The 54,388-nt window shown below is 57.6% G+C and carries 66 protein-coding genes and 2 tRNA genes (1 of these 68 cut by a window edge); 42 read left to right on the forward strand and 26 right to left on the reverse strand.

Annotated features, from left to right (window positions below):
• Positions 1-118: 118 nt before the first annotated feature.
• From ABIE16_RS28105 to ABIE16_RS28175, 15 genes are all read right to left on the reverse strand, one after another.
• Positions 119-1,231 (reverse strand): GlxA family transcriptional regulator, encoded by a 1,113-nt coding sequence (locus tag ABIE16_RS28105; RefSeq protein WP_373423041.1) that lies wholly within the window; start codon positions 1,229-1,231, stop codon positions 119-121.
• Between the two features lie 106 nt (positions 1,232-1,337).
• The gene (gene gabP / locus ABIE16_RS28110; protein WP_057714260.1) at positions 1,338-2,738 is read right to left on the reverse strand and encodes a GABA permease; all 1,401 of its coding nucleotides are present in this window, start codon (positions 2,736-2,738) and stop codon (positions 1,338-1,340) included.
• A gap of 613 nt (positions 2,739-3,351) precedes the next feature.
• A tRNA-Ser gene (locus tag ABIE16_RS28115) sits at positions 3,352-3,465 on the reverse strand.
• Between the two features lie 70 nt (positions 3,466-3,535).
• Entirely contained in the window at positions 3,536-4,585 is a 1,050-nt protein-coding gene (locus tag ABIE16_RS28120; RefSeq protein WP_429522384.1) for a tyrosine-type recombinase/integrase, read from the reverse strand.
• A 1-nt stretch (position 4,586) separates the two neighbouring features.
• Complete coding sequence (locus ABIE16_RS28125) at positions 4,587-4,829, reverse strand: DUF4224 domain-containing protein (protein ID WP_349736631.1); 243 nt, start codon at positions 4,827-4,829, stop codon at positions 4,587-4,589.
• Positions 4,830-4,921: 92 nt separating this feature from the next.
• Positions 4,922-5,383 (reverse strand): hypothetical protein, encoded by a 462-nt coding sequence (locus ABIE16_RS28130; RefSeq protein ID WP_429522385.1) that lies wholly within the window; start codon positions 5,381-5,383, stop codon positions 4,922-4,924.
• Positions 5,380-5,682, reverse strand: a complete 303-nt coding sequence (locus ABIE16_RS28135; protein WP_429522386.1) for a hypothetical protein — start codon at positions 5,680-5,682, stop codon at positions 5,380-5,382. The genes ABIE16_RS28130 and ABIE16_RS28135 overlap by 4 nt, the downstream gene beginning before the upstream one ends.
• A 122-nt stretch (positions 5,683-5,804) precedes the next feature.
• Positions 5,805-6,005 carry a carbon storage regulator CsrA gene (gene csrA, locus ABIE16_RS28140; protein WP_429373406.1) on the reverse strand — a complete coding sequence of 67 codons (201 nt, stop codon included), beginning with the start codon at positions 6,003-6,005 and terminating at the stop codon, positions 5,805-5,807.
• Positions 6,006-6,271: 266 nt separating this feature from the next.
• On the reverse strand, positions 6,272-6,721 hold the full coding sequence (locus tag ABIE16_RS28145; protein ID WP_429522387.1) for a tellurite resistance TerB family protein: 450 nt from the start codon (positions 6,719-6,721) through the stop codon (positions 6,272-6,274).
• Positions 6,722-6,884: 163 nt separating this feature from the next.
• Positions 6,885-7,052: a hypothetical protein gene (locus ABIE16_RS28150; RefSeq protein WP_429522388.1), complete on the reverse strand. Its 168-nt coding sequence runs from the start codon at positions 7,050-7,052 to the stop codon at positions 6,885-6,887.
• 52 nt (positions 7,053-7,104) lie between these two features.
• Positions 7,105-7,353 carry a DUF1654 domain-containing protein gene (locus ABIE16_RS28155; RefSeq protein WP_429522389.1) on the reverse strand — a complete coding sequence of 83 codons (249 nt, stop codon included), beginning with the start codon at positions 7,351-7,353 and terminating at the stop codon, positions 7,105-7,107.
• A gap of 313 nt (positions 7,354-7,666) precedes the next feature.
• Complete coding sequence (locus tag ABIE16_RS28160) at positions 7,667-8,056, reverse strand: hypothetical protein (RefSeq protein WP_429522390.1); 390 nt, start codon at positions 8,054-8,056, stop codon at positions 7,667-7,669.
• The gene (locus ABIE16_RS28165) at positions 8,053-8,307 is read right to left on the reverse strand and encodes a hypothetical protein (RefSeq protein WP_429522391.1); all 255 of its coding nucleotides are present in this window, start codon (positions 8,305-8,307) and stop codon (positions 8,053-8,055) included. Before ABIE16_RS28165 ends, ABIE16_RS28160 begins: the two co-directional genes overlap by 4 nt.
• 18 nt (positions 8,308-8,325) lie before the next feature.
• Positions 8,326-9,186, reverse strand: a complete 861-nt coding sequence (locus ABIE16_RS28170) for a hypothetical protein (RefSeq protein ID WP_429522392.1) — start codon at positions 9,184-9,186, stop codon at positions 8,326-8,328.
• A 130-nt stretch (positions 9,187-9,316) separates the two neighbouring features.
• Complete coding sequence (locus tag ABIE16_RS28175; protein ID WP_429522448.1) at positions 9,317-9,973, reverse strand: LexA family protein; 657 nt, start codon at positions 9,971-9,973, stop codon at positions 9,317-9,319.
• Positions 9,974-10,061: 88 nt separating this feature from the next.
• On the opposite strand from ABIE16_RS28175, the gene ABIE16_RS28180 reads away from it, so the two are divergent.
• The 39 genes from ABIE16_RS28180 (at position 10,062) to ABIE16_RS28370 (ending at position 40,711) form a co-directional block, all read left to right on the forward strand.
• Positions 10,062-10,313 carry a transcriptional regulator gene (locus tag ABIE16_RS28180; RefSeq protein WP_429522393.1) on the forward strand — a complete coding sequence of 84 codons (252 nt, stop codon included), beginning with the start codon at positions 10,062-10,064 and terminating at the stop codon, positions 10,311-10,313.
• 15 nt (positions 10,314-10,328) lie between these two features.
• A complete protein-coding gene (locus ABIE16_RS28185; RefSeq protein ID WP_429522394.1) occupies positions 10,329-10,949 on the forward strand; it encodes a hypothetical protein in 621 nt (206 codons plus the stop codon).
• A 64-nt stretch (positions 10,950-11,013) separates the two neighbouring features.
• The gene (locus ABIE16_RS28190) at positions 11,014-11,757 is read left to right on the forward strand and encodes a Rha family transcriptional regulator (RefSeq protein WP_429522395.1); all 744 of its coding nucleotides are present in this window, start codon (positions 11,014-11,016) and stop codon (positions 11,755-11,757) included.
• 11 nt (positions 11,758-11,768) lie between these two features.
• The gene (locus ABIE16_RS28195) at positions 11,769-12,545 is read left to right on the forward strand and encodes a helix-turn-helix domain-containing protein (protein WP_429522449.1); all 777 of its coding nucleotides are present in this window, start codon (positions 11,769-11,771) and stop codon (positions 12,543-12,545) included.
• Positions 12,545-13,360, forward strand: coding sequence for a replication protein P (locus ABIE16_RS28200; RefSeq protein ID WP_429522396.1), 816 nt, complete (start codon positions 12,545-12,547; stop codon positions 13,358-13,360). The genes ABIE16_RS28195 and ABIE16_RS28200 overlap by 1 nt, the downstream gene beginning before the upstream one ends.
• Positions 13,360-13,860, forward strand: a complete 501-nt coding sequence (locus tag ABIE16_RS28205) for a hypothetical protein (protein WP_429522397.1) — start codon at positions 13,360-13,362, stop codon at positions 13,858-13,860. The genes ABIE16_RS28200 and ABIE16_RS28205 overlap by 1 nt, the downstream gene beginning before the upstream one ends.
• Before the next feature lie 29 nt (positions 13,861-13,889).
• Complete coding sequence (locus ABIE16_RS28210; RefSeq protein ID WP_429522450.1) at positions 13,890-14,099, forward strand: hypothetical protein; 210 nt, start codon at positions 13,890-13,892, stop codon at positions 14,097-14,099.
• Entirely contained in the window at positions 14,096-15,424 is a 1,329-nt protein-coding gene (locus tag ABIE16_RS28215; protein WP_429522398.1) for a tyrosine-type recombinase/integrase, read from the forward strand. Before ABIE16_RS28210 ends, ABIE16_RS28215 begins: the two co-directional genes overlap by 4 nt.
• On the forward strand, positions 15,396-15,716 hold the full coding sequence (locus tag ABIE16_RS28220; RefSeq protein ID WP_429522399.1) for a hypothetical protein: 321 nt from the start codon (positions 15,396-15,398) through the stop codon (positions 15,714-15,716). Before ABIE16_RS28215 ends, ABIE16_RS28220 begins: the two co-directional genes overlap by 29 nt.
• 4 nt (positions 15,717-15,720) lie before the next feature.
• Entirely contained in the window at positions 15,721-16,110 is a 390-nt protein-coding gene (locus ABIE16_RS28225; protein ID WP_429522400.1) for an antiterminator Q family protein, read from the forward strand.
• Between the two features lie 158 nt (positions 16,111-16,268).
• Positions 16,269-16,712: a hypothetical protein gene (locus ABIE16_RS28230; protein WP_429522401.1), complete on the forward strand. Its 444-nt coding sequence runs from the start codon at positions 16,269-16,271 to the stop codon at positions 16,710-16,712.
• 581 nt (positions 16,713-17,293) lie between these two features.
• Positions 17,294-17,629, forward strand: coding sequence for a phage holin, lambda family (locus ABIE16_RS28235; RefSeq protein ID WP_429522402.1), 336 nt, complete (start codon positions 17,294-17,296; stop codon positions 17,627-17,629).
• A 128-nt stretch (positions 17,630-17,757) separates the two neighbouring features.
• Positions 17,758-18,204 carry a DUF1737 domain-containing protein gene (locus ABIE16_RS28240; RefSeq protein ID WP_429522403.1) on the forward strand — a complete coding sequence of 149 codons (447 nt, stop codon included), beginning with the start codon at positions 17,758-17,760 and terminating at the stop codon, positions 18,202-18,204.
• A 482-nt stretch (positions 18,205-18,686) separates the two neighbouring features.
• The gene (locus tag ABIE16_RS28245; protein ID WP_429522404.1) at positions 18,687-19,286 is read left to right on the forward strand and encodes a terminase small subunit; all 600 of its coding nucleotides are present in this window, start codon (positions 18,687-18,689) and stop codon (positions 19,284-19,286) included.
• A gap of 3 nt (positions 19,287-19,289) precedes the next feature.
• Positions 19,290-21,284: a phage terminase large subunit family protein gene (locus tag ABIE16_RS28250; protein ID WP_429522405.1), complete on the forward strand. Its 1,995-nt coding sequence runs from the start codon at positions 19,290-19,292 to the stop codon at positions 21,282-21,284.
• A 53-nt stretch (positions 21,285-21,337) separates the two neighbouring features.
• Positions 21,338-21,544 carry a phage head-tail joining protein gene (locus ABIE16_RS28255; protein ID WP_027923826.1) on the forward strand — a complete coding sequence of 69 codons (207 nt, stop codon included), beginning with the start codon at positions 21,338-21,340 and terminating at the stop codon, positions 21,542-21,544.
• Positions 21,544-23,028 carry a phage portal protein gene (locus ABIE16_RS28260; RefSeq protein ID WP_429522406.1) on the forward strand — a complete coding sequence of 495 codons (1,485 nt, stop codon included), beginning with the start codon at positions 21,544-21,546 and terminating at the stop codon, positions 23,026-23,028. The genes ABIE16_RS28255 and ABIE16_RS28260 overlap by 1 nt, the downstream gene beginning before the upstream one ends.
• Complete coding sequence (locus ABIE16_RS28265; RefSeq protein WP_429522407.1) at positions 23,025-24,170, forward strand: head maturation protease, ClpP-related; 1,146 nt, start codon at positions 23,025-23,027, stop codon at positions 24,168-24,170. The genes ABIE16_RS28260 and ABIE16_RS28265 overlap by 4 nt, the downstream gene beginning before the upstream one ends.
• Positions 24,167-24,511 (forward strand): head decoration protein, encoded by a 345-nt coding sequence (locus ABIE16_RS28270; protein ID WP_429522408.1) that lies wholly within the window; start codon positions 24,167-24,169, stop codon positions 24,509-24,511. Before ABIE16_RS28265 ends, ABIE16_RS28270 begins: the two co-directional genes overlap by 4 nt.
• A 62-nt stretch (positions 24,512-24,573) precedes the next feature.
• A complete protein-coding gene (locus ABIE16_RS28275) occupies positions 24,574-25,569 on the forward strand; it encodes a major capsid protein (protein WP_429522409.1) in 996 nt (331 codons plus the stop codon).
• A gap of 2 nt (positions 25,570-25,571) precedes the next feature.
• Positions 25,572-25,886 (forward strand): head-tail joining protein, encoded by a 315-nt coding sequence (locus ABIE16_RS28280; RefSeq protein ID WP_322617149.1) that lies wholly within the window; start codon positions 25,572-25,574, stop codon positions 25,884-25,886.
• Positions 25,883-26,518, forward strand: a complete 636-nt coding sequence (locus tag ABIE16_RS28285; RefSeq protein WP_429522410.1) for a phage tail protein — start codon at positions 25,883-25,885, stop codon at positions 26,516-26,518. The genes ABIE16_RS28280 and ABIE16_RS28285 overlap by 4 nt, the downstream gene beginning before the upstream one ends.
• Positions 26,511-27,074 carry a hypothetical protein gene (locus ABIE16_RS28290; protein ID WP_429522411.1) on the forward strand — a complete coding sequence of 188 codons (564 nt, stop codon included), beginning with the start codon at positions 26,511-26,513 and terminating at the stop codon, positions 27,072-27,074. The genes ABIE16_RS28285 and ABIE16_RS28290 overlap by 8 nt, the downstream gene beginning before the upstream one ends.
• A complete protein-coding gene (locus ABIE16_RS28295) occupies positions 27,041-27,601 on the forward strand; it encodes a phage baseplate assembly protein V (protein ID WP_429522412.1) in 561 nt (186 codons plus the stop codon). Before ABIE16_RS28290 ends, ABIE16_RS28295 begins: the two co-directional genes overlap by 34 nt.
• Positions 27,602-27,658: 57 nt before the next feature.
• Positions 27,659-27,880 carry a hypothetical protein gene (locus tag ABIE16_RS28300; RefSeq protein WP_429522413.1) on the forward strand — a complete coding sequence of 74 codons (222 nt, stop codon included), beginning with the start codon at positions 27,659-27,661 and terminating at the stop codon, positions 27,878-27,880.
• A gap of 13 nt (positions 27,881-27,893) precedes the next feature.
• Positions 27,894-28,220, forward strand: coding sequence for a GPW/gp25 family protein (locus ABIE16_RS28305; protein WP_043302559.1), 327 nt, complete (start codon positions 27,894-27,896; stop codon positions 28,218-28,220).
• Positions 28,217-29,095 (forward strand): baseplate assembly protein, encoded by an 879-nt coding sequence (locus ABIE16_RS28310; RefSeq protein WP_429522414.1) that lies wholly within the window; start codon positions 28,217-28,219, stop codon positions 29,093-29,095. Before ABIE16_RS28305 ends, ABIE16_RS28310 begins: the two co-directional genes overlap by 4 nt.
• Position 29,096: 1 nt before the next feature.
• Positions 29,097-29,708: a phage tail protein I gene (locus ABIE16_RS28315; protein ID WP_429522415.1), complete on the forward strand. Its 612-nt coding sequence runs from the start codon at positions 29,097-29,099 to the stop codon at positions 29,706-29,708.
• Positions 29,701-32,010, forward strand: coding sequence for a phage tail protein (locus ABIE16_RS28320; RefSeq protein ID WP_429522416.1), 2,310 nt, complete (start codon positions 29,701-29,703; stop codon positions 32,008-32,010). Before ABIE16_RS28315 ends, ABIE16_RS28320 begins: the two co-directional genes overlap by 8 nt.
• A complete protein-coding gene (locus ABIE16_RS28325) occupies positions 32,010-32,597 on the forward strand; it encodes a hypothetical protein (protein ID WP_429522417.1) in 588 nt (195 codons plus the stop codon). The genes ABIE16_RS28320 and ABIE16_RS28325 overlap by 1 nt, the downstream gene beginning before the upstream one ends.
• 102 nt (positions 32,598-32,699) lie before the next feature.
• Positions 32,700-33,863 (forward strand): phage tail sheath subtilisin-like domain-containing protein, encoded by a 1,164-nt coding sequence (locus tag ABIE16_RS28330; protein WP_057714296.1) that lies wholly within the window; start codon positions 32,700-32,702, stop codon positions 33,861-33,863.
• A 12-nt stretch (positions 33,864-33,875) separates the two neighbouring features.
• Positions 33,876-34,379, forward strand: coding sequence for a phage major tail tube protein (locus tag ABIE16_RS28335; RefSeq protein ID WP_429522418.1), 504 nt, complete (start codon positions 33,876-33,878; stop codon positions 34,377-34,379).
• Between the two features lie 11 nt (positions 34,380-34,390).
• Complete coding sequence (locus ABIE16_RS28340) at positions 34,391-34,699, forward strand: phage tail assembly protein (protein ID WP_008020753.1); 309 nt, start codon at positions 34,391-34,393, stop codon at positions 34,697-34,699.
• A 141-nt stretch (positions 34,700-34,840) separates the two neighbouring features.
• Positions 34,841-37,177 carry a phage tail tape measure protein gene (locus ABIE16_RS28345; RefSeq protein ID WP_429522419.1) on the forward strand — a complete coding sequence of 779 codons (2,337 nt, stop codon included), beginning with the start codon at positions 34,841-34,843 and terminating at the stop codon, positions 37,175-37,177.
• Between the two features lie 9 nt (positions 37,178-37,186).
• Positions 37,187-38,044: a phage tail protein gene (locus ABIE16_RS28350; protein ID WP_429522420.1), complete on the forward strand. Its 858-nt coding sequence runs from the start codon at positions 37,187-37,189 to the stop codon at positions 38,042-38,044.
• Positions 38,019-38,225 carry a tail protein X gene (locus ABIE16_RS28355; protein WP_057716592.1) on the forward strand — a complete coding sequence of 69 codons (207 nt, stop codon included), beginning with the start codon at positions 38,019-38,021 and terminating at the stop codon, positions 38,223-38,225. Before ABIE16_RS28350 ends, ABIE16_RS28355 begins: the two co-directional genes overlap by 26 nt.
• 82 nt (positions 38,226-38,307) lie before the next feature.
• Positions 38,308-39,342 (forward strand): phage late control D family protein, encoded by a 1,035-nt coding sequence (locus tag ABIE16_RS28360; RefSeq protein ID WP_429522421.1) that lies wholly within the window; start codon positions 38,308-38,310, stop codon positions 39,340-39,342.
• Between the two features lie 199 nt (positions 39,343-39,541).
• On the forward strand, positions 39,542-40,336 hold the full coding sequence (locus tag ABIE16_RS28365; RefSeq protein ID WP_429522422.1) for a DNA adenine methylase: 795 nt from the start codon (positions 39,542-39,544) through the stop codon (positions 40,334-40,336).
• A gap of 156 nt (positions 40,337-40,492) precedes the next feature.
• Positions 40,493-40,711 (forward strand): helix-turn-helix domain-containing protein, encoded by a 219-nt coding sequence (locus ABIE16_RS28370; protein WP_429522423.1) that lies wholly within the window; start codon positions 40,493-40,495, stop codon positions 40,709-40,711.
• 22 nt (positions 40,712-40,733) lie between these two features.
• Here ABIE16_RS28370 and ABIE16_RS28375 read toward each other — a convergent pair whose 3' ends face one another.
• From ABIE16_RS28375 to ABIE16_RS28390, 4 genes are all read right to left on the reverse strand, one after another.
• Positions 40,734-41,192 carry a glycine zipper 2TM domain-containing protein gene (locus tag ABIE16_RS28375; RefSeq protein ID WP_429522424.1) on the reverse strand — a complete coding sequence of 153 codons (459 nt, stop codon included), beginning with the start codon at positions 41,190-41,192 and terminating at the stop codon, positions 40,734-40,736.
• Positions 41,193-41,206: 14 nt separating this feature from the next.
• Positions 41,207-41,635, reverse strand: a complete 429-nt coding sequence (locus tag ABIE16_RS28380; protein WP_429522425.1) for a hypothetical protein — start codon at positions 41,633-41,635, stop codon at positions 41,207-41,209.
• A 63-nt stretch (positions 41,636-41,698) separates the two neighbouring features.
• Positions 41,699-42,376 (reverse strand): DUF3313 domain-containing protein, encoded by a 678-nt coding sequence (locus tag ABIE16_RS28385; protein ID WP_429522426.1) that lies wholly within the window; start codon positions 42,374-42,376, stop codon positions 41,699-41,701.
• A 48-nt stretch (positions 42,377-42,424) separates the two neighbouring features.
• Positions 42,425-43,693, reverse strand: coding sequence for an OmpP1/FadL family transporter (locus ABIE16_RS28390; RefSeq protein ID WP_429522427.1), 1,269 nt, complete (start codon positions 43,691-43,693; stop codon positions 42,425-42,427).
• A gap of 225 nt (positions 43,694-43,918) precedes the next feature.
• Between ABIE16_RS28390 and ABIE16_RS28395 the strand changes: the two genes are divergently transcribed.
• Positions 43,919-44,713, forward strand: coding sequence for a transporter (locus ABIE16_RS28395; protein WP_256580488.1), 795 nt, complete (start codon positions 43,919-43,921; stop codon positions 44,711-44,713).
• 109 nt (positions 44,714-44,822) lie between these two features.
• Here the strand turns inward: ABIE16_RS28395 and ABIE16_RS28400 are convergent, their stop codons facing one another.
• From ABIE16_RS28400 to ABIE16_RS28420, 5 genes are all read right to left on the reverse strand, one after another.
• Complete coding sequence (locus tag ABIE16_RS28400; RefSeq protein WP_429522428.1) at positions 44,823-46,481, reverse strand: arylsulfatase; 1,659 nt, start codon at positions 46,479-46,481, stop codon at positions 44,823-44,825.
• 314 nt (positions 46,482-46,795) lie between these two features.
• Positions 46,796-47,245 (reverse strand): hypothetical protein, encoded by a 450-nt coding sequence (locus ABIE16_RS28405; protein ID WP_429522429.1) that lies wholly within the window; start codon positions 47,243-47,245, stop codon positions 46,796-46,798.
• A gap of 129 nt (positions 47,246-47,374) precedes the next feature.
• Positions 47,375-48,364: a fatty acid desaturase family protein gene (locus ABIE16_RS28410; RefSeq protein ID WP_429522430.1), complete on the reverse strand. Its 990-nt coding sequence runs from the start codon at positions 48,362-48,364 to the stop codon at positions 47,375-47,377.
• Positions 48,365-48,420: 56 nt separating this feature from the next.
• The gene (locus ABIE16_RS28415; RefSeq protein WP_429522431.1) at positions 48,421-49,179 is read right to left on the reverse strand and encodes a PaaX family transcriptional regulator C-terminal domain-containing protein; all 759 of its coding nucleotides are present in this window, start codon (positions 49,177-49,179) and stop codon (positions 48,421-48,423) included.
• 126 nt (positions 49,180-49,305) lie between these two features.
• Positions 49,306-50,265, reverse strand: coding sequence for a LysR family transcriptional regulator (locus ABIE16_RS28420; RefSeq protein ID WP_429522432.1), 960 nt, complete (start codon positions 50,263-50,265; stop codon positions 49,306-49,308).
• 164 nt (positions 50,266-50,429) lie between these two features.
• Here ABIE16_RS28420 and ABIE16_RS28425 point away from each other — a divergent pair, with 164 nt between their 5' ends.
• Positions 50,430-52,463, forward strand: a complete 2,034-nt coding sequence (locus ABIE16_RS28425; protein WP_429522433.1) for an alkyl/aryl-sulfatase — start codon at positions 50,430-50,432, stop codon at positions 52,461-52,463.
• A 114-nt stretch (positions 52,464-52,577) separates the two neighbouring features.
• Here the strand turns inward: ABIE16_RS28425 and ABIE16_RS28430 are convergent, their stop codons facing one another.
• Positions 52,578-53,657, reverse strand: a complete 1,080-nt coding sequence (locus ABIE16_RS28430) for an HAD family hydrolase (RefSeq protein ID WP_429522434.1) — start codon at positions 53,655-53,657, stop codon at positions 52,578-52,580.
• A 290-nt stretch (positions 53,658-53,947) separates the two neighbouring features.
• Positions 53,948-54,035 (reverse strand) — tRNA-Ser (locus ABIE16_RS28435).
• Positions 54,036-54,158: 123 nt separating this feature from the next.
• Between ABIE16_RS28435 and ABIE16_RS28440 the strand changes: the two genes are divergently transcribed.
• Positions 54,159-54,388: the beginning of a Bax inhibitor-1/YccA family protein gene (locus tag ABIE16_RS28440; protein ID WP_057714309.1), read on the forward strand. It continues 442 nt past the right edge of the window; the window shows 230 of its 672 coding nt (coding positions 1-230); the start codon lies at positions 54,159-54,161; its stop codon lies beyond the right edge, outside the window.

Here is a 54,388-nt window from a genome sequence, read left to right on the forward strand (position 1 = left end):
CCCGTGTTTCACCGGTCTGGGTTTCGAGAGGAACACCAATGTGCACGTCAAATCTCCTGCGTGATCTTATTGAGTAAACCCATGCACTACGGATGAATGGGGTGGCAGGGACGTCCTGTCAGCACGATTGCGCCAAGTCGAAACGATCAATCATTCGAACACTGGCAAAAGTCGATTCGTTTCGTGCCTGGTCGAGCGCTGTCAGTGGTTTAGTTGATGACTGCTGCGTAGTCGCAAGCGTTGCCGGTTTGCGACTCATGTCAGAGCCGGAACGCTCGTCGCTTGGTGGAACACCAAAGTACTCGCGATAGCACTTGGAAAAGTGTGGTGTGGACACGAAACCGCATACATACGCCAGCTCAATGATCGACAATGATGTTTGCTTAAGCAGTTGTCGCGCTCGAATAAGACGTAACCTTAAGTAGTAGCGTGACGGCGTACAGTGAAGGTATTTCTGAAATAGCCGTTCTAGCTGTCGACGTGACAGATCCACGTATTCTGCAAGGTTATCCAGGTCGATCGGTTCCTCGAGATTGGCTTCCATCAACGCGACGATCTCCTGCAACTTAGGCTGATGAGTTCCCAGCACATGCCTGAGCGGAACCCGCTGATGGTCCTGTTCGTTGCGTATGCGCTCGTAAACAAACATCTCAGAGATGGCTGCGGATAATTCACGACCATGATCGCGACCAATCAGGTGCAGCATCATGTCCAGCGGCGCTGTTCCCCCGGAGCTTGTGAATCGGTTTCGGTCCAGGGTGAAGAGGCTCGCGCTGATGCTGACTCGTGGGAAAGCCTCCTGCATGGCGGCCAAAAATTCCCAATGCACGCTGCACTCGTAGCCGTCGAGCAGCCCGGCTTTGGCGAGCGCCCAGCTACCGGTGCACACACCTCCCAACCGTCTGGATTGACGCGCCAATGCTTGCAGCCAGGTAATGTGCTCGCGGGTAATCACGTTCTGGATTCCAACACCACCGCACACGATTACAGTGTCCGCCACTAATGGATTGTTCCACGAAGCATCCGGAGTGATCGGCACGCCGTCACTGGCCCAGACAGGCTCTCCATCGGGGCTGAACGTATGCCAGCGATATAGCTCTCGTCCCGACAACTGATTGGCCATGCGCAGTGGCTCTACTGCGGACGCCAGGGAAATAAGTGTGAATTTATCCAGCAGCAGAAAACCAACGGATTGAGTCGTACCGTCGGACACGGTGGAGTTCGATGACATCGTGGTCATGTCCTCACAGAGAGCGATTACGGCCTGAGACGCAGGAGCTGGTAATACTCCCCAGCCTTGGCGTAGGGAGTAGGTTTGGCGCAAATGCCTCCTTGGTTTATCCCACTGACGTCACCCTGGCAGCCTGCGCAGGGTGACGGGACGTCACAAGGCCGATAAAGGAAATCGCCAGCGCCAGGCCAATGGTTGTGCTGACTTCGGTACGGTGCTCCGGGGTGATCATCATGACTGCCAGCGCTGCGCAAATGAACGCAATCACCAGCCACGTCAGCCATGGAAACAGCCACATGCGAAAGGTCAGCTCAATGTTTTGCCGACGCAACATCCGGCGCATGCGCAGTTGCGACACCGCAATGGCCAGGTACACCAGCAAGGCAATCGCGCCGGAGCTGGCCAGCAGGAAGTTAAACAGCCCGGCGGGCATGAAGTAGCTCCACACGGTGATCGCCGCGCCCAGCACGGTGCTGGCGATGACTGCTGCACGCGGCACGCCCTCGGAGGAGGTCGCCTTCAGCGACTTCGGCGCATCGCCACGACGACCCAGCGAGTACAGCATGCGCGAAGCAATGTAGATCGAGGAGTTCATGCAGCTGGCCACGGCGATCAGCACCACCACGTCCACCATGAACTTGGCGTGGGGAATGTTCATGATCTCCAGTGCCCGCTGGTAGGAGCCTACCTGGGCGAGCAGCGGATCGTTCCAGGGCACCACGGAGATGACCACGAAAATCGACAACAGGTAGAACACGCCGATGCGCCAAATCACCGAACGCGTGGCCTTGGCAATGTTCTGCGAGGGATTGTCGGATTCGGCGGCGGCGATGGTGACCGCTTCAGTACCAATGAAGCTGAACATGATGGTGATGAAAGCGCCGACTACCGCCGACAGGCCGTTGGGGGCAAATCCGCCATGCTCGGCCATCAGGCCGCTCAAGCCGCTGACTTCCCGATCGGGAACCCAGCCCATCAGCACGGCAAAACCCACGCCGATGAAACCGATGATCGCCACCACCTTGGCCATGGCGAACCAGAATTCGAATTCGCCGTACTTGGAGACACTGAACAGATTGGTGATCACCAACGCAATGATCGACACCAGGGCGAACAGCCAGGCATCGATCTGGGGAAACCACTGGTTCAACACATGGCCGGCGGCCAGTGCTTCGATAGGGATCACCAGTACCCAGAACCACCAGTACAGCCAACCGATGGTGAAGCCTGCCCAACGACCTATTGCCTGGTCGGCATAGGTGGAGAACGAGCCTGTGTCCGGGTTGGCCACCGCCATTTCACCGAGCATACGCATGACCAGAACCACAAGCAGGCCTGAGAATAGGTAGGCCAGCAGGACGGCCGGGCCAGCAGCTGCAATGGCATGTCCTGAACCAACGAATAAACCGGCGCCGATAATCCCGGCGATTGACAGCATTGTTACGTGACGAGGCTTGAAGCCCTGTGCCAATTGGCCATTCGAATCCTTGGAGCTCGGGCTAATCATCGGGTTTTTTTTCTCTGCTGATCGACATTTAAGCGAAGTGATGGGGGCAACGGATCATCATCGTTTCCTGCTGCCGCTTCCTGAAAGTGGCACCCTTCAAACGCTGCCGTACTTATCAAACCCATCGTCGCGATGTGGTTATTTCCATGAAAAGAGGCGCCACCTTACCCGGCTTGTTCGATAATTCAGTTACCTGTCCACGCCGCCTCCTTGCCTGATATCGACACGTGCCAATTTAGCGTTCACAGCGAATACCAATCGGTCACGAATTGGCCAGGTGGAATCATTTTGTTTTTTTGAGGATTCTGCTAAAGCAGCAACGGATGGGGGTTGCCTGGAAGGTTTAAGCGGCCGAGAAGGTTTCGGGCCGAGGGCCGCGAGATCTCTCCGGGAAGAGCGGATTGGATGATTACTGCCTGTCGCGACCGGCTAAATCCATAGCCGTTTACTGTCGGTCAAGAAGGTCAGTTGGCGACCTTTTTCCTGTAGCGGCGCTTTCAGCTTGGTCGAGGGGTTACCAAAAGGTTATGTAACGGCTCTGAAAAGCAGCACCGATTCCCAAACCCCAGAAACGACAAAGCCCTGAATAATCAGGGCTCTATCGGTACAAATATGGCGGAGGCGATGGGATTCGAACTCATGGACCTGTTACAGTCGACGGTTTTCAAGACCGATATTTAGATTCAATCGGGCTGAGGCCTGTAGCGGTTTTCCGTTCCATTACTCCAAATTTTCCGCACCTCTACAGACCGCGAAATACAAGGGGGCCGCTTCGAGTTATGGAACGGTTTTTCAGGCTATTTTGAAGGTTTTGCGATGGCACCGATCCTGCGATAAACCCGCTCGGTGATGTCGCCCTTGGTATGCCCGAGCAGAAGGCTCGCATCGCCGACGTCTATGATTTCGGATGCGGCTTTTGGCCGGATATCCCGGAATTGAAACTCTACGATCCTTTCCGCCAGAAGCGTATCTCCAACCTCGATAGCCCTAAGTCGTGCTTTCTCCCTGGCAAGATCCCAACGCTTCCTCAGCATGGTTGCGGTCATCCGTTTGCCATGCTGGCTCACGATCAGGTAACTCGAAACATGCCGGGCATTGCGCTCGGTGATCTTCGCAATCAGCTGCCCAAGGGTGTTTGCCGTGCCGCCGGTGTTGATCTGAATACGGAGTTTCTTGTGCGTCTTGTTCTGCTGGACCAGCAGATATCCCCCCTCAACATCGTCCTTTCTCATCATCAATACATCTGCCGGCCGTTGCCCGGTCAGATAGGCCAGGTCCATCGCGTCTTTCAGCTCCTGAGCTGCCTTCTTGTACACAGCATCCCAAACCACGTCATTCGCGTAATAGTCCCGCGGTGTCTCCTTGTTTTTGCGTACACCCTGGCACGGGTTTTCCTTCGTCGTCAGGCCCCATTCCCGCGCAATGTTGAAGACGTGGGACAGGGTCGCGATCTCGCGATTCGCTCGAACCTTCGCCGACCGTGCGTCACGGTATCCAGCAATTGTTGCGGGCGTGATTGAGTCGATCGGGGCGCTATCGAACATCGGGCGTAGCTGCCTGATCTCCGCCATGTTGTCTTTCTGTGTCCGCGCTGCCTTTTTTGGGATGACGTCGCGAATGTAGCGGTCAAAGATTCCTTTCATGGTGCGCAGGTCGAGGGGCTTTTCCTTGGCTTCGAGTTCGGCCCATTTGATTCTGGCTTTATCTAAGTCCTTGCCCAAGGGGATGTCCTTACCCGCCAGATCGCGGTAGTAGTACGCCGTCCAAACTTGACCGTTTTTCCGCGTACGAGACCGCTGGTACATCCGAGGGGGGAGGTGGTGGTATTCGGTCTTGCGGGGGCGCATATCAGTTCACTCGCGAGAAGTCGGGCGTCCATGCCGGCGCCGCAGGGGGAGGGTTTGGATCGGCGATAGCCGGGGAGATCATGCCCAGCTTCATGCGGGCGTACATCCGGCCAACCAGAGGCCGCTTGCCGCGACTTTCAACGAACACCCACTGGCGATCAACCAGCCAGCGTCGTTGGTAGGCTCTTGCCTTGTAGCCTGTGAGTCCTGCCAGTTCTTCGTCGGAGAGGATTTCGGTTTCCATGATGATGCTCCATGCCGCGCGTGGCGGCAGAAGGTGGTTTAACTTGATTGCGTTTTAAACGGAGCCAAGGAGGCGAGGATTGTTGATGCGCCTCATGCAGCTCTCTGCTGATTCCAGACACCCACGGCGTCAAACACACGGGCCGCCTGTTCTTCTGTCAACGAGACCTCGGCAGGAATGGCAATCCAGCCCGACGCGAGCCGATGATTCGGATTGCTCTCGGCGACCAGCTCCTTGTAGGTTTCTTCGATCACGCCCTCGAGGTGGGCGGCCAGATAATTGCCTTGAGGGGCGACCTCTACAGATTTGGTGTAGCGGTGGCCGCGCTGATCTCGACACTGGACGCTGACATAGATCGTCCAGCGATGGGCAAAGTCGCAGACTGCTTCGGCCATGCGTTGTCCTGGCGGGATGCTCTTGCAGCTCTTCCTGTTGATCATCCCTTGGCGTCCGCTGGGATCAATGTGGACCACCGCGACGTGATGGGCATTGAGCAGTGCCCGGCTCGCTCGCTCTAATCGGGTACGCATGTTGTTGGGCTTTCGCTTTTTCATAGCATCACCGCTATCTGGCGATTGGCTTTTGCTTCGAACTGCATGGCAAGGTCGTGAGCAGCTTTGTAGTCGTCACGGAAGGCGTGAGTCTTGTTGGTGGTGCGGTCTTTAATCTGATACATGCCGAAGCTTCCGCCGGCGATTTGGTAGCGCACCGGTTTGGCTGGGGCTCGTCGATCAATACGACTGTAGAATCCAGAGCGGGCGGCCTTTGTTCGTTGCAGCAGCTCACCGAGTTCACCGATGCGTTCTTGAAATGCTGGATGCATTGAAAGTCCTTGATGTTGGGTTGCAGGCATTCGTCTGCACTCGGGCCTGTAATTAATTGCGGTAGGGCGTAGGGGGAGAGTGCTAACGGATAAAGGCAGGCGAAAAAAAGCCCGATTGAAATCGGGCCATTGTTTGCGTCATGAAGACCTGCTTAAGTGATCGCAGGTGTTGCCGTCGCGGGCTTCGACAAACCCGCCTGAATGCGCTGCGTAATTTCCTCTCGATGCACCTGGACGTCCTTTGGTGCGCTAGTTCCGATACGTACCTGTTTGCCACTAACACCCAGTACTGTGATCGTGATGTTGTTGCCTATGTTGATGCTTTCGCCTTCTTTGCGAGTCAAAATCAGCATTGTCCATTTCCTTGCGTGAGTGGGTTTCCCAATGCCGCCTTTTTAAGAAGCGGCATCAGTGAAACGTCACTGAGCTACGCGGATTTCATTGCGTGGGAACCACGCCTCGTCAACCAGAACCATGCAGCCAACAAAGGCGGCGTAGCGGGTCTCTCGGTCAGTCTGGAAGCCGTAGTAGGAGCAAGTTGCCCGAGAGGCTACATTGCTCAGCAACATGCAGCCGACGATCAGTGTCAGCAGGATCAGCAGAACTTTTGTCGCGTACTTCACACATTGATACCGTATTCAGCCAGGCGCAGACCGAAGTGCATGCCTATTTCCTTCAGCACCACCAACTCTGCTGGCTCGATCTGGCCATCAGCCTGGGCAACGGCAAGAATGTTGACGAAGGCTTCCTCCGCGTCGGCCGGAACGTTTTTGATGTCGGCCAGTTCCCGCTTGATCGCCAATCGACCTACTTGAAAGTTGGCGTTCAACTGGCCTGTAAAACGGTTGATGGTTTCGGTGATCTCGCTGCCGAAGTGCGTCAAATTCGGGTTGGAGCGAATCAGCTCATCCAGCTTAGAAACCTCGCTGGCTTCAATCTCTCCGTCGGCCGCGGCGACCAAAAGGCCGCCACCGACAATGGCCTGCATCAAGTCGCGGTTAACGACCTTCTTCATTTCAGCTTGGGCATTGCCGACTTGTTTGCCGAAGAGTTTTTTCATTCCGAACATGGTGTTTCCTCTGGTGGGATTGCATCCCGCTGCACCCTGTCGCCAAGGTGCAGCAGTGATGCTGTCCGTCCTATTGCCGCCGGAGGAGCGGGGCGCATTGCTTGCCGGGTCATTCACACGGTTTAGGCGTTTCACCTTCGAGCAGCCGTCCAGGTTGTTCCTGTCATTGGCAGGCTTTCGGGCCTGCCTGCTCGCCGGTCGCCGGTAGAGGCAATGCGGTCTGTTCTTTGTTGCGCTGAATGTTAAAGAGCGGCGCGGCTTTCGCTGCTGGGCAAAAACGTGTTGGTGTGGATAAAATATAAGGCAGCTTATTTTTATAGTCAATAAGCAAGCTTATATATTTTCATTGAGGCGTAAAAAACCCGCTCAATGGCGGGCTCGCATTACGCTTCGCAGTATTCTCGCCACCCGATCCTGACGGTCCCATTCTCAAGCCGATCCAAACGGACCCCATCAGTTTCTTCAATCTCATGGAGTACTTGCAGCCACGCTTCAGCAGCTTCTTTCTCTGATCTGGTGACGACTACAGATTGGATTTTCTGCGCATTCGGTGCAGAGATCAGGCGTTGGATTCGTCGGCGAATAAGCTCGCATGAGCTCTCAGCTGAGCTCGGTGGAGGACGGCGTGGCATTGCAATGATCCTTAGTTTTATCGTTTGGAAGCTGCACCGTATGATGTCAAAAATTTGACGAGTTGGGGTGGCTGATCTCAGGTGGACTAGAAAAAGCTTGTAAGTTTTTATGCGAGAACAGCGAGTGCACGCGGCGGGATAGGGGGAAGTGCAAGAATTTGTGTAGCGCTGGATACGATAAAGCCCGCGCAAGGCGGGCTCTCTATAGATGGGGCCAAATCCCTTTGGCTGACTGCATTGTGCTGGCTAGGTATGACATACGCATGACAGTGTGAGCGAAGAGTCCGGCGCTGATCCTGGCCTGGCTCTAGATTTATCTTTCGGGAGGAAGAGCCTCGATCGCAGTGACTGTGTAATCGCTACTCTTTCCGTGATCGTCTCGCACTGTTTGAAGTGAAAACAGCAATTTCTCCAATTGTTCGCGGGTACGGTTTTTGAAATCTTCAGAGGTGCTGTTGTCTTTTAAGTGTGATCTACAAATTTTTATCGAAGATTTCAAAGCACCAATCTTTCTAGTCAGCTCCGGAGGATCATCGGCGCGGATGTAAACCTTCAAAAGCCAGATTGAAATATATGGGCTGAGAATTCCTGTCAGCGCCATTAATGCTTGCTTAGCGTCTGGGCTGGTGAATAGCGGGGTTAATACTAAGGCTAGTGCGTTAAGGAGGCTGGTGGCGAGAGCCATAAACATATTGTTTTTCATAAGCTCCCTCCCAATGCCTTGGCCTCACCTTCAGATACCCTTGTTAGGCTTTTTCCTCTGAGGAAGGAGCGCTTCAATAGGTAGCTTTCGATTTTATCATCACTAGCCTTATACTGAATCAACATGTCGCGAGGATAAAGTGCGTAGGCTAAATGCCGTGTTAATTTTCGGATGTATATAAAAATCAAAGGAAAACCGGCAATTAAGACTGACCATCCAATGGCCTGTAAAATCAATTCGCTTGTCCACATGATAGGACTCCCAAGTCTTTAATTCGACTCGCTAATGACCCTAACTATAGCATACGCAGTTCTTGTTCCGCTAAGATCGGTGATCTCTTTCTTTTGTAATTCTACATTGTAATATTTGTATTTCTGGAACGCTTCTTCGTTCGCTGCTACTTTAGTCATGAAATCGCTATCTAAAATAGTAACAGAGGCCTCGAAACCGTCTTCGCTAGCAACACTCCAGCCGCGCTTACTTTTAAAGTTAAGCTTGGTGAATAGGATGGTCTTTTGAAAAGTACTGATGTCTACTTTTTCAGTGAGGTCGGTTTTTAAAGGTTTGAAGTTTTCGATCTCTTTTTGATTTAGCGTAAGTGTCGAATTTTCGGTTTTAAATGATATTTTAGGGGTGTCTTTTCCTTGCAGCGGACCTTGGATGACCTTGTGCAGTGCTTGCCTGATTTCTTTGCTTGAAACTAACTGGGCGACATCACTTGTGGTTTCGATTTCTTGACCATCGACAGTTATTACGGCTGTTTTTTTTGTCGCGTTTATAACGACCTTATCAATTTTCTTGTCTTTTATTCTGTCGATGATCCCTATTGCTGATGCCGAAGCAGCAACAGCGGTTCCGCCAACAATGCCAATGGACTTGAGGATCGTTGTAGTAGTTAGTGGGTCGGCAAAAATTGAGTAAATGATCTCTAGCGAACCTTCCTTTGCAGGAGCTACGACGCTTAAGTTAGCTTCGGATGAGCCATTACTTACTATTTTTGCAGACTTAGTGATCAGGTCGTCCATGCCGATTATTGCACTACCCAGATCTTTAGCCTTGATTTGGTGGTGCGCTAGTTCACCTTTGGCGTCATACGAAATCGTAAACTCTGTTACTACTTTATCGCTCACAAACAAGTCCCCTGCTTAGTATGGTTTTTAGGGGTGCTTCGCATGTTGATCATCCATGTCGTAACACTCCTTGCTGAGTTTTGTATGTGGCGCTCAGCTATTATCAATCGAGTTGTTCTAACGCTCTGCTCTACAGCTTCTGTAACGCCCTAACCACTACACCGACGATTCGGCAGTTCTCTGCGCACATCTCAGTAGGGTAGGCAGGGTTCAACGGTTTCAAGTAACGTCGACCACCATCATCTACGAGTTTTTTGAACGTGGCTTGGTCACTGTCTGCCAGCTTTGCCACTACCAGTTTCCCAGACTGAACATCTGCCTCGGTGTCCACCAAAATTAACGTCCCTTCGGTGATGCTCATCCCGACTGGTGATGTCATCGAGTCGCCCTTTACCTCAAGCCAGAACGCCGGACCTTTTGAGTTGTAGTCCGAAAGCTCGTAGCGATCTGAGAATCCAGGCGGGAAGGGCTCGATCGCTTCGGCCCATGCACCAGCTGCAACCCAGCTGATTACTGGGTAACGGAAGGACTCGATGGGTTGGCGAGTGGAGCCGACGTTGGATTGACTTAAAGGTGCGCCCGTCATAGGGCCAATGTTTTCAGATAACCAAATAGCATTCACACCGCACGCATGCGCAATTTTTGGCAGGTGGGCGCTTTGAAGGTTTTTTCCTGTCTCCAGCTGAGATATCACCGGCTGTTCTACTCCCACCTTAAGGGCGAGAGCCTTCTGCGTCAGCTTGGCGTGATTTCGGGCGGATTTGATTCGTTCGGCGAGTGTGTTCATGCGCTTGAATTTATAAGTTCCCTTATTAGCTTGCAAATAAGCGTGCTTCTTCTTAGGATATAAGCATGCTTATTGTTAGGGCTTTCATGTGACCCCAATCGAAAAACTCGTCGGTTACTTCGGCGGGCAAACCAAAACAGCTTTAGCGCTCGACGTTTCCCAAGCCGCAGTTTCGTACTGGGTAGCGGGGATCCACCCAATGGGCGCCGAAAAGGCATTCAAGGCGGAAGAGCTGACCGGTGGGAAGGTGACAGCCCGCGAGCTTTGCATGCGCCCAAAGCGAGCTGAATCGGCTGAGGAATTGTCATGCCTGTACGTCGATCCATTCAAACCAGACTAGAGGAGAGCAGTTCCCATGGAAACGTCCAATTCAAGACACGGCGTGCAAACCCGTGATCAGGTGCTGGTGGCGCATGCGGTAAATCAGATCGCCCGCACGAGCTTGAGCCAAGACGACTTTGCTCAGGCGCTGAGCCGGGAAGTTTATCTACTAGTTCCTGCCGCGAAGATCGAGCTGGCGAAGGTTCCTGATTTTAATGAGTTGGCGCGGCTGAATGATGTCGGCGAGTTCGTGAAGGCAACCGGTCGCTGGCTCAAGCGCGTTCAACGCTGGCTGTCGGGCGAGCAGGAGATGCCATCTTGGCTGGAAGAGTCGTGGGTGAGTGCACTCGAGCCCGAGTTCCGTGATCACTGCGTCAATGAACTGGCCAGCCGTCACGGATTGATTGGTGCCCGCCAGATGGCGACCGATCAATGCGGGAACAAAAGCTTCAGTGCGTTGATCCGCGCCCTGGGGGATGTGATCGACACCGGAAGCGAAGTGTTCGACGACCAAGTGATGAGCGAAAAGGATCTGCCGCACCTACCAGCGTTCGCCAAGGAATGTCGGCAAGTTGAAGCAAGGGCAGGGGAGCTTGGCCGGAAAGCCGAAGAGATGATCGAAAAATCTCGCCCAGTGCTGAAGTCGATCGCCTGAATCGCAGGCACAAAAAAGCCGACGGAGAAGGTCGGCTGATTCGCAAAACTAGAGAGTGATGATTATGCACAGCCAATTTGGCTCGAGCAATACCTTCGATGTCCTGACACGTCTTGGTCAATCGCAAAGCGTGTCATGTCACACCATGTCGTCACGCGAAATTGCCGAGCTGACGTGCAGCACGCACGACAACGTCCTGAAAACCATCCGCGCGCTGGTTGCAAAGGGTGTCGTTTCGTCAAACGACACCCCCTACGTCCACCCACAAAACGGTCAGGTCTATCGCGAGTTTTTGTTATCTCAGCGCGACACCTTGGTGGTGGTCTCGGGTTACAGCGTCGAATTACGCGCAAAGATTATTGATCGCTGGCAGGAACTCGAAGCCCAGCTCAATCACTTTAAGATCCCGGTTACTTACGCTGAAGCGTTGCAGGCTGCAGCGGATCAAGCCAAGGACAACCAGTCGCTGCGGCTGGTCATTCTCGATCAAGCCCCGAAAGTCGCCGCGATCAAACGCCTGGCGGCGGCCGGCGGGGCGATCTGCATCACCGACAGCGCCAAACAGTTGCAGGTCCGGCCCGCGAAATTGTTTGCCTGGCTTGAACAGCATCGGTGGATTTTCCGCCGCAAGGGTTCCAAGCGCTGGGTTGCTTATCAGTCGCGCATCACCGCCGGTTACATGACCCACAAGGTAACGGCCTTGACGCCCGCCCCGGAGATCGGCATCGAGCGCGTGGCATTCGATCCAATGGTCACTCCCAAAGGCCTTGCCCGTTTGGCTGAATTTAACATCGGAGCCTCGCAGTGAGTGTTCAAGCAATGTCCTGGGCACTCTCTTTGCCCATCGATTCCCTGAAAGATTCAAGCGCGCGGCATGTGCTGCTGTGTCTGGCCAACTATGCCGGCTCGAACGGTGCTGGTGCCTTTCCTTCGGCCGCCACTCTAGCTCTGGACACCGGTTTGTCTGAGCGTACCGTCCGCTACAAATTGGACGACCTGGAGAAGGCTGGGCTGATTCAGGAGGGCAATCAAGCTATCGCCGCCGTACACATTGATCGCCATGACCGCCGTCCGGTCGTTTATGACCTTCAATTATCACGGGGTGCAAATCCTGCACCCCGTACAAAACGGGGTGCAAATGACGTCACGGGGTGCAAATCACAACAGAACGGGGTGCAGTCTGTGACAGAGCGGGGTGCAGAATCTGCACCCAATACGTCACTTAACCATCAAGTAACCGAACAGCAGCTGCAGCGCGAGATTTCCGATGTGATGGCCGAGCAGGACCAAGCGGCCATCGCGTCATTGGATGATCGTCAGCGTTTTGCCATGTTCGCCACTTGGGTGCCGAGCGAGAAGGCGCTGGCTGATCAGCTCACGATTGCCGGTCTGCCAGGTGATTCGCTCACCAGTGACTTGCTCGCTGGTTTCAAGGGTTTCTTCGTCGCCAAGCCTGCCACCGTCGACAGCGCGTCCGGTTGGTGTTTTCGTCTGACTCGTTGGGTCAAACGTGAGCAGGTCAAAGTGGCTTCCAGCTCATCGGTGTCCCCAGACTTCGATGACTCCAGTTGGGCTGATGATCTGGGGGATTTGTGATGGAGCTGAAAGCGCCCCGTAGCGCCATTCAATTGCTGAGCAAGATGGGCAACCTGCCGCCCGTGGCTCTGGTTCAACCGAAACAATTGCCGCCTGGTACCACTGACGTCGTCAACTCGCTGTTCAAGGAATTGCAGGCGATCTTCCCCGCCTGGAAACAAGCTTGGCCAGATGATGAAGCCTTGCGGGCTGCGAAGCGCAGTTGGATCAAGGCTTTCATTGCCGCCGGGATCAATACCCTCGAGCAGATTCGGTACGGCTTGCAGAACTGCCGACAGCACGGTGGCGATTTCGCGCCGAGCGTCGGCAAGTTTGTGAAGTGGTGTCAGCCAACGCCTGAAATGCTGGGCATTCCTTCGCACGATAAGGCCTTCCGTGAAGCACTGGTCAATTTGGACCCGAGCCGAGCATTTTCCCGCGAGTGGTCGCACCCGGCGGTACGTCATGCGGCGCTTCAATGCGAAATGCATAACCTCAACAGCTTGGTGTCCGAGAAGGCCAGCAAGGTCTTTGATCGCGCTTATGACATCACCATCCGGATGTTGGTCAGCGGACAGCCGCTCGAAGACATCGCCATTGGCATCAGCCACGACTCGCAAAAGCCCGAAACGCAACTCGCGGAGGAGTATGGCGAGGCGCGGTTGTTGATGACCATGTCGCAACAATCGATCCCGCTTGACGGCAAGGTCGCCCGCATCCAGTTGCTGGCTCGTTTTGCCAGTGACCCGGGAAAACGCGAGCAGCAAAAAGCCTCGCTTCCACGTACCTGCTTGAACTCCCTCCCTGATCCATTCAATCCCACAGGTGGCTTCTGATGAATGCAGCCAAGCAACAAAACATGCTCGCCGGGCAATCTTCACTTGCCCGCAAGGTGTTCCAGGTCGTGCCAATCCAGGAGCGTTGGAGTGCCCACGACATTTTCAATTCGTTGATGGTTTCCGAAGCCACGGGGGCCCAGTTCCCGGCTGTCCGTCGCGGCTTGGGTGAGTTGAAGGAGGCAGGCCTCATTCGCGAACCCGTTAACGGGCATTTCCAGCGTACCGCCATCACCATCAAATTCCCGAGAGAGCAGAGCATGTCAAAAGAAACCAAGCCGGCCGTCATTGCCATCAATAAAACCGAGGTCAGTGCTCTGGATACGTTGGCGGTGCTGTCTGGTGAGGTCATCAGCTTTGCCGAGGAGGTCGGGCAGCGCATGAAAAAGCTGGCGGCACGTATCGAGGAGGTGGCGCTTTCCGTCGAGGCGGAGCGCGAGACCAACGCTGACGCACTCGAAAAATTCAAGCTGCTGCAATCTCTGCTGAAGGGGGGCTAATGGGCAAGCGCATGGCGATCGGGTTGGATATACCTGATCGCCGCCTGGCTGTGCCGAACCCGGCGAACTATCGGTTCGCCGTATTCTGCTGCTCGTTCAAGATGGATATGGGCAGCACCCCCGACCACGCTTTGGCGCTGTTCGTTGACCAGGCAATGGCCGAGCGCTACGGCGCCTGGATGTGGCCGACCACGTTTCAGGTCGTTGACCTGGAAGATCCTCTTGGAGCCCGTAAATGATGGCCTTGGCGAAGACCCTGACGGTAAAGCTGTCGGATGCCGAGATCGAACGCAATGCCAAAAAACTGCATGTCCGTGATCTGCGAGATGCTAGTCACCCGGCATTGCACTTTCGCTTTGCGAAGAATCGATCCCGCGGCTCCTGGTACCTCCTCAGCAAGCGCACCTGGCACCGCATCGGCGGCTTCCCTGATTTGAGCACCAAACAAGTGGTCACGGCATTGCCCTCGGTGCGTCTGCGGGTGGCCGCCAATGAAGGTTCGACGCTGTCCAAGTGGGTCGCCACCGGCGAACTGTTGGAATGGTACGCCGAGCGTATGGCACGTGATCGCAGCCTTTCCAGCAAGCGCAAGAACACCACTGCCTCGGCCATCAGGCGTCATTTGATGCCACGCCTGGGTCATCTGCCGCTCAGCGATATCAACAAAGCCACACTCGACAGAGAGCTGGTCTGGCCGTTGCAGGAAAGCTACTCCACTGGCTATGTGCAGCTGGTGTTCAAGCTTCTCGTCCAGGCGCTGCAGCAAGCGTTCAAGCTCGGTTGTATCGGCGCTAACCCTATGGCTGGGATCAAGTTCAGCGACTTCAGTAAGGCCAAGGTCGGGGCCAAGCCATGCCGGTTGCGCGGCGTTCAGTTGCCGCAGCTACTGGAGCAATTGTCCCTCGTCATGTCGACTGCCCCTGCCGACGCCATGTTGGCGCTGATGATGCTCTGTCACGGCACGCGTATCGGTGAAACCCGGCAGACACGCTGGTCGCATATCAGTCTGGCGGAGCGCGAGTGGTTTATCCCGGCCGAGCACACAAAAACCGGCGTCGAGCATCACCTGCCGTTGACGGACCAGGCGCGCGAGCTGCTGATTCGTTATCGCGACATTCAACAAACCAAGGGGTATGACGGCCAATTCCTGTTCCCGGCGCGCCATGGCAAGGCTCTCAGTGAAGGGCAGGCCAGTGCTGCATTCACCAGGTTGGGGCAAGGTGAGTGGACCAGCCACGACCTGCGCAAGTTGGCCCGCACCGGCTGGGCTGACCTCGGCATTGATCACCTGATCGGCGAACTGCTGATCAACCACGCCATGGGCCACAACGTGAAGGTGTACATCCAGTCGGACGTCATGAGTCGCAAGCTCGATGCACTGGAGCAGTGGCACGCTCATCTAGATCAGAAGGGGTTTGCCCTGATTCACGGGTTGACCGGTGTTAGATCCGGAGATTCCGGTAAACCTCTGGAAGCCTTACAGAACAAGGCCTGCGATGCCTTTCAAGAAACAACCACAGGAGAGGATTTAAAACATGCAGAAAGGGCAGGGGCTTGGCTTTAAGAGGCCGCTGATCGAACTTGAGCCTTGCCCGAACTGCAAGGGCAAAGCGGTAGTGAAAGGGCTGTTTTATGAGTTGATTTGTACTGCTTGCAACGGCTCAGGTTGGGTTATTCGGGGTAGCAGGTTGGTGCTTTCTTCGGATGAGTTGGTGACGCAATTGAGCTTCAAATTGCAGCAGGCTCAGCGAGAGATTGAAGCGCTTCAGTATGGCTCGTCGATACCTGGCCCGGCCGAGTACTACCAACAGAACAACCGTCGCGGCGCTGGCGGATCAAATTACACAGGGGATTGAGAACATGATGATTCGAAAACCAGCCGGCCGACCATTGGGCGATACCGAATACCTGCTGGAACAGTGGGGATGGTGGCGGATGGATGGGGCAGGCGTTCCCAACTACATTTCACCGACATTTGCGCTAATGCGTCAGGCGATGCCGCAGGTGTCGGCGAGCAAAAGCTATTGCATTACTGATGAATGGGCCGGAGCTATTGATAGCGCAGTTGCGCGGCTCTCACACCGTGATCGACAAATGGGCGATATTATTTGGCTTTACTACGGTGCTAAATGGCCCATGGTTCGGGTTGGTAAGCACTACGGCATTAGTGAAGGGAAGGTGCGGGAATTGGCGAGAGCAGGCATTGCTTGGATCGATTGTGCTATCGATGCAATGCGGCAAGCTGCTTAATCTATTAGCCGATTGCTGCCTTTCGCGAAAGGCAGCACAATCAATAGCTGCCAGTCATTAGTGTCTACAGAATGAGGGGCAATTCACCTTGAGCTACGCTTTAAGGGCTGTGCTCACAGACATTGAGAGCGGTCCAACGCAGAGCAGGGGGAGGCAATATGTCTTGGTCGGTGAAGGTGGCGCGGGAAGCGAAGAGGAGACTGGTACTTGAAAAGTGGGTAGAGTATGTTGCTCAAGCTAAAGCTGCTGGCGAGAAACCTAGTAAGCGTAAGTTTGTTATGGACTCAAAAGGCGAACCATACGAAACCAACATTACCAGCCTCAATAGTTGGATTGATAGGTACGCTATCTATTCTTCTGGCACCTCCAGGACTGGTGCAGAAAATACCAAAGAAGCCAGTACATCTTACGTCAACTCTGTAGCTGCCCTTGAAGACGACTTCAAAACGTTTCTTACTGAGCGACGGCAGTCTGAAAATCACTACCGCTTGGACTTCTGTAGAGGACAGCAGAAATTGTTACGTACTCTGCTGGCAGAAATTGATAGGCAGATTCTTGAGTTGGAGACCAAGCTAGTCGAGAAGTCCAAAGAGCGCCGTTAATGAGATTTACACGCGCTGGCACACCCCCGTGCGACGCGAAACCCTGACCAAGTTCTACACTTGGTAGAGCGTCTAACCACAACCGTTAAAAAACGATTTTAGTCACACACCATACATCGTTCTACCTCAGTGCATTGCTGCCTTCGCTGGTATCGAGGGCAATGAAGAGGTGCAACGCGTGGTTATGCTCGCCTTGCGTTTTGTAACGCTGCCGTGCTTGTGAAGCTGATCCTCCCCACAACCGATTTGCCGTCACTCTGTCCATCATGGTTAAAGCATGGTAGGCAAGTTCCATGCATCTGATGGTTAGATCGTGTGGCCAAGTTGGGTGCAATTTCGCATACGTTGCGAAAAACCTTTTCCGCGCGGGATAGATTTGCTTTTATAGCAGCGTGTGTTGCTGTGAACGCAGCGAGACGCCTTTCAAGAACCCGACCATTGCGTCGGTTTTTTTTTGCCCATTTATGAGCCCTGCCATCGAGCAGGGCTTTTTCATTTTTGGTTCTGCCACGCCCTTCGCTCCGAGCTGGAAAGTGCTGCGGGAACCAATCTATTGAGCTTCCCGAAAGGGAGGAAACCGGATGACAAGCATGCCCGACAAACCAGACACATGGCTGCTCGTACTCGCGTGGGTGGGGCAGCATGCATCGACGATCTACGCCGGAACATTGTCATTCGTTGTCGGTGCTTTGCGGATCATTTATGGCGGCGGCACGCAGCGACAGGCGCTGCTTGAAGCGTCGCTTTGCACATTGATCACCATTGGCTTGATTCCACTGTTGGAGTACTTCGGCTTACCGCAGAACTTCGCCACGGCTGCGGGTGTATTCATTGGTTTTCTTGGTGTGAAGAAGGTTGCCGGATTGGCTGATCGGTTCGCAGACTTCAAGTTTCCTAAATCGGATTCGGCTCCATGAAGCGCTGTTCTTGGGTGCTGCCTCTTGTGCTCCTGCTGGCCTACGCCACTACGGGCTACATCCATTGTGGTGAGTCACCTGCATGCCAGCCGCTCACCGCTCAATCATTCAATCGTGAGGTTTAGAGAATGGCTTACACGCAATACGAAACCGTCGTCGCCAATACTCCCGAGGAGCTAACGGCCAAGCTGGCACAGGCCATCGCTGATGGTTGGCAGCCGTACGGTAGTCCTGTCTCCATCACTGAAGGCTTTCAAGTACTTCAGGCTGTGGTGAAGGGATCGAGCAATGTCGGTGGTGTGCCAGGCGACATCACCTCGGACAGCATCACGGACGCCTCGGATGTTGGTAAAGCTGTACTGGTGAGCGTCGATGCTGCGGCTGCCCGTGCCGCTACGGGTAGTGGGACTTCGGACTTCTCGGGTAGCTACAACGACCTAACCGATGTTCCAGCCATTCCCGTCGAGGGTGATGCTGCGATGCTGGAAGCCGGTACAGACCTCGTCGCGCATACCTGGTCAGCCAAACTGATTCATGACGAGATTGCCCGCCAGATTGCAGCGCTACCAGCATGACCTTCAAACAAGCGATCTCGACTGCCTCTGTTTCAAACGCAGTCGTCAACCGGCGCGGGATCTTCGAGGTCTCCCAATCCACCGGGGACCCTGGCAACTTCCAAGGAACACGGGGCATAAGACTCGCGCAAACGCGTTAGCGGCACCCCGCCAAAGTTAGTTAACTGGTTAACTCGATTGGTTAACCGGATTGAAAGCCTTACGGGCTGCGGCTTACAGGGTGGTTAACTAAGGAGTTAACCTGGTTAACTCGGTTAACCGTCGATTCGGCTGAAAGTCAGGCGGGCCGTGGCTTACAGCCCGGTTAACTAAGGCAGTTAACCTTGAGTTAACTAAGCAGCTCGCTAAAAGGTCATAAATTTCACTGTAAGCCAGACAGGCCGTGGCTTACAGGTGGTTAACCTAGGAGTTAACCGACTAATTTACTCGGTTAACTCCTAGGTTAACTCTCGGCCCAGCCGGGTTAACCGTAAGGCATGGATATGACAGCACTCACCAAAGCGGAGTTCGCCACTCGCCAAGGCTGGTCGAAACCCTATGTGTCGAAGTTGGCTAAGAGCGGCCGCCTGGTTCTGATGGCGGACGGCATGGTGGATGTTGAGGCAACGGACCGACTCCTGTTCAGCACGGCGGATCCGAGCAAAGCCAATGTGGCGGCGCGGCACGAGCGCGAACGAACTCAGCGTAATCCAGAAGGGAAGACTTCGGTCCCTCACATCGAATACGAGCCGCCAACTAGTGTTCCACTCCAGGCACCATTGCCCGTCGAGGGCATCCCGGACTTTCAGGAGTCTCGCGCCTACCGCGAGTTTTACGAGTCACGCCTGACCGAGAGCGAGTTTCACAAGAATCGCGGCGCCCATGTCGAGTTGGAGGCTGTGAAAACGGCGGCGTACACGACCGGGCGGATGTTGCGCGATCTGTTGCTCGGCATGCCGCCACAGTTGGCGCCCGAATTGGCCGCCATGAGTGATCATTGGCAAATCGAGAAGCACCTCACTGCCGCATTGCGCCGGGTGCTGGACGATGCCGAACGGATGTCCTCGACAGACCTCATCCATTCTTTGACTGCAGCGAGTTAATCCATGTCAGCGGAAATGCCCGACGGTGCAGCGGTGTACCGGGAGGCATACTTCCGCGGGTTGCGGCCAGAGCCGGATGTCTGGATCGATCAGTGGGCTGACGAGTTCATGCGCATCCCGCGTGATGCGGGGGCTGCTGAGCCAGGGCAATACCGTACAGCGCGAACACCGTATGCCCGTGAGCCGATGCGTTGCCTGTCACCGGCACATCCGTGCAAACGCGTGGTGACCATGGTGGCCTCGCAGTTGATGAAAACCCAGATCGCCTTGAACTGGATTGGCGGCCTGATCCATATGGCGCCATCGAACATTCTCACGCTGTTGCCCAGCCTGGGGTTGGCCAAACGAGTCTCGTCGCGCATCGGCAAGACCATCAAGGCCACCCCGGTGCTGCGCGAACGCGTGGCGGCCAACCGTTCAAGGGATGCGCGCAACACCATGGACACCAAAGAGTTCGAAGGTGGTTCGCTGTACGTCACCACTGCCGGCTCGGCGGCGAACCTGTCGGAGTTGTCGGCCCGCTACATCTATGGCGATGAAGTGGATCGCTGGGTGGTGGACGTTGGCGAGGAGGGCGACCCGATTGAGCTGGCGGAAACCCGCGGAAGTACGTTTGGCCGTAACGCCAAGTTCTACTTTTCCAGTTCGCCGACGATCCGGGGCGCCTCGCGCATTGCCGATCTGTTCGAGACCAGCGACCAGCGTTTTTATTATGTGCCGTGCCCGAATTGCGGGCACATGCAAGTCCTGGAATGGGAACGCCTGCATTACTCGGCAGATTGCCAGCTGGCGCACTACGAGTGCGCCGGGCCGGACTGTGATGTGCTGATCGAGGAACACCATAAGGGCGAGATGTTGGCCAAGGGCGAGTGGCGCGCGCATGCCCAGGGCGATGGCGAAACCGTCGGCTTCAACCTCAATGCGTTGTACTCGCCACCCGGCTGGACGGGGTGGGCGGCGCTGGCTAAACAGTTCGAGAAGGCCAAAACCGCCATGTCCCGCGGCGATCTCGAACCGATGCAGGTGTTCTACAACACCCGTCTGGCCAAGGTTTGGGACAGCGCCCAAGAGCAAACCAAAGCCGATGTCCTGATGGCTCGGGCACGCTTGGAGACTTACGGATTGGGGTCAATGCCGTCCGCCGTGTTGATGCTCACGGCCTCGGTCGACGTTCAGGCCAACCGGCTGGAGTTCATGGTGGTCGGGTGGGGCGCCGGCATGGAGCGCTGGATCATCGACTATCAGGTGATCTGGGGTGACCCCTCCGACGACCGCACTTGGTCGGTGCTCGATGACAAACTCAAGGCGCGTTACCCGCATCCGTGTGGCGCAGAACTGACGATCCGGGCTGCCGGCATCGACTCCGGCGGTAACCACACCGACGAGGTGTACCAATTCTGCCGGCTACGGCGCTGGCGCAACATCTTCTCCGTCAAGGGCGCGAGTAAGCCGGGTCGTCCGGTCATTGCGCAGCGGCCATCGATGATGGATGTCACCTGGAAAGGCCTGACCGAGCGCAAGGGTGTCGAGCTGTGGTTCGTTGGTACCGACACCGCCAAAGACTGGATTTACAACCGCTATCCGGTGGAGGACGGTCCTGGTGCGCTGCACTTTGCCAATGACCTGCCAGATGATTTTTTCGCCCAGTGCGTTGCCGAGCGCAAGGTGACTCGCTACGTCAAAGGCTACAAAAAAATCGAGTGGGTCAAGGGCAAGGCTGAGCGCAACGAAGCCCTCGACTTGATGGTGTACAGCTTGGCAATGGCGCATTACCTGGGGCTGAACCGCTACAAGGAGCACGACTGGGAGCGGGTGAGAAATGCTCTGTTTCAGGCGGCGGCCGTATCGGCCGAGCGTATCAGCAACCCCGTGACACCCCAGCAGCAACCGGCTGATCCCGTACCACCAGCGGCCAAGCTGGCAGCAGCACCGCTGCCAATTGCACGGCCCCCACAGCGTCGAAGTTCCAGCAGCGGCTACCTCAAAAAACGACGCTGAGTGAAAACGCGCAGCTGCTATCCACGTTGTCTTTTTACTTTAGAGCGATCCCCATGGCCTTTACCCAACAGCAACTCGATGCGGTCGAAAAGGCAATCGCGCGCGGCGAAAAGATCGTGCGCTACGCGGATCGCAACGTCGAGTACCGCGACATCGACGAACTGCTCAGGGCGCGCGACGAAATTCGTAGCTCGCTGATCGCGGCGGCCGGTCCTCGGTCGCGCATCGTACGGCTCTATCATGGAGGCAAGGGACTGTAATGGCTCGTCACTTCCCCACCTTGGGCCGCAGCGGTTTCCTGATCCCATCGAACATTAAGGCCAGCTATGAGGGGGCTGCCGAAGGGCGTCGCTCTGCCAGTTGGGATGCGCCCGACGCCGGCTTCAACAGCATTGCCATTCCGGCGTTACGCAACCTGCGCTCTCGCTCACGGGCGGCAGTGCGCAACGACCCCTACGCCTTCAACATCATCGACAAACGGGTCAGCAACCTGATCGGTACCGGCATCACGCCGCGGCCGAAAACCCAGGACGATGACCTTCGACATCAGTTGCAGGAACTCTGGGCCGACTGGACTGAAGAGTCCGACGCCGATGGCCTGACCGACTTCTACGGACAGCAGGCACTGATCGCGCGGACGGTGGAAACGGCCGGTGAATGTTTCGTCCGCCTGCGCCCGCGTAGCCTCGACGAAGGGTTGGTGGTGCCGCTGCAACTTCAAGTGTTGGCGCCCGAGTTTGTGCCACACGACAAGTTCGAAATGGCGCGTAACGGCAACATCATTCGTGCCGGCATTGAGTTCAGTCCGGACAGCCGCCGAGTCGCATACTGGATGTACCGCTCGCATCCCGGTGATGCCTCGTCGTTGAACAGTGGCTACAACCAGCTGGTGCGCGTACCGGCCAGCCAGGTACTACACATTTTTGAGCCGGTCGAACCGGGTCAGTTGCGCGGTCTGCCACGTTTGTCGCCGGTGCTCAAACGCCTGCGGAGCTTGGACAACTACGACGATGCGGTGTTGTTCCGCCAAGAGGTGGCCAACCTGTTCGCCGGCTTCATCAAGAAGCCGTCTCCGGATGACATCCAGACCCCGGTAGACCCGGTGACCGGTGCGCCGCTGAACCTCGCCTCGGATGGCTTCACGCCCATGGTGGCGTTGGAGCCCGGGACCATGCAGGAGTTGTTGCCGGGGGAGGAGGTCGAGTTTTCCACGCCGCCGGATGCCGGTAACAACTATCCCGACTTCATGCGTCAGCAATTGATGGCCGCGGCGGCCGGCGCCGGGATGCCGTACGAAATCCTCACCGGCGACATGCGCGAAGTGAACGACCGAGCGTTGCGGGTGGTGCTCACCGAGTTTCGGCGTCGACTGGAGCAGCTTCAATTCGGTGTGTATGTGCACCAGTTGTGCCGCCCGGTGCGGGCCGCATGGATGGACATGGCGGTGCTCAGTGGCGCCGTGTTGTTGCCGGACTATACCCAGCGCCGCCGTGAATACCTGCGTACGCGCTGGGTGCCACAAGGCTGGGCTTATATCCATCCGGTTCAGGATGTTCAGTCGCGCACGATGGAAGTTAACGCAGGCTTTGCCTCGCGCAGCGAGATGGTCCTGCGTACCGGCTACGATGCCGAAACGGTGGACGAAGAAAACGCCGCCGATGCCGAGCGGGCTCGGGGCAAGGGCCTCAATTACAGCACGCTCGTCGAACTGCTTCAGGCGTTCGACGACAAGGAGCAAGCATGAGCAAAAACACGCCTCCGCGTATTTACAACAAGGCCGGCCAGCAAGTGGCGGTGCAGGACAAAAGCTGGTACGCCGTGCACGCCAGCGGCGAAGCCACCGAGCGCGTGATTGAGGTCTTTGTGTATGGCGAGATCGGCACCTGGGGCATTACCGCCAGTCAGTTTATGCAGGATCTGCGCGCCATTGATGACGGCGTGTCACCGGTGATCGCGGCGTTCAACAGCATCGGCGGCGACCTGTTCGACGGGTTGGCTATGCACAACACGTTGTCACGGCTGGGCGAGCGTTGCACTGCACGCATCGATGCCTTGGCCGCGAGCGCGGCCAGTGTCGCGGTGTGCGGTGCGCACAAGGTGGTGATCGCGTCGAATGCCATGCTGATGATCCACAACCCATGGACCTATGCGGCCGGCGATGCCGACAGCTTTCGCAAGGTGGCCGATGTCCTCGATCAAACCATGGAGGCGATCATCGCGGCCTACAAGGCCAAGGCACCGGACATCGATGAGGCGGAGTTACGAGGTTTGGTGGCCGCCGAAACCTGGTTGACCGCCAGTGAGGCGGTGGCTCTGGGGCTGGCCGATGAGGTGGGCGATGGAGTACAGGTCAAAGCCTGTCTGGGGCAGGGCGGGGTAATGCAGCGTTACCAGCACACCCCAGCTGAACTGTTGGCCCAGCTCGATGAGGCGCCCGAGCCGGCTCCGGAGTTGGAGACACCTGCGCCCGCGCCCGTGGCCGACTCGGCCAAGCTTGCGTTGCTGATCACTCAGCGTTGTGCCGAGGCAGGGATCAGTAACCTGGTCGCGCCGCTGCTCAGCTCGACCCAGCTTGAAAGCGAAGAGATCGTTCAGGCGGGGCTGACTCGGGCCAAGGCGGTGCATGACCTGTGTGTCGCGGCACGATTGCCAGAACTCAGCGCCGAGTACGTGACAGCGGGGCTGGACGCACCTGCGGTACGCGCGCGGCTGTTCGACAAAATCGTCAGCAGCGGCAACGGTTTCGAAATCGACAACAGCGTGCCACTCAACGATGACCCAGCACCGAAGGTGCAGGCGAAACAACCGGATCCGCCATCGATCTGGGCAGCCCGTCAGGCCGCCCATGCGGGGCAATCCAACAGTGCAAAAGGAGCACGAGCATGACCGTAAAGTACGAAACGCTACACGCTGGCGAGTTTCTGCTCTCCGAAGGGGCCGGGAAGATCTCTCGTGAATCCATCCTGGTAGCCGCTGGCCCCGCGTTGAATTCCGGCCAGGTGCTGGGGCTGGTCACCGCGTCCAATGAGTTTGCGCCTTACGATCCCGCTGCCATCGATGGCACTGAAGTGGCGACGTGCATCCTGTACGGGCCGCTGGGCGAATCGACCGAGGAGCGCCGCGCCAGTGCGGTGGTGCGGCTGGCTGAGGTCAGTGAGGTGCATTTGACCGGTTTCGATGCTGATGCAGAGGTCGCCTTGGCGGCTCAATTCGTGATCGCCCGCTAAGCCCATCCCCTTTTCCCCAACCCCGCCCTGTGCGGGGTTTTGCATTTCTGGAGAGTCTTTTCATGGCCGATATTGGCATTTTTACCGACGATGTTTTTTCTGTGTCCTCGCTGACTGCAGCGATCAACGAGCAGGAATACCTGCCGGGTCGCATCAGCGGCCTGGGCCTGTTTCGCGAGGAAGGCATCAGCACCCTGACCGTGCAGATCGAAAAGGACGGCAACACGCTGGCACTGGTGCCGGCGGGTGAGCGCGGTACCTCGGGTCTGGTCGTGGGTGCAAGCAAACGTCAGATGATCCCATTCAATACCGTGCACCTGCCGCAGCGTTTCACCATCAAGGCTGACGAAATTCAGGGGATTCGCGCCTTTGGTACGACGACCGAACTGCAGGCGGTGCAAGGCGTAGTGAACACGCGCCTGAGCAAAGCCAAGCGTCAGCTCGACGCCACTCATGAATTCCAGCGCATGGGCGCGCTGAATGGCCTGGTGCTGGACGCGGACGGCTCGACGGTCCTGCTGAACATCTATCAGGCGTTTGGTGTGGAGCAACAAAGCTTGTCCATGGGCCTGAACGACTCAGCGACGAAGATCCGGGTCAAGTGCGGCGAAGCGCTGGACATGCAGGACGATGAACTGGGCAGCGTCACCAGTTCGGGCGCACGGGCCTTCTGCGGCAAGAATTTCTGGAACAAGCTGATCACGCACAAATCGGTAGAGGAAACCTACCTCAATACGATCCAAGCCGCGGAACTGCGTGGAGATTCGCGTGATAGTTTCGAGCTGGGCGGCATTGTCTGGGAGCGTTATCGCGGGCGAATCGCCGGGGTGTCGTTCATTCATGACGATACAGCGCTGTTGATTCCCGAAGGCGTACCCGATCTGTACATCTCCTGCTTTGCTCCGGCGGACTACATGGAGACCGCCAACACCCAAGGCCTGCCGTATTACAGCAAGCTAGAGCCATTGCCGTTCAACAAGGGCATGGCCGGTGAAGCCCAATCCAACCCGCTGCACCTGTGCACGCGGCCACGGGCGCAGATCCTGCTGACGCTTTGACCATGGCCTTTCGAGACCTGGTTGAGACGATCGACAGTGTAGTGTTCGACACCTTGGCTGATGTTGGCTACATCGAAGGTCGGCGTGTGTTGGGCATGTTCTCGGCGCCCTGGTTGCAGCCCAAGATAGGGCGCCTGAACACCGGCCTGCGCGATCCGTGTTTTCACATTCGGGTTGCCGATGCCGCAGGTGTGGAAAAAACGCAGACGGTGCACATCGAATTACCCGCACTGGACGGTGGCGGCGAGTACACCCTGACTCACCTGGAACCGGCGGGAGATGGTCTGGTGGCCTTGTCTCTGAGGTTAAAAGCATGAGTGCCGTTCCGGTGGCGCTGCAGCTTTCTGCCAACGATGTGCAGGCCTTTGAACAGCTGGCCAAGGTGATGCCCAAGGCCGTTGCCGCGGCGCAACGACGGGCGATCAACAAAACGTTGGGCTGGTTGGCCACGCACATGGCGCGCGATGTCAGCAAACAGGAGCGGATTGCCGTGCGCGCGGTACGTCAGCGCCTGCGCAGTTATCCCATCAAAGGCCAGGGTCAGTTGGGCAAACTCTGGTTCGGCACCAACCCGATGGAGGCTAGCCGGATAGGGAGTCCCCGTCAGGGTAAGGCTGGTGTTTCGGTGGCGGGGCGGCGATATCAGGGCGCGTTTTACAAACGCGTTTATGGCAACAAGGCGGATATCTGGATTCGCACCTCCAGCAAACATTTCAATACGGATGACTATCCCGGCAGCAGCGCGTCGGCGGGTGGGGGCACGAGTTCGGGCTGGATTGCGGAAAACGACAATCGATTTCCGCTAGCCAAGGCCAAGGTTTCGCTCGAAGACGTTGAAGGTCCGTTTTACACCTGGGCTAACAAGGCCGACGAGCGTCTGCTGGTGGTGTTCAAGCAAGAGATGAACTTCGAACTGCATAAATACCTGAAAGGGAGCGCCCGTGTCTGATCCTGCCTTTTCGTTGGATGCGTTGTACGCCGCCATCGAGGAACACATCCGCCAAGCGTTACCGACGGTGCGCTTTGTGGCGACCTGTCCGGACATTCAGGATCGGGTGGCACTGCCGGCGGTGTTCCTGGAACCGGTGGAATTTGAACCCGGGCAAGACATCGGCACCGGTGAAACAGTGCTGATCCAGCGCTTTGAAGCACGGATCATTGTCGCGCCCGAGTTGTCCCGCCATCAGCAACTGGGTGCCCAGTTGGCGGCACAGATCGCGGTGCTACTGCGAGCACAGACCTGGGGACTGGATAACGTCGAACAGGCGCAGTTCGTTGCCTCGCGTCAGGACTGGACCAAGCCGGAGCTGGATGGCTACACCGTGTGGATGGTGGAGTGGACCCAGCAGATCTACCTCGGCGAAGTCGAGTGGCTTTGGCCCAACGAGCCTCCCGGCACGCTGTACCTGAACGTCGATGGCTGCACCGGTACCGGCAATGAAGATCACTACTTTCAACCGGAGGATCTGGCATGGGATACGCCAGCGCCGAACATGACCGGATGATCGCCGCCATGCTGCTGCCCTGCGTGGTGGTCGGCGTCGATCTGATGGCGGGGCGGGTGCGGGTCAAGGCCGGGACCTGGGTCAGTGCCTGGGTGCGCTGGCATAGCCTGGCCGCCGGTAAGGCCCGTCATTGGCGCGCACCGAGCCCGAATGAGCAGGGCGCGTTGTTCAGCCCGAGCGGTGATCCGGCCATGGGCACCTTTATCCCGGGGCTGTATGGCAACGCCGGGGCCCCACCGGATAATCGCGATCACGTCGAGGCCTGGTACTTCGACGATGGCGGCTCGCTGGTCTACGACTGGAAAGCCGGCAGCTACATCATCGCGTTACCTGACGGCAGCCGCGCGACCATCACGGTCGGTAGCTCGGAGTTTGAAGTGACGCCGGATCAAGTGCGGGTGACGGCCAGCCAAATCACCCTGGCGGGTGAGGTGGCTATCGACGGATCGCTGAGCGTGTCCGGCGACATCAGCGGTGCCGGCACGATCATGGATACCGGGGGTAACAGCAGCAACCACTCGCATTGAGTACACATTCACCTTCAGCCCGCCGCGAGCGGGCTTTTTCATGTCTGGAGAAAAAGCATGACGAGTAAAACCAAGGCCGTTCCCGCCGCCACGGATGCACCCGAGCCGGCCATGCTGAGCATCTTTCGCGACACGCTGTACACCTCGCGGGTGCTGATCCTGCTGGACGCCGGGCGCACCTTGAAAGTCAAAAAAGGACAAGTCGCGGTGGCGTCGGACGACACGGTCGCGCTCGACTATTTGCATGGCCGCAAGGATTTTGTCGCGGTCGAGGGCTGATCCAATGATCGGGATGATCGGACTGGACCGCCGCACCGGCCAACTCATTTCCGGCCTCGATCACCTGCGCCAGTCCATCGAGGACATCTTGTCCACGCCCTTGGGCAGCCGGCGCATGCGCCCGGAGTACGGCAGCAAGCTGCGGCGCTTTGTCGACCTGCCGGTCAATGACGGTTGGAAAAGTGCCGTGCAGGCGGAGGTAGCCAGTACGCTGGGGCGTTGGGAGCCGCGCCTGAAACTCGGCCGCGTGCGCGCCGTGGCCATTCTCGACGGGCGTATCACCTTTGAGCTGACCGGGCAGTACCTGGGCAGCGACGTGACTTTGGAGGTGTCCGCATGACCATGGAACTGGCGGCCCTGCCGCCGCCGCAAGTGCTCGAAGACCTCGACTTTGAAGTGGTCTACCAGGAGAAGCTGGAAGCCTTCCGCCTGAGCATGGGCGATAACTGGAGTGCGGAGCTTGAAAGCGACCCTGTGCTCAAGCTGATCGAGCAGGCCGCGTATGGCGCCTTGCAAAACCGGGCGCGGGTCAACGATGCGGGCAAGGCCTTGCTCTTGGCCCATGCCGAGCGGGCCGACCTCGATCACCTGGCCGCCAACGTCAACCTGCAGCGTCTGGTGATTCAGGCGGGAGATCCGAGCACGGTGCCGCCGACGCCACAGGTGCTCGAAGAGGACGATGCCCTGCGCGAGCGAGTGCAGCTGTCGTATGAGGGGCTGACCACGGCGGGACCGCGTAACAGCTACATCCTGCACGCGCGCAACGCCTCGGGCCTGGTGGCCGATGCCACGGCGGAAAGTCCGTCACCGGCCGTGGTGGTGGTCACCGTGCTCAGCCTGGAAGGCAGCGGCGCCGCCTCGCCGGAACTGCTGGAAGAGGTCCGGCTGCACCTCAATGACGAAGACGTGCGACCGGTGGCCGACCGCCTCACTGTGCAGAGCGCTGTGGTCATCGATTACCACATTGAAGCGGTGCTGTACCCGCAGGCACCGGGGCCGGAAAACGAAGCCTACCTGGCCGAAAGCCAGAAACGCCTGAGCGAGTGGATCAACCCACGCCGCCGCCTTGGTCTGGAAGTGGCGCGCTCGGGGATCGATGCGCAATTGCACGTTCCCGGCATCGCCCGGGTAGAGCTGCTGGACTGGACCGATATCAAACCGAGCAAGGCCGAGGCGGCGTATTGCACCGGCTACACCGTGACGCTGGGGGCCTGACATGAGCAGTCAGCTGCCACTCAACAGCACGCCGCTGGAACTGGCCGTCGAGGCGGCCAACTACGAAAACACACTGATCCCGCTGCGCAGTTTGTATAACGCCGACACCTGCCCGGAACACCTGTTGCCGTACCTGGCGTCGGCCTGGTCGGTGGACCGCTGGAACAACAACTGGGCGCAGGAGGCCAAGCGCACGGCAATCCGTTCGGCGTACGACGTGCATGCACGCAAAGGCACCATCGGTGCGCTGCGTCGGGTGGTCGAGCCCTTGGGCTACCTGATCGACGTGGTCGAGTGGTTCGACACCGTGCCGGAAGGCGTGCCCGGTACCTTCGCCCTAGAGGTCGGCCTGAATGACGCCGGCATCACCGAGGAACTGTACGAGGAACTGGCGTGGTTGATCGACGACGCCCGTCCGGTCAGCCGGCACATGACCAACCTGGCGCTCAGCCTGCAGACCGAGGGGGTGCTGGGCATTGCCGTGTGCGTGCAAGAAGGTGAAGAGATCGACGTATACCCGCCGGCCCCGAAAGACATCGATGTGACCGGTACTTTTGGCCCGGCGCTCTGCGTCGATGAAACCGATACTTTGGACGTTTATCCCTATGATTGATAAAACCAGTCAGTTTTTTGCCATTCTCACGGCGGTCGGTGAAGCCAAGCACGCCAATGCCATAGCCATGGGCCTGGACTGGATGTTCACCGAGATGGGCCTGGGCGATGCCAACGGCACCGACCCGATTCCTGATCGCCTGCAGACCCAGTTGATCAACGAATGGCGCCGGGCGCCGATCAACCAGATCCGGGTCGATCCGGCCAATCCCAACACCGTCATCACCGAGCAGATCATTCCGCCGGAAGTGGGCGGTGAGTGGATTCGCGAGATCGGCCTGTACGATGTCGACGGTGATCTGGTGGCGGTGGCCAACTGCGCACCAAGCTATAAACCATTGCTGGACCAGGGCAGTGGCAAAACCCAGGTCGTGCGGATGAATTTCATCGTCAGCAGCTCGGCGAACATCGTGCTGAAGATTGACCCAGCGGTGGTGCTGGCCACGCGTGAATATGTCGACCTGGCTATCAGTGAGGCGCTGGCCAAGCTGGATCACAAACAGTCAGCGCGGGTGGCGGCCACAGTCCCCATCGCGCTGAGCAATGTGCAGACCATCGATGACGTGGCCGTGGCCACCGGTGATCGCGTGCTGGTGACCGCCCAGACAGAGACCCAGAACAACGGTGTCTATGTCGTCGGCGCCGAAGGCTGGACGCGGGCCGCCGATGCCGACAACAGCCTTGAAGTGACCCCAGGGTTGTTCATCCACGTCGAGCAGGGCACGACCAATGGCGACAGCCTCTGGCAGTTGGTCACCGACGCGCCGATCACCCTCGGCACCACCGGTTTGCAGTTTGAAATGATCGCAGGCGGCAGTGGGGGCGGCGTGGGCACGTTTCGCAGTGTCACCGTCGATGCCCTTGGGCGTGTGATCGCCGGCACCAACCCGACCACCTTGGACGGCTACGGCATCACCGATGCCCTGGCGGTGAGTGAAAACCTGGGCGATGTTGCGGATGTGGTCGAGGCTCGGAATAACCTCGGGCTGGGCACCGCTGCGACCGCTGCTGTGCAGGTCCACCTGCACGATGAAACGCCTGATGCGCTGATGAAGGTCGGAGCGTTCGGCTGGGGCGGGCCTGCCTATGCGGTCAGTGATGTTGACATCGGTGGCTTGAACGCGGAGACGGCCCTCTATTTCATCAGCAATGGCATAGGAGGGCCAGGTGGCGGGATCTATGAGGGTTGGGTTCGCGTCTCGGCGATTACACCAGGTCAATACGCCTTCCAGGAGATTTATGGGAATGCCGACCACACCCTACACCGCCGGGCCTTGACTGCCGGTGTTTGGGGCGAATGGGAAAGCATCTGGGACTCAACCAATCTGGTTAAACAAATCTACCCCCAAGATGACACGCCAGGCCGTGTATTGCTCACGGGTGCTTATGGCATCGGTCACGGGGGGATTGTCCTTCCCGACGGCACCGATCTAAACACAGTCACCTCCGTGGGCATTTACCGGGTGAACCCTGGCCCGAACGTTCCAGAAGGCGGTCAATTCTCCCCCATGCTGGTTACGGTCAGTCAAGACACCCTCTGGCAACAAATCATCGGCTATGACACCGCTACTGCTATTACTCGTGGCGGTGTTCTGGGCCCAGAGGGGTACGTATTTAGTGAGTGGGCAACCGCTTGGAACACTAATAACTTTAACCCTGCTGCGTACCAACCTGCGTTGGGCTTCACTCCCGTGCAGCAAGGCGGGGGGGCGGGTCAAACCCCCAATAAAATCTACATCGGCTTTGAAAACGCCACGGGCCAAATAAAAATACAGGTTGATGCGCAGGATTTCGGGCAAATCTGGACCCAGAGCAATTTTGATCCTGCTGCCATATTTTCGCTTCCCATCGGCGTGCCGTTTCCATGGCCAACTGCTACGCCGCCCGAGAAATGCGTGTTGATGGGGGGACAGCCGTTCAATGTCGAGTGGTACCCGGCATTGGCTGCCGTGTATCCCAGCGGCTTCCTGCCAGACATGCGCGCCGAGACAATCCGTGGCCTGGATGGCGGGCGCGGCATCGACCCCGACTCTGGGCGCGCCGTGTTGAGCCTTCAACTCGACACGCTACAAAACATGACGGGTGAACTCAGGCTACAGGACGATGATTCGATGTTGCTGGTGAATACCGCGACCGGTGTATTTACGGCTTCTGGTTACATGACGAGCGATATACCCGCCGCACCACGCGTCAGTACCACGGGCAACATGTCTGTAACTTTTAACCCATCGGCGGTCGCCCGTGTGAGCACGGAAACCCGCATGCGCAACGTGGCTTACAACTACATCTGCAGGATGTACTGATGACTACTTTAGTGAATGGTTTTTTTGAAGAGAGCGGCTGGATCGAGGTTTACACGTTCAGTGAATCCACAGGTGAATACCTCGGAAAGAACGAAATCTATGTGAGCGCTGGCTGCGGTCTGCCGGCTGGCGCAACGCTGGATGAACCACCACAAGCTTCGGAACAACAGGTGGTCGTTAGGCAGCAGGATGCATGGGGTGTCGTGCCTGACTTCCGGGGCGTGGTTTTCCGCACCACTGACGGTGCCGAGGTGACGCACTCGATGCCGGGCGAGTTGCCGGCCGAGCTGACGGCTTTGCCGCGACCGAGTGCGGCCTATATTTGGGATGGTCTCGTTTGGGTGCTCGATGCCGCACGCGATCTGGCGCTACAGAGCCGGCGAGAACGATCTTGGATCGAAAACGAACTGCACTGGGCTGGTAGAGAGATCGACAAGCATCTGGATGCTGACCCGGCTGCGCTCAACACCGAACTCGCCTGGCGCACCTACCGCAATAAACTGCGGGCCTGGCCAACTTCGCCAGACTTTCCAGCCAGTGATAAACGGCCGTTAAAGCCGGACGGGCAGACCCGCACCGCATCCTGACGCCTCGCATTGCCGGGGCGTTTTCTTTTCCATGCTGTACGTCACCGCACATCCCCACGGCCTCGCTTATGCGGGGCTTTTTCGTTTCTGGAGCACCACTCTATGAGTTTTTTTCACGGCGTCACCGTGACCCTGGTGGACACCGGCGCCCGCCACATCGCCACCCCGTCCGCGTCGATCATCGGCCTGTGCAACACCTTCACCGTGGGGCCGCCGGCCACGGCTGCCGCTAACGAATTGCTGCTGATCACCCGCGAAAGCGAAGCAGTCGCCGCCTGGGGCCCGGATGCGGCAATCACCCAGGACTGCAAGGCCATTTTCAAGCGGTCCAAGGCGGTGATTGTCGCCGTCGGTGTGCCGCTGTTGGAGGATCCGGCTGAGCAGCTGTCAGCGATCATCGGCGGGGTTTGGGCCGACGGTAGTCGGACCGGCATGCAGGCGTTGCTCAACGGCAAAAGCAAGTTCAACGCGCAGCCACGGTTGTTGGTGACGCCGGGGTACTCGGCGACGCTGGCGGTGGCCACCGAGCTGGTGGCGCTGGGCGACAAGATGCGGGCGATGGCCATCCTCGACGGGCCGAACACCACCGACGAAGCCGCGATCGCCTATGCCGAAAATTTCGGCAGCAAACACGCCTACATGGTCGACCCGGGCGTGCAGTTCTGGGACACCGGAACCAGCGCTACCGTCAACGCACCAGCATCGGCCTGGACCGCCGGCCTGTTTGCCTGGACCGATGCCACCTACGGCTTCTGGGCATCGCCGTCGAACAAGGAGTTTGTCGGCATCACCGGCACCACGCGGCCGATCGAGTTTCTCGACGGCGATGCGTCCTGCCGGGCCAACGTGCTGAACAACGCGAACATCACCACGATCATCCGCGATGACGGGTACCGGTTGTGGGGCAACCGCACGCTATCCAGCGACCCGAAATGGAAGTTCGTCACCCGCGTGCGCACGCTGGATATCGTCATGGACGCCATCCTCTACGCGCACAAGTGGGCCGTCGACCGCTCGATCACCGCGACCTACGTCAAGGACGTGACCGAAGGCCTGCAGGCGTTCATGCGCGACCTGAAGAATCAGGGCGCGATCATCAACTTCGAAGTCTATGCCGACGAAGAGCTGAACACCTCCAGCGAACTCAGCGACGGCAAGGTGTACTGGAATATCCGGTTCACCGATGTTCCGCCGGCCGAAAACCCGAACTTTCGCGTGGAGGTGACCGATCAGTGGATCACTGAAGTGCTGGACACCGCCGCCTAAGGAGGCCGCTTTATGATTCCGGAAGTGCTCTACAACACCAACCTGTTCGTGGACGGCATCAGCCTGCAAGGCGATGTCCCGAGCCTGACCTTGCCCAAGTTGACCCTCAAGACTGACGAATACCGCGCGGGCGGCATGGATGCGGCGGTGGAACTCGACATGGGGATGGAGAAGCTGGAAGCCAGCTTCCTCACCAACGGCGTGCGTCGCGAAGTGCTGAAGTTCTTCGGTCAGTCCGACCTGACCGGGTTCAACGCCTCGTTCCGCGGCGCCTTCAAGGGCCAGAAGGGTGTGGTCAAGTCTGTGGTTGCCACCCTGCGTGGCAGCCTCAAGGAAGTCGATTCGGGGGACTGGAAACCGGGTGAAAAAGGCGAGTTCAAGTACGCCGTCGCCGTGACCTATTACAAGCTGGAGATCGACGGCAGCGTGATGTTTGAAATCGATCCCCTCAACTCGATCCGCGTCATCGATGGCACCGATCAACTGGCCGCCGTGCGGTCTGCCCTGGGCATGTAAGGAGCACCACCATGAGCAACGCAAAAGACAATGTTCTGCCCAAGTGGCTGCAACTGGGCGATGGCATCGCCACCGTCATCTTATCCAAACCGAGCGAGGCCAATGGCATCAAGGTCGACAAGCTGACCCTGCGCGAGCCGACGGTGCGTGAGATGCGCGCCGCGACCCTGCAGGGCGGAAGCAACGAAGAAGAACAGGAAATGGTCCTGTTCTGCAGCCTGGCAAGTATCGGCCGCGCGGATCTGGAGGGGCTGCTGATGCGTGATTACCGTCGTCTGCAGACCGCCTATTTTCGTCTGGGAGCGGACGACGGGGTTTAACCCCCGCCTGCAAAAGGCCCTGGCTAAACGCCTGGCCGTCGAGCTGAATTTTTCGGCGGCCGAGATTCAGGGCCTGTCGTTTTCCGAGATGGTCTGGTGGCTCACGGATTGAGCCCACCCCGTCGCACGTAGGTGATAAGCATGGCGAACAAACTCTCGCTCGGGCTGGTGATTGGTGGCGCCGTCGATTCTTCGCTCGGCGCCGCCTTCAAGAACGTCAGCGGCGAAATGAAAAAGCTGGAGGTGCAAACCACGCGCGCCAAAGGTTTGCAGAAAGTCATCGGCGAGACCATACGCCTGCGCGATGAATGGAAAAAAGCCCACGACAGCGGGGCGGCCAATGCCGATGCCTTGCTGCGCAAACTGGAGACCAACACCAACAGTTTGCGCAAGCAGGGGGTTGAAGTCGGCCGCCTGCGTCAGGAGTACCTGGCGCTGGGCAAGGTGGTGCGCAGTGCCGAGTTCAAGGCCAAAGGCATGGGGCAGGTCGAGGAGGGGCGGGAAAGCCTGCGCAGTGGGTTCGGCACGGCGGTGGCCGGCACCACCCTGGCGGCGGTACCGACGAAAGTCAGCGCAGATTTTCAGGCGATCATCCGCGACATCGCGATCAAGTCCGGTACCGCCAATACCCAGCAGGAAGTGAACACCGCGCGGGACATCGTGCAGACTTCGAAAGACACTGGCATGGCCAACACCCAGGTGGCCGAGCTGGTGAACCAACTGGTCGGCGGCGGCATGGATCTGACCGAAGCGCTGAAGTACGCCCCGGTGGCGGCCAAGTTTGCGGTCGGGCAGGGCGCGTCGGGCACCGACACGGCGAAGATGATTCTGGCGATGCAGAACAACGCTAAGATCACCGACCCGAAAAAAATGGAACAGGCCTTGGCGTCGGTCGCGTTGCTGGGCCAGCAAGGTAGCTTCGAAGCGGCCGACATGGCCAAGTGGTTTCCGGAACTGCTGGCGCAGATGGCCAGCAGCGGCATCACCGGTCAGGATGCGGTGACCCAGTTGGGCGCCATGCTGCAGGTGCAGATCAAGAGCGCCGGCAGTGCCGATGAGGCGGCGAACAACCTGAAAAACTGGATTGCGAAAATCGGTTCAGGGGAAACGGTCAAAGGTTATGCCGATGCCGGGATCGACTATCAGGGCTCGATGAACGCCGCCATTGCCAAGGGCCTGTCGACCTTTGAAGCCAGTTTTGAACTGGCTCGCCGGTACGTGGAAAAGACCGACCCCAAAAAGGCCAAACAGCTGGATCAGGGTCTGACCAAAATCAACCAGGAGACGGACCCGGCCAAGGCGCAAGCGATGGCCGATGCTCTGGCCGCGACCCTACGTACCGGTGATGTATTTGCCGACATGCAGGTCAAGACCGCGCTGATGGCGTACACCCAGAACAAAAAGCTGTATGCGGACCTGAAAAGGGACGCCTCGAACCCCAACGGCCAACGCAAGGACATTCTCGACAAGAACCTGAGCGAGCGGCGCGAAGCCTCGTCACAACGCTGGGCCGAAACCGGTCAGGCGTTCAACGATTCGCTGCGGGCTATCGGGGATGCCCTGCGTCCGGCGACGGATGCGCTGGCCATCGGGATTGGCGCGGCGGCGCGTGGCTTGACCGCTTTGTCCGAGGAAACGCCCAAGGCGGTGCTGGGCCTGGCGGCACTCACTGCTGGTGCGTTGGTATTGGGCAAAGCCTGGGCCGCGCTGAAAATCGGTCGGGGGCTGGCCAACATCGCCCGTGGTTCGGCCGGCGACCGATCCAACATCGTCCAGCGGGTGTTCGTGACCAACGCGAAGGACGGTGATGGCGAAGGACTGGATCGCGATCCAGGTCGAAAGGGAAAAGGTTCTGCCAATCGACTTTCCCGTGGCGTGAAAGCGGGCGGGGCGGTGGCGGTGGCTGCTGCCGGCTACCAGGTAGTGGACACTTACCTGAACGCCACCACCCGCGATGAAAAGGCTGAAGGTTACGGCGGGGCGGCGGGGAGTCTGGCCGGTGGCCTGGCGGGTGCAGCGGCCGGCGCGGCCATCGGTTCGATCATCCCACTGATCGGAACCGCGATTGGCGGAGTGATCGGTGGCATGGTCGGCGCGTGGGGCGGCGGTGACGTGGGCGCGACCATGGGCAAGGCCTTGTTTGGCGGGCCGGACACGCCGGCCAAAGCGCCGATCGGTATCTTGCCCATGGCCGCCGGCCAGGGCGTTGGCGCGGTCGTGCGTGCGATGGACAACGCCCCCGCCGCGCCGGTCACGGCGGCGGCATTGATGTCGAGCACGGCGGCAAAAACACCCGAATGGCCGAAGGTCGATCAGCAGTTCACCTTCGCCCCGGCCCCGGTTTTTCAGGTGCATGGCGATGTGAAAGACCCGGCGCAGTTCGTTCAGGAAATGATGCCGTACCTGCGCCGTCAGTTTGACGACTTCGCCCGGGAGGCGCGTGACCGCCAGTTGTTTGATGCGCCCCATGTGGGCTAAGGAAGTGTTATGTCGGATGAAAAGACCTACCTGCAGCACTTGCAGGGCGGGCTCAAGTACATGGTCGATGCCGGTGAAACCGGCCGTACGGACATCGAGTCGATGACCGGGCCCATGAATGGCGCGCTCAATGAAATCAGCGGGGCGGCCGATGCGCTGGAAGGCTTGCCCTTTCTCAGCGAGGACCTGAGCGACAAGACCCGCCGTCTGCAAAGTGCAATCAACTCGGCGCAGGCCAAGATCGGCAAGGTGGCCAGCTACTACAACCAGACCCAGCGCGCGCTGGCGCAGTTTGATGAGCACTTTTCCGCGTTAACTGAGCAGATTGGCCGCTTTGGCGCGGCGTTCAGCAAGGTCGCCGGCAAGGCCAATGCCGCGTTGGGCAACATCTTCCCCACTGAGTGGTTTGCCGGCGACATGTCGCCGATTCCCGACGCGGTGAAGCCATTCCCGCACCTGCTGATACTCTACCCGCTGAAAGCCAATGAGCGGCCGTACTACTTCAACCTGGACACCGCGGCGTTTGACGAACTGCGCCGGCAGACGGCGTTTCGCTGGGCCGCGCAGGAACGTCTGACCCGGCGCCCAGCACAGCAGGCAGTGGGTCTGGGTGAGGAGAAAATCACCATCAAGGGCGCGATCTACCCGAGCTTCAAAGGTGGGCTGAAGCAGCTGGATAGGCTGCGCAGCATCGGTGCCAAGTTGCTGCCGCTGAACCTGACCACGGGTTATGGCGAGGTGCTGGGCAACTGGGTTTTGACCAATATCGAAGAAGAGCAAAGCGCTTTGCTGCCCGGGGCGATCCCGCGCAAGCAGGGCTTTTCACTGGAGTTTGTCCGTTATGGCGATGACCTGCAGAACGGCTGATGGGGATCTGCTCGATACCCTGTGCCACCACTATTACGGCCACCTGAACCGCAGCGTCGAGGCGGTGTTGGCCGCCAATCAGGGGCTGGCCGATGAGCCGCAACCGTTCCGGGCCGGCGTGCTGATCACGCTGCCGGACCTGGTGGTCGAGACCGACAGCGTCATTTCGTTGTGGGATTGATGGACTACACTGGTGTCGCTCCTTGTTTAAAACTCCTTACTTTCTCGCCCGCCTTGTGCGGGTTTTTTTTTGGAAAAAATCCATGACGCCTAATTTTCGCATCGTGGCCGACGGTGCCGACATCACCAGCCTGATCAATGATCGTCTGGTGTCGCTGCAGCTGGCCGATCGGCCCGGGATGGCCTCAGATTCGTTTGAGCTGCGCATTGATGACCGCGACGGCGCGGTGTCGCTGCCCGTGCGTGGCGCGAGTATCGAGGTCTACCTGGGTTATGCCGGCGCCGACCTGACGCGCATGGGCCGCTACACCGTGGACGAGGTGGCCGTTTCCGGCCCACCGGACACGCTGGTGATCAGCGGCAAGGCCAGCGACATGCGCGGCAGCGGCAAGACCACGCGAAGCGGCAGCTGGGAGGACGTCAGCTTGGCGCAGATCGTCGGTGATGTGGCCGCGCGCAATGGCTGGCAGCCGTCGTGCCCGGTCGATACCCGGGTGCCGCGCATGGACCAGCTCAACGAATCGGACTTCAATTTCATCACCCGAGTGGCCAAAAAACACGACTGCACCGCCAAGGTGGCCGACGGCAAGCTGCTGGTCCTGCCGCGACAGGGTGGGCAGAGCACCAGTGGCAAGACCTTGGCTGTGATCAGCTTGCAGCGCAGTGACGTGACCCGCTGGCAGTTTCGCTTGAGCGACCGCAGCGCCCATCAAGGGGTCAACACCCAGTACCAGGACCTCGCCAGCGGGGAGTTGTTGGTCTCGCACCTGGACAATCCCAACGTGCCCGAAGGCATGCCACCGGTGCACACCGATCGCCATATCTACCCGGACCGCACGGCGGCCGACGAGGCCGCCAAGGCACGTCTGGCCGCGTTCAACCGATCCACCGCCTCGGTGCGCCTCGACTTGCCGGGCCGGACCGATCTGTTTGCCGAAATCATGATCAAGGTGCAGGGCTTCAAGCGCGGCCTTGATAGCGAATACCTGGTGGAGTCGGTCGATCACACGTTCACACCGTCCGGATGGACGGTGTCGGTCGAGTGCAATGGCGGCAAGGAGGGCAAGGCCAAGGCCTCCGGCAAGCCGCAGAAAGTCGTGCTTGAAGTGCCGGGTTGATCACCCGGGCGCATGAGTCGGCCCGAGTCAAAAGTTTCAAACTCAAAGTAAAAGGAGCGGCCAGTCTGGATGCGTCAACATCCAGGCTGGTCACCGTCCCCGCAGATTGTCCCTGCAAGTCCCGCCAAGGCTCCTGCTCTGTGCACAAAGCGGAGCGAGCCTAGCACCTGTTTATTTATACAGTAAAGGTCTTGCTATCATGTCTACCCCCATCATCCCTTGGATGGGCGGCAAACGCCGTCTGGCCGATCGCCTCATTCCCCTGTTTCCACCGCACGAATGCTACGTCGAAGTCTTTGCCGGCGGTGCCGCGCTGTACTTCATGCGGCCCCAGGCTGCGCCTGTTGAAGTCCTCAACGACATCAACGGCGACCTGGTGACGCTGTACCGTGTGGTGCAGAACCACCTCGAAGAGTTCGTGCGCCAATTCAAATGGGCGCTCAGCTCACGCCAGGTGTTCGAGTGGCAGAAGATGACCCGCGTCGAAACCCTCACCGACATCCAGCGTGCTGCCAGATTTTTCTACCTTCAGCACCATGCCTTTGCCGGCAAGGTCTCCGGGCAGACTTTCGGTACCGCGACCACCGCCCCGTCAATCAACTTGCTGCGGATCGAGGAGAACCTTTCCGCCGCGTGGCAACGCCTGTCGGGTACCTACGTCGAAAACCTACCTTGGCTGGAATGCGCGGAACGCTACGACCGTGCCCATACCTTCCACTACATGGATCCGCCGTACTGGCAGACCGCAGGGTATGGGGTGGACTTTCCGTTTGAGAATTATGAGCGGATGGCGGAATTTATGCGCCGCTGTAAGGGCAGGGTGATGGTCAGCATCAACGATCACCCCGACATCCGACGGGTGTTCGAGGGCTTTCACTTCGAGACACTGGACATTCGTTACACCACGACCAACCAGCGGCAGGGCAAGGCTGAGGTCAGCGGTGAACTGGTGATCATGAACTGGGAGCCCGCTGCATTGGGAGGGTTGTTTTGAAATGTCTGTTTTCAACTGTGGATTCAACCGGTCGATGCAACAGATTGGCTGAATCGTTCAGCGAGCGTTTCGTAGTTTAGTGTTTTCCGAGGGCGACTGTTTAGCTGCCTTGCCACTTCATTGAGCGTGGCCGAACAACTCGGCATGCACGTGTTTATGTTGCAACACAGGCTGGCCGAGGAAGGGCGAAGCTTCGATGAAGTGGTCGAGACGCTACGCCGCGAGCGTGCCGACCACTATCTGGCGGAGATACACATGCCTATGTCCCAAGTTACCGGTCTTCTCGGTTACAGCGAACAAAGTGTGTTCAATCGCGCTTGTCGGCGCCGGTTTTCCTTGTCACCGGGCGCCAGGCGTCGCCAGTTGCTCGAATGAAATCGGTTATGTCCCCCGCCTTTCAACTGCCTTGCGGTACCACTCGGGCATCATTACCTGAACCCTCGATATAAACATTCATGCCTTTACTCAGAGACGGATTGATAGGCTGGATCACCGATACCAGCACGCCACTTTTGACCCGCACGATGATCTGTTGTGCCTCGATGGGTTGGTCGTACTTTTTCTTCTCTGCGTAATTGCCGCCAACAGCTCCGGCGAGCGCGCCTGCTACCATGGCGACATCGCGCCCAGTGCCGCTACCGATCAGGCTGCCAATACCGAGTCCGCCAAGGCCACCGAGTACGGCGCCTACGCCGCTGTCGTGATTGGTCTGCATTTGCGTCAGTGATATCTGCTCGATCTTCCCTGAGCGAATTGCGGTTTCACCGGCACCGCCATCGGTTGATCCTACGGCGGAGCAGGCACTGATCAGTACAGTTGCCAACGTAATCGTAAGCCAGGACAAGATAGCTTTCATTGTTGCGCACCTCATTATTGATATTTGATGGCAATGCCTTTGAGTTTGCGTCCCTGGATCGTATTTATGTCACGGCTCCATAGCGGCCCTGACACATACGCGGCCACGGGCTGGATCTGGTCGTAAACCACGACTACCGCGTCTGCACCAAGCGTCGCAGCTTGCTCACGCAGTTTCTCTTCGACTTGAGTGATGGGTGGCGCCGGGTCAATGCTGGCGTCGATCAGGATTTCACCTAGCCGCACAAAAGGTCGGGTGGGTGCTAGGCGCATGATCTGCACTTCGCTGGCCAGGGTTGGCGCGGGGTGTTCAACCCCGACGTACGCGGTCGTCTGCGCATCCACCGTCGCGCAGGCAGCCAGCGCGAGCACACTGGCGATGAGCGCCGCAGTGAGCAGCGGCCTCGGCAATCTTGAAATTAGAAACCATGAACAGGCCCACATGGCAGCAGTCCTCTTTTTGACGATTATTCAACTGCCAACCTGGGTTGGCAGTTGAAACAGGGCTCAACTGCGGATGAACGCCCAGAGATCAGCATTCAATTTATCGATCGCGGCCTTGAAGTCTTGCGTGGTGATTTTCTGACTCTCGTTCGACAGCTGGCTGCCGAATACTTTGCGCACCACTTTGGCCACAGTTTGATTGGTTCTTACGTCGATGAACTCTGCCTCGATGAACAGGTTGGTGTCCTGGTCCCGGTGACCGGTGGCGGCTTGTGTGGCCCCGACCACAGCCGCGATCGGCACCACTTCATACCACTTCATGCCTTCGTTGGAGGCACTCACTCCGGTGATTGCTGCACGCAGGATCAGGGGTCTTGACCCGGCCGGCGCTGTGCTCGCTGTCGACACCACCCGGTATTTCTGGCCCAGCACACCTTTGGCCTTGCTGGTCATGTAGCTCTGCAATTCGTCCAGCGTCTGCTGGTTGACCCGCTCGTCAGGCTTGGGCGCCGGATACAGCTCCAGCTTGTTGAAGACCACCGTGTCATACGCATTCGGGCTCCATGACGGGCTGATCCAGCGCATGGCTTTCTCGCCACTGGTGGTCGTCACTTCTTCCAGATTGTTGTAGTTGGACAGGAAGCCTGAATACTGGTCTTTTTCGGTGACTTGCGAGGTGCAACCGCTGAGCATCAAGCCGGCCAGTGCAGCGCCGATGAGCAGGTTTCGGGACAGGTTCATAGTGGTGAGTGCTCCATAGACTAAGTCGTGTTTTTCCGTGGTAACGCTTCAAAAGCGCCAGGTCATGTTGCCTGTCAGGGCTTGAATCCAGGCGTTGTCGAACTCACCGGAGACTTGATTGCCCGAGATCGACTTGGTCTGTTCCACCGGCATGTCGCCGAGCCAGACCATGGCCCAGCTGACGTTGACGTCGGTGTCTTTGTTCAGAGCATAGGTGGCTCCCGTCGCAATGCGCCAGGATTCGCCCATGGGCACGATCACGCTGCGGTTGCTATCGGAGACGGCGCTGCTGTCGTAGGCCACGCCGACGTTCCACAACCACTGCTCGGTGGCCTGGTATTGCGCGCCAAGGGAAAGGTGCCAGGTGTCCTTGAAGCCGGCGTCGACTGTTGTCGATTGCGCACCCAGTGCCGTGGTGTCGACCTGTACCCCGATGTCGCCGAACTCGGACCAGTCCTGCCAGTTGGCCGAGGCGAGCAACGCCCATTGCCGGTCCAGTTGCTGGAAAAGGCTCAGGGTGACGGTTTGCGGCACCTTCATGTCCAGTTCGGTTTCGGTGTTGTTGACGCGCTCGAGCAGGCGGCCGTCGCCCTTGACGTCCAGCCGGTCCTTGAAGTCCAGCTCGACCTGGCTGGTGTAGGTCAGACCGATGCGCGTGCCGGGTTGCGGGGCGTAGATCACGCCCACGTTGGCGCCATAGCCCCAGGTGTTGTCCCGGTACTTGTATTGGCCGTCAGAGCGGTCAGTGAAGCCGAAAGGGGAGCGGTCGATGGCGGTGTCTGCCTTTAACATGCCGTACATGGCCTTGATGCCCAGGCCGACCGACCACTGCTCATTGAAGCGATAAGCCACGCTCGGTACCAGCGACAGGCCGAGCAGGCTGGAGTTCTGCGCAAAGTAGCGGCCGGACCAGTCGTTGTCGTAATTGACCGCCAGGCCGAAGTCGCCGTACTGACCGAACCCGACGCTCCAGTGCTCGTCGAGTTCATGGCTGATGAAGAAGCTGCCACCGGGAATCGGATCGAGGGCGTTGCCACTGCCGCTGCCCGGGGTGTTGGTGCCGGAGTCGCGGTCGAAGCTCAGGTCGCCGTACAGAACCTGCAAGCCGGCGGTGATTTGCGTGCCTGGCAGATAGCTCATGCCCGCGGGGTTGCTGGCGATGGTCGAGGGGCCTTGGGCACGGGCGGCGGCACCGGCGTTGGCCAGACCGGCGTTATCGGTGCCGATTTCATAGAGCATGATGCCGCCGGCCCAGACTTGCTGGCAGCACAGCGCGAGGAGTGTAAAAGTTGGCAGGGCAGCTGTTCTGGTTGGCATGGTTAACCCCGGTACTATCCATTTTTGAATCAACGTAGCGGACGCACACTTATCCATGGTGTAACTCCAGGTACTTCACGCGTCCCCTCAAGTCGAATTGATACTAGTCAATAAAACTGAACTAAGCTCTTCGGGGCCGCTGCGTATCGAGGCGGTCCAACCGGAGTGGCAGTGCACATTCTCGATATCGAGAAGGAGCTACTGATGAGCAAAGTCCTTCACCTTATGCCTGTTATGGCCCTGGCGATTCTTTGGCCTAACATCGGTCGAACTGCCGACAGCCAGGCCGAGCTGGCCAAACAATCATTGAATCCGGTGGCCGCGCTCTACAGCGTGCCCATTCAGTACAACTGGAACCAGAAACTCGGCCCCAGTGGCGAGGGCTACCAAAGCGTCACCAATATCCAGCCGGTGCTGCCCTTTACCCTCAATGACGAGTGGAACCTTATTTCCCGAACCATCCTGCCAGTCATCGATCAACACGGTTTGGTACCGGGTGGGCAGGCGGACAAGTCCGGGGTCGGTGATGTGACCCAGAGCTTCTTTTTTTCACCCAAACACCCGACCGCGAGCGGTTGGATTTGGGGGGCTGGACCGGTAATCCTGGTGCCAACCGGCAGTGATGAGCTATTGAGCGGTGAACAATGGGGGGCGGGTCCTACCGTGGTTGCTCTTAAACAAAGTAACGGCTGGACCCGCGGTATTCTGGCCAATCACATCTGGTCGCTGGACAACAGCCCGCCTGACGACAAGGACAAAATCAACCAGACTTTTCTGCAACCGTTCTTCAGCTACACCACCCATACCTATACCACCTTCGGTATCAACACCGAGTCCACCTACGACTGGCAGACCCGCGAATGGTCGGTGCCAATCAACCTGTTCGTCACCCAGCTGTTCAAAGTGGGTCATCAACCCATGAGCTTGCAAGTTGGCCCGCGGTATTGGGCTGACAGCCCGAAAGATGGCGCGCAAGGCTGGGGATTTCGGGTGGCGTATACGCTGTTGTTTCCTAAGTGATTCCAGCCCCGCTGAAGCATCTGCTGGTATCACGAATGGTGGTTGCTCGCAAACGTCAAAACGGCGAAGTGGCGACCCCTGATGAGGTCGCCATGTTTCGCCTGTTTGCTCAGTTACCCGCTGGCATCGGCAGGTTGATACCTTCTTTTTTCAGGACGTCACGCACGTACTGGAATTTCTGGTATTGCGACAGTTCGATTGGCCCGTCATAACCCATGCTTTGCAGTTTGCGTGGTGGGTAATCCACGTAGGTTTTCATCAGCTTGATGATTGCGCCCGTGATCGGCACCATCGTCCAGGTACGCTCGGTAAAGTTGTTCATGAAGAGGTCATAACGTTCCTGCGGGTCTTGCCACAAGTCAAAGACTTGCGGCACGGTGGCCACATATTTTTCTGCGCCTTTCCATCCCAGGTTGGAGTCGACAGCCAGACCGCCGGTTTGTGCACCATCATCGCCGCGCAGGTTGAACACGGCTTTGTAGTTTCCAACTCGGGCCGCACCCGGGGATAATTCGTTCTCGGTAAAGTAGAACCACTCCTTACGTGGAGACGGGCCATTGCCGGTGAGCACTGGAGTCATGTCGTAACTATCGAAGATGATCGGCTGCCCCTCGCGGTCTTTCTCCGGCAGCTTCACCCCAGCAACAGCGGCGAAGGTCGCCATCAAATCCAGGCCACCGAGCATCTCGTGATTTTTTGTGTCCGGCTTGATCTTGTCTGGCCAGACGGCAATGGCCGGTACCCGGTTACCCCCCTCACGCACAGTACCTTTGGTTCCCCTGAACGGCGTGTAGCCGGCATCCGGGTAAACATCCTGCCAGGCTCCATTGTCAGTTGTGTAAACCACCAGAGTGTTCTTATCCAGCCCGAGCGCCTTGAGCTTGTCCATGATGCGGCCGATGTGGGTATCGAGTTCGACGACAGAGTCGGCGTACTTGGACTTGGACATGGACTTATGAACGAACTCCGGGGCCGGCATGTTCGGCTGGTGGACCTTCATGAAGTTGACGTTGATGAAAAACGGCTTGTCCGATTTGGCTGCCGTGTCGAGAAACTCCAGGGCGGCTTTTTCGACGTAGTTGTCAAAGAACGGAATGCCGACCACGCCGGGTTTGCCATCTACCACAGGCGTGTCCACGTACTGGCCATTGACCTTGAATTCTTCGACCGGTTTTTCACCCGCCTTGCCGGACAATGCGCCCTTGGTCACCCGTTGAAACATCGCGCGGGTTTCCGGGTCCATGTCCGGGAACCACGTCGGATCCGCATAGGTGTAGGCATTGAGGTGATACAAGCCGACGTATTTCATCACGTCATAACCTTGCGCATTGGGCAGTGCATAATCGGCTTCGCCCAAATGCCATTTCCCGGTGAAGTAGGTGTCATAGCCGCCGGTTTTCAACACTGAGGCCAATGTCCACTCGGCTGCAGGCAAGCCGCCGCCCTGGCCCTGGAAGGCCACGGTGGTCATGCCGCTACGATTGGGGATGCGCCCGGTTTGCATGGCCGCCCGACCAGGTGTGCAGCTGGGTTGGGCATAAAACGAGTAAAAAGTGACCCCTTCTGCCGCCAGCTCATCGATGCTGGGCGTCGGCATGCCTCGACCGACCCCACCGCCGTAAGGGCCCAAGTCGCCATAGCCGGTATCGTCGGAGACGATAAACAGAATATTGGTCTTTTCCGTTTGAGCCGCGTGGGCTACTCCGTTCAAAGACAAAAGCGCAGCAAACACTATAGATAGTTTGAAACGATCCGTTAGCTGTTCCATATCAGGATTCCTCGTTGTTTCATGGTGCTGGCAACCGGGTGATGAGTGCACATCAATGTTGACCCTTCGTGCATTGACCACCGAGCAATTAGCCTAGGTACTGCGTACAGAATCATTTCCCCCCTGTTGCATGACCGTGCACGGATTAAGGCGCAGGAAGGAGTCTAGTGCCGATTTTGCAAGTGGGCGGGGCGACTGCAGTGTTTTTCCGGTGTATGTAACACCCGGATTACAACCGGATAAACACCCACTTGAATACGCTAAACACAATCGCTATATACGACGCGACTCGACTCAAAATGACTACGGGTGGTTCATCGAGTCACGTGTGCAATATCGCCGCAGAAAATATCGGCGCTGCCATCCTCGGGTGAAGTACGCACGACAACCGAGTATTTGCCGGAAAGCAGGTCTGGCAAAGTTATCGGCGCGCTCCTGTAAAAGGTCCATCCACCGCTGCCTGCATTGGGTTCAGTGTTGACCTTATCGTTCATTGCGAACGCGGCTGGCCCGGGTTGCTGGCAACTACCTTTGTTGATGAAGGTGTAGATGCGCGGCGGCAAGATGGTTCCGTTTGGAACGCCGGTTATGTAGAAATCAAAATTGGTTTGATTGCCTTCGCCAGTCAAGGTGGTCGTGGCTGTATGACCAAGGTTCCTCTGAGTCGCTGCCAAAGGAAGATTCATTGACTGGTGTGTTGAACTGGAGCAGCCGAAGAGAGTTGCTGTGATCAAAAGCGTCGACAGGGGGAGACAGGGTTTCATTGCCAACCTCCAATAATGGAAGAAGTGCGGTAGGGGGGACTATTGGGTATAGCTCAATAACGTCGCATTGCGTTCCTGGAGATCTATTTTTTATAGCCCCTTGAATCCCTTGATCCTACGGTTTATCAATCAGACTTCGTGATTTCGTGTGCTCACACGCTTGAGCACCTGCAAGTAAGTGGGGGGTTGCGGCACGAAACCGCGCTGTCGCAAAAGTGCATGCAATTCAGGCAGCCGGAAGTAGGGCACTGACGCCATCAGATGATGCTCAATATGAAAATTTACCCGAATCGGCGCCACGCAAGCACGGGCGATCCAGCCGGCCTGTGTGGTTCGGGTACTGCGCAGTACGTCCGGGCTTGATTCCAGGCAGGCATGCTCCGCCATAGAACGAATGCGAATGAACAGCGGAAATGGAGTGATATAGGCCAGCACCCAAACGCCATACAACCAGGCATCTCCACTGATCCAGAACGCTGCCAAGAGCAAACCGTTGGTAAGCAACATGCCGCGGGCGTTTTTTAAGAAAGTCCGCGGGTAGTCCCACCAGCGACGACCTTCTTGCGCAAGGCGGCGGATATCGCTGGTCAGCGACCACTGCAATACGCCGGCATCCATCAACAAGCGGCCCACCAAAAACTTGAGGCCGGTAACACCCGAAAGGTCACGCAAACACTTACGCATCAATGAGCGGCGAGTCGTGGGTAACCCCGCCACCAGGCAGAGATCGGGATCGTCGACCGTAGAGGTTTTGGCGTGATGGGTCAGATGGTACGGGCGGTACTTGCGCAGTTCGTTCCAAATGGGCCGGGCGCACAACCAATCGACCAGAACCTCATTGCACCACTTGTTCTTGAACAACGTACCGTGCGCTGCGTCGTGCTGCAAAATGCCAAAGCACAGTTGGCGTCCGGCAATGATGACGACACCCACGATCAGCGCTAGGCTGAATCCCCACCACGGCAAAAATTCGCGCGCCCAGGCCAGACCGATAAAGGTTAAAGCCAGCACTCCCCAGGTCGAACACACCGCCCAAGTGCCCCAGGCGTCTGAGCGCTCGCTAAAGGACTTGATTTCATCGCGGCTGAGAATATCGCTGATCTTGGTTTTGTTATGCATGGTTATCCTCGACATCAAAGGCCTTAACCGGCCTGGGTGATGAGTCAGTTGAGTCTTTAAGGCTGTTGCAAAAACGTGCGCCAGATCTGGTGACCGTGGTCCACGAAACGTTTGGTACAGACAAAGAATTCGTTGCGCAGCGCCACATTGACCAAGGGTTCTGGCAGTAGCGGATCGAAGACGATCTGGCGAATGGCTTCGCGGCCGAGGATGAATGATTCGCGTGCGGCCGCATCGAGCTTCAGCTGCTCGGCGCGCAGTGCCCAGCTCTCCAGCTGCTGACAAGTGCGGCGATAACTGTCGTTAAGCAAATCACCGTTCCATTGGTCCTGTATGCGCTGTGCCTGCGCTTCTTCGAAACCCGTTGCCTGGAAAACCAACGCGGCCGGCTCCAGGCCGAGTTCGATCAAGCGTCGACGCAAAGCCTCGGTATCGGGCCCGATATTGTTCGGGCGCACGTACAAGTCCTTGTCCAGTTCCGCGAAGCCCACCATGTGCAGCGCCCGTTCGCGCTGACGCAAAACGTTGCGGTCACTACGTCCCAAAGCGTTGCACACGACCATCAAATAACTGCCGTCCCACGCCCGCAGATGTTGCTCCACGCTGCGCCACTCAAACAATTGCGACGAGATATCCTTGGCCTGCGGTCCCAACTGATAGCTCCCGCGCCCCACACCTTCGAGCAATGCTTCAATAGTGAGGCGTGCTAGGGTCACCCGAACGTTGTTTTCACTGATTCCGAATAGCTCACAGGCGACGATGGCTTCTCTGACCTGCAAGGGAGCGCCGTCCTTGGCCACCAAGAGTTCGAGCACCAGGCTTTTTACGCAAGGTTTCATGATCTTCCCAAGTCATTACACATATGGCCGGGAATCTATCGCAGTCAGTAATATTACACAATCTGTAGATTGATGTATTTTTAAGTAATGAATCCGGTCAGTTCACTCACTGCCCACCCGGGCCAGGATGCGCTCACGCCGACAAATTTCTGCTTCCACAGTTCGCACCTCCTGCATGTAAACCTCTACCGCGGGTGGCAGTGAGCGCTCTTTCAGGTAGATGAAGCCATAACGGGTACGCAGTGCGAGGTCGTGGACCGGCAACGGCACGATTGTTCCTGTGCCAATTTCCTGCTCAAACGTCGATAAATTGCCTAACGCCAGGGCATTGCTGTTCTCGACGAATTTGACGATTTGCATGGGCACGTCTATTTCGATCGCCGGTACAAAATCACCCGTCAAGGGATCGTAGGCGCCGGCACAGCCTAACGTTGCCGGAAGCAAATGGGTCGCCAGCCGCAGCGGAATGCGCGAGGCCACCCACGGGTAATCGAGGGTTTGCGCCAGCGTTGGTGAACGTTTTTGTGATAGCAGTGGATGACCGGGGCGGCAAAACAGGCGGCCCACATGCTCACCCAGCAACTCACAGGTGAACTCTTCCCGGCCTTGCAAGGTGCTGATTTCGGCGATCCCCAGATCCACTGCACCGGTGGCGACCTGATGAGCGACTTCGCGCCAGCCGGCAACATGAGCAGTGACCTTGATCTGCGGATGCCGGGCATGCAAACGCGCGATGCTGGCGTATCCGCTGGTGATGCTTGGATAGGGACCCAAGGCAACTTTCAGTGCGCCAATATCGCCTCCCGCCAGCAAGGCGATGTCGCGCCGCAAATCTTCTTCGGCCACTAACAGGCGCTGGCTTTTTTCCCGCAGCAACTGACCAAACGCCGTCAGTATGACCCCGTCTGTGCGTCGATCAAACAGCGTGACGCCCAGTTCGCTCTCCAGCAACTGGATGCTTTTGCTCAGCGCCGGCTGGGAAATCCCCAACGCTTTGGCCGCTCGACCAAAGTGTGCATGTTCAATCAGTGCCAGAAACTGACGTAGGCGACGCGGCGTCATCTCATAACCTTTATGTTATCGAAAGTGGCTATAACGGAATTTTTCGTAATGAAATGAATATGCTATTCATGGCCAGGCGGGTCAAGGTGACGCGTACCCAATAAATACAATCGAGCGCAAATTTCCGCATTGACGCTCATGGCCCTCTGGCGCAGGAACCCCTCATGCACAACAAGACCCTTCATCTGGCATTGGCAATCACCCTTGGGAGCGGCATCAGCCCTATGCTCTTTGCTGCCGTAAACGGCGCAAGTCCTGATCCGGCCGCGACACAAAATTCGCACTTCGACAGCAAGGGCAAACCGCCTTCGTCCTACACGATCGAAGCGCAGAATGCTGTACGCCAGTCACTTCCGTTCGCGGACAAACGCGACTTTGAAGAAGCCAGGAAAGGCTTCATCGCTGCACCGTCATACAACAAGATCATGGCCGAGGCCGGGAATGTCGCCTGGAACATGGGGAGCTATGACTTCCTGCTCGACGAGAAGGACTTCGACAGCATCAATCCGTCCTTGCAGCGCCAGGCGATACTCAACATGGCCTTCGGCCTGTATGAGGTCGTTCCGGGAAAGATTTACCAAGTGCGTGGGTTTGACCTGGCCAATATCACATTCATCAAGGGTGATACGGGCTGGATCGTGTTCGACACCCTGATGTCGAAGGAAACTGCCAAGGCAGCCCTGGATTTCATCAATGAAAAACTCGGCAAGCGCCCGGTCGTGGCGATAGTGATCTCTCACTCCCATGCTGACCATTTCGGTGGTGTCCGCGGTCTGGTCGATGAAGCCGATGTGCGCAGCGGCAAGATCCCGCTCATCGCACCAACCGGTTTCATGGAGCATGCCGTGGCTGAAAACGTCTACGCCGGCAACGCCATGACCCGACGCGCCTTCTTCCAATACGGTGTGATGTTGCCGCACAGTCCCTATGGCCATGTCGACATGGCCATCGGAAAAAATGCCTCCATTGGCAACATGGGCCTGATCGAACCCAATCGCTACATCGCGAAAGATTTTGAAACCCTGACCATCGACGGCGTGGAAATGGAGTTTCAGAGCACTCCCGGCACCGAAGCCCCTGCGGAGATGAACACGTGGTTCCCGCAATTCAAAGCCTTCTGGGCAGCCGAAAACATCATCGGCACCATCCACAATATTTACACCTTGCGCGGTGCCCTGGTCCGAGATCCGCTGGTCTGGTCGAAGAACATCAACAACGCCTTGTATCGCTACGGACAACAGGCCGATGTCATGTTCGCTTCCCACAGCTGGCCACGCTGGGGCAATGAGCGAATTCAAGACGTCATGCGCGCGCAACGCGATGCCTATGCCAACCTGAACAACGCCGTACTACACGCCGCCAACCAGGGCGTCACCATCAACGAGATTCAAAACGTCTACAAGTTGCCCGAAAGCCTGAAAAACAACTGGGCAACCCATAGCTACCATGGCTCCGAAGAGCACAACAGCCGCGCCGTGATCAACCGCTACCTGGGTTACTGGGATGCCAACCCCGCGACGCTGATGCCGTTGTCGCCGAAAGATTCGGCACCGTTGTACGTGGAAATGATGGGGGGCGCGGAGAAGATCATAGCCAAGGGCAAATCTCTGTTCGATCAGGGCAAATACCGCGAAGCCTATGAAGTTCTTAATAAACTGGTGTACGCCGAACCCCAGAACACCCAGGCCAAGGATCTACTCGCGGACGTCTACGAGCAGGTTGGCTATCAGAAGGAAAGTGCCGGCGTGCGCAACAGTTTTCTCACGGCGGCATACGAATTACGCCATGGCATGCCCAAGGGAGTGCCGCCAAAACCCACCGGGCCAGACATGATCCGCGCCATGAGCACCGAGTTGTGGCTGGAATACCTCGGCATCGCCCTGGACGGCAGTAAAGTCGCGGATCAACACTTGGTTCTGAATCTCAAGACGCCCGACAACGGTGAGCAGTTTGTGGTTGAGTTGAGCAATTCAACGCTGACCACCATCAAGGGCCAGCAAGCGAAAAAGGCTGACCTGACCATCACCCTTGACCGGTCGGATCTTGAAGGCGTGATGGCAAGGAAAACCAGCTTCGCTCAACTGGTCGCGGCGGGCAAAGCCACCTTCGAAGGCGACCACAAACCTTTCGAACAGTTGATGGCCGCCATTACCCCGTTTACCCCTACCTTTGAACTGCTGCCCGGTACCCAGCAGTAATTCATCAGGGTCGGGTTTTGCCCTGTTTCAGGCTGAGGCTACCTTGCGCACCCTAGGACATAGGGTGCGCAAGGTGCCAAAAGCTTTCGCAGCGGGTCTGTTGTCAGCTGCATATCACTCGAATGCGAAAATCTTCTTCCAGTCCTTTTTCATGCTGATTACAGTCCAACCTTCACTTGTCGCCTGATTATATAACGCGTCGGTAAAGGTGCCCACCTTGGTATCCGGTAGTCCTTGCGCAGGACCATAGGCGTACTCACGTTCGGCGTCGTCATGCAGGACCAGCATCGCCAGGCGCGCACCCTTGCCGGTCTTGGCGTACTCCAGCATTTGCCTGTCACCGGTGGAATTGCCGAAGGCTGCATTGGGTTGTCGGCCGACCAGTAGGTAAATGTTCTCAGGCTTGCCGGCATCGTTGTCGTTGAGCAGTATCTTGGGTTGCTTGATCAGCTGCGGCTTGCCGCTTTTGTCGTAGCCATACTCGGTAGTCCCGGCACTGCCGACGACCTGTTCGGGAGGTACACCATAGACCTCTTCGGAATAGGCGCGAACGAAATCCTGTCCACCACCGGTGACGATGTACGTTCTGTACCCATTGTCACGCAGGTACTGCATGACTTCTTTCATTGGCTGGTACGTCAACTCGGTAAAGGGGCGCTTCCAGCGAGGGTCTTTGGCTTTGGTCAGCCAGGCGTGGACTTCCTGCTTGAACTCGTCCGTGGGCATGCCGCTCAGGGTGACCATGGCAATTTTCAGATAGTCATCGAGGGTCAGTTTCGCCATGGCGGCATGATCTCCCGACAGCACTGTCTTGAACGGTTCGACCTGAGCCAGCTCAGGTTTCGCGTCGACTGCGGCAGGCACGCGACTCAGACAATAGAACAATTGACCATAGGCAGGGTGCTCGACCCACAACGTGCCGTCCTGATCGAACGTCGCGATGCGCTCGGCTGGCGCCACGAATTGAGTACCACCTTCCTTGGTGGTCGCCTTGACGAATTCAACGATGGCTTGCTTGGCTGGCCCCTCATTCCAGGACGCTAAAGGGTCGGCAGCGAACACCGCCGTCGAAGCTATCAGGCTCAGTCCAAATACGGTCAGGGGCCAGCCATAGCGTCGCCTCACGTGGGAGCATGGCCGGTTCGTGAAGACTGCGAAGTTCCAGGTACGCTGCACCAAGATCATGAATTTCATGATGTCTACCTATGTAGGGTTTGGTAAGTCGTTGGTGGTTACTTGGCTGCTCACTCAGGCGATGACTACAGCAGTCAGTGGGAGTCCAGTGTAGATGTTTTGGTAGTACCAGCAGTTTCTGCAATCGTTTGGAGGGTTGCTCAAAGGCGACGCAGGGGGAGGGAGTAAAAACGTGGTGAGTTCTGGAACACGTCCATAATAGTTATGGAACACCTCGCAAGCCGAGGTTCACAGCTCAAACCCCAGAAACGACAAAGCCCTGAAAAATCAGGGCTTTGTCGGTACAAATATGGCGGAGGCGATGGGATTCGAACTCATGGACCTGTTACAGTCGACGGTTTTCAAGACCGTTGCCTTAAACCACTCGGCCACACCTCCGTTTGCGTTGCGGGCGCCATAATACCTGAATGAAACACACTGTCAAACTCTCTGCATAGCTTGTTACAGAGCGTCTGTTATGATCTTTGCGACTGAACGTTTCAAACCAACAGGAGTGTCGCCATGCGCGAACAGGATTACGCAGTTAATAACAGCGTGCAGGCTGAGCAGCTAGAGGTTAGCCGCGTCCTGCGCAACACATACGGCTTGCTCGCCCTGACCCTGGCTTTCAGCGGTGTGACAGCCTACGTTGCCCAGCAGATGCATGTTGGCTACCCGAACATTTTCGTGGTGCTGATCGGCTTCTACGGTCTTTTCTTCCTCACCAACAAACTCCGTGATTCGGCCTGGGG

The organism is Pseudomonas sp. 2725 (assembly GCF_050434585.1).
GTDB lineage: Bacteria > Pseudomonadota > Gammaproteobacteria > Pseudomonadales > Pseudomonadaceae > Aquipseudomonas > Aquipseudomonas jessenii.

Coding starts and splice junctions, on each gene's coding strand:
- ABIE16_RS28105 (WP_373423041.1), bottom strand. CDS start 1,231: ATGTCATCGAACTCCACCGTGTCCGACGGTACGACTCAATCCGTTGGT.
- gabP (WP_057714260.1), bottom strand. CDS start 2,738: ATGATTAGCCCGAGCTCCAAGGATTCGAATGGCCAATTGGCACAGGGC.
- ABIE16_RS28120 (WP_429522384.1), bottom strand. CDS start 4,585: ATGCGCCCCCGCAAGACCGAATACCACCACCTCCCCCCTCGGATGTAC.
- ABIE16_RS28125 (WP_349736631.1), bottom strand. CDS start 4,829: ATGGAAACCGAAATCCTCTCCGACGAAGAACTGGCAGGACTCACAGGC.
- ABIE16_RS28130 (WP_429522385.1), bottom strand. CDS start 5,383: ATGAAAAAGCGAAAGCCCAACAACATGCGTACCCGATTAGAGCGAGCG.
- ABIE16_RS28135 (WP_429522386.1), bottom strand. CDS start 5,682: ATGCCTGCAACCCAACATCAAGGACTTTCAATGCATCCAGCATTTCAA.
- csrA (WP_429373406.1), bottom strand. CDS start 6,005: ATGCTGATTTTGACTCGCAAAGAAGGCGAAAGCATCAACATAGGCAAC.
- ABIE16_RS28145 (WP_429522387.1), bottom strand. CDS start 6,721: ATGTTCGGAATGAAAAAACTCTTCGGCAAACAAGTCGGCAATGCCCAA.
- ABIE16_RS28155 (WP_429522389.1), bottom strand. CDS start 7,353: ATGCCACGCCGTCCTCCACCGAGCTCAGCTGAGAGCTCATGCGAGCTT.
- ABIE16_RS28160 (WP_429522390.1), bottom strand. CDS start 8,056: ATGAAAAACAATATGTTTATGGCTCTCGCCACCAGCCTCCTTAACGCA.
- ABIE16_RS28165 (WP_429522391.1), bottom strand. CDS start 8,307: ATGTGGACAAGCGAATTGATTTTACAGGCCATTGGATGGTCAGTCTTA.
- ABIE16_RS28175 (WP_429522448.1), bottom strand. CDS start 9,973: ATGAACACACTCGCCGAACGAATCAAATCCGCCCGAAATCACGCCAAG.
- ABIE16_RS28185 (WP_429522394.1), top strand. CDS start 10,329: ATGGAAACGTCCAATTCAAGACACGGCGTGCAAACCCGTGATCAGGTG.
- ABIE16_RS28190 (WP_429522395.1), top strand. CDS start 11,014: ATGCACAGCCAATTTGGCTCGAGCAATACCTTCGATGTCCTGACACGT.
- ABIE16_RS28195 (WP_429522449.1), top strand. CDS start 11,769: ATGTCCTGGGCACTCTCTTTGCCCATCGATTCCCTGAAAGATTCAAGC.
- ABIE16_RS28200 (WP_429522396.1), top strand. CDS start 12,545: ATGGAGCTGAAAGCGCCCCGTAGCGCCATTCAATTGCTGAGCAAGATG.
- ABIE16_RS28205 (WP_429522397.1), top strand. CDS start 13,360: ATGAATGCAGCCAAGCAACAAAACATGCTCGCCGGGCAATCTTCACTT.
- ABIE16_RS28215 (WP_429522398.1), top strand. CDS start 14,096: ATGATGGCCTTGGCGAAGACCCTGACGGTAAAGCTGTCGGATGCCGAG.
- ABIE16_RS28220 (WP_429522399.1), top strand. CDS start 15,396: ATGCAGAAAGGGCAGGGGCTTGGCTTTAAGAGGCCGCTGATCGAACTT.
- ABIE16_RS28225 (WP_429522400.1), top strand. CDS start 15,721: ATGATGATTCGAAAACCAGCCGGCCGACCATTGGGCGATACCGAATAC.
- ABIE16_RS28230 (WP_429522401.1), top strand. CDS start 16,269: ATGTCTTGGTCGGTGAAGGTGGCGCGGGAAGCGAAGAGGAGACTGGTA.
- ABIE16_RS28235 (WP_429522402.1), top strand. CDS start 17,294: ATGACAAGCATGCCCGACAAACCAGACACATGGCTGCTCGTACTCGCG.
- ABIE16_RS28240 (WP_429522403.1), top strand. CDS start 17,758: ATGGCTTACACGCAATACGAAACCGTCGTCGCCAATACTCCCGAGGAG.
- ABIE16_RS28245 (WP_429522404.1), top strand. CDS start 18,687: ATGACAGCACTCACCAAAGCGGAGTTCGCCACTCGCCAAGGCTGGTCG.
- ABIE16_RS28250 (WP_429522405.1), top strand. CDS start 19,290: ATGTCAGCGGAAATGCCCGACGGTGCAGCGGTGTACCGGGAGGCATAC.
- ABIE16_RS28255 (WP_027923826.1), top strand. CDS start 21,338: ATGGCCTTTACCCAACAGCAACTCGATGCGGTCGAAAAGGCAATCGCG.
- ABIE16_RS28260 (WP_429522406.1), top strand. CDS start 21,544: ATGGCTCGTCACTTCCCCACCTTGGGCCGCAGCGGTTTCCTGATCCCA.
- ABIE16_RS28265 (WP_429522407.1), top strand. CDS start 23,025: ATGAGCAAAAACACGCCTCCGCGTATTTACAACAAGGCCGGCCAGCAA.
- ABIE16_RS28270 (WP_429522408.1), top strand. CDS start 24,167: ATGACCGTAAAGTACGAAACGCTACACGCTGGCGAGTTTCTGCTCTCC.
- ABIE16_RS28275 (WP_429522409.1), top strand. CDS start 24,574: ATGGCCGATATTGGCATTTTTACCGACGATGTTTTTTCTGTGTCCTCG.
- ABIE16_RS28280 (WP_322617149.1), top strand. CDS start 25,572: ATGGCCTTTCGAGACCTGGTTGAGACGATCGACAGTGTAGTGTTCGAC.
- ABIE16_RS28285 (WP_429522410.1), top strand. CDS start 25,883: ATGAGTGCCGTTCCGGTGGCGCTGCAGCTTTCTGCCAACGATGTGCAG.
- ABIE16_RS28295 (WP_429522412.1), top strand. CDS start 27,041: ATGGGATACGCCAGCGCCGAACATGACCGGATGATCGCCGCCATGCTG.
- ABIE16_RS28300 (WP_429522413.1), top strand. CDS start 27,659: ATGACGAGTAAAACCAAGGCCGTTCCCGCCGCCACGGATGCACCCGAG.
- ABIE16_RS28305 (WP_043302559.1), top strand. CDS start 27,894: ATGATCGGACTGGACCGCCGCACCGGCCAACTCATTTCCGGCCTCGAT.
- ABIE16_RS28310 (WP_429522414.1), top strand. CDS start 28,217: ATGACCATGGAACTGGCGGCCCTGCCGCCGCCGCAAGTGCTCGAAGAC.
- ABIE16_RS28315 (WP_429522415.1), top strand. CDS start 29,097: ATGAGCAGTCAGCTGCCACTCAACAGCACGCCGCTGGAACTGGCCGTC.
- ABIE16_RS28320 (WP_429522416.1), top strand. CDS start 29,701: ATGATTGATAAAACCAGTCAGTTTTTTGCCATTCTCACGGCGGTCGGT.
- ABIE16_RS28325 (WP_429522417.1), top strand. CDS start 32,010: ATGACTACTTTAGTGAATGGTTTTTTTGAAGAGAGCGGCTGGATCGAG.
- ABIE16_RS28330 (WP_057714296.1), top strand. CDS start 32,700: ATGAGTTTTTTTCACGGCGTCACCGTGACCCTGGTGGACACCGGCGCC.
- ABIE16_RS28335 (WP_429522418.1), top strand. CDS start 33,876: ATGATTCCGGAAGTGCTCTACAACACCAACCTGTTCGTGGACGGCATC.
- ABIE16_RS28340 (WP_008020753.1), top strand. CDS start 34,391: ATGAGCAACGCAAAAGACAATGTTCTGCCCAAGTGGCTGCAACTGGGC.
- ABIE16_RS28345 (WP_429522419.1), top strand. CDS start 34,841: ATGGCGAACAAACTCTCGCTCGGGCTGGTGATTGGTGGCGCCGTCGAT.
- ABIE16_RS28350 (WP_429522420.1), top strand. CDS start 37,187: ATGTCGGATGAAAAGACCTACCTGCAGCACTTGCAGGGCGGGCTCAAG.
- ABIE16_RS28355 (WP_057716592.1), top strand. CDS start 38,019: ATGGCGATGACCTGCAGAACGGCTGATGGGGATCTGCTCGATACCCTG.
- ABIE16_RS28360 (WP_429522421.1), top strand. CDS start 38,308: ATGACGCCTAATTTTCGCATCGTGGCCGACGGTGCCGACATCACCAGC.
- ABIE16_RS28365 (WP_429522422.1), top strand. CDS start 39,542: ATGTCTACCCCCATCATCCCTTGGATGGGCGGCAAACGCCGTCTGGCC.
- ABIE16_RS28370 (WP_429522423.1), top strand. CDS start 40,493: ATGTTGCAACACAGGCTGGCCGAGGAAGGGCGAAGCTTCGATGAAGTG.
- ABIE16_RS28375 (WP_429522424.1), bottom strand. CDS start 41,192: ATGAAAGCTATCTTGTCCTGGCTTACGATTACGTTGGCAACTGTACTG.
- ABIE16_RS28380 (WP_429522425.1), bottom strand. CDS start 41,635: ATGTGGGCCTGTTCATGGTTTCTAATTTCAAGATTGCCGAGGCCGCTG.
- ABIE16_RS28385 (WP_429522426.1), bottom strand. CDS start 42,376: ATGAACCTGTCCCGAAACCTGCTCATCGGCGCTGCACTGGCCGGCTTG.
- ABIE16_RS28390 (WP_429522427.1), bottom strand. CDS start 43,693: ATGCCAACCAGAACAGCTGCCCTGCCAACTTTTACACTCCTCGCGCTG.
- ABIE16_RS28395 (WP_256580488.1), top strand. CDS start 43,919: ATGCCTGTTATGGCCCTGGCGATTCTTTGGCCTAACATCGGTCGAACT.
- ABIE16_RS28400 (WP_429522428.1), bottom strand. CDS start 46,481: ATGGAACAGCTAACGGATCGTTTCAAACTATCTATAGTGTTTGCTGCG.
- ABIE16_RS28405 (WP_429522429.1), bottom strand. CDS start 47,245: ATGAAACCCTGTCTCCCCCTGTCGACGCTTTTGATCACAGCAACTCTC.
- ABIE16_RS28410 (WP_429522430.1), bottom strand. CDS start 48,364: ATGCATAACAAAACCAAGATCAGCGATATTCTCAGCCGCGATGAAATC.
- ABIE16_RS28420 (WP_429522432.1), bottom strand. CDS start 50,265: ATGACGCCGCGTCGCCTACGTCAGTTTCTGGCACTGATTGAACATGCA.
- ABIE16_RS28425 (WP_429522433.1), top strand. CDS start 50,430: ATGCACAACAAGACCCTTCATCTGGCATTGGCAATCACCCTTGGGAGC.
- ABIE16_RS28430 (WP_429522434.1), bottom strand. CDS start 53,657: ATGAAATTCATGATCTTGGTGCAGCGTACCTGGAACTTCGCAGTCTTC.